Genomic DNA, 56845 nt, shown 5'->3' with positions numbered 1-56845 from the left:
CAAACGCTAAGGCGTCGGCGAAATATGGCACGACAGGTGTCCGACGATGCCGGACTGCCCCTAAAAAGAAAAGAGCGACAGGTTTAATCCTCGTCGCTCTTTTTCATTGCGAAAGCCGTGTTGCTCAGCCGAGGCGGCTGACGACGGTATTGACCTGATCCGCCAGCGGAATCGGCGCGACCGCGCCATAACCGGTGGTTGAGATGGCTGCCGCCACATTGGCATAGCGTGCTGCAGTGAACGGATCCTTGCCTTCAACGATCTGCGCGATGAAAGCGCCGCCGAAGCAATCGCCCGCACCGGTGGCGTCCAGCGCATCGACCACATGCGGCGCCACCAGCCGGCGCTCGGTCGGCGTTGCGACGTAGCAGCCTTCCTTGCCCAGTTTGAAGGCCACCAGCTTGATCCCATAGGCCAGCAATTTGTCGACGATGGCGTCGCGGTCGTCCAGCCCGGTCAGTGCGCTGACGTCTTCCCAGCTGGGGAGGCAGATATCGCACAGGGCGAAGGCTTCCGCCATTTTTGCGCGCGCGCGTTCGAGCGGCCACAGGCGCAGGCGCAGGTTGGTGTCGAGCGAGGTCAGCGTGCCGCTTTTGCGCGCATGCGCCATGGCGGCCAGGCCGGCGTCGCAGGCGCTTTCGCTGATGGCCAGGCTGATGCCGGACAAATGCAGCACCTTGGCGTCGGCAATCGCCTGCAAAGGCAATTGCGCGGTGGTGTAACGGCTGGCGGCGGAGCCGGTGCGCAGGTAGTTGAAGTGATGGCCGTCGTCGTCATGCGTGACGACGTAGACGCCCGACGCCACGCCCGGCATCACGCCGACGTGCGTCGTGTCGACTTTTTCGGTGCGCCACAGTGCTTGCAGGCTCTTGCCGAAATGGTCGTCGCCGACGGCGCTGACATAGCCGGTATCGGCGCCCTGGCGCGCTGCGGCGATGCAGAAGTTGGAGGTGTCGCCGCCGAAGCCTTCCAGGTAATAGCGCGGGTTTTCGATGCTCTGGTTGAATTCCACCATTGCTTCGCCGTAGGCGAGGATTTTCTTGCTCATGATGTGATGCCGTTGCTCAGAAAAAGGTTTGTACCACGTCGATAACGTTGAACTTGCCGTCCAGTACCGGCAGATGACGCCATTTGTCGAAGGTCAGGCAAGGGTGCGAAATGTCGAAAGCGATCATGTCGCCGACCTTGATGTCGTCGCCCGCATGGATCTTCAGGTAGGCATGCTGGTCCATCATGCCGGTGACTTCCCAGTGCAGGGGCGAATTGACCGGCGCCGTATCCCGGTCGGGGCGAAAAAGTTTGACCGGCAGCGGCAGCCCGGCGTCGAACGCCGCGTCGCGTTTGCCCAGCGTGATGATGGCTTTGTCGGATTCGGGAATCGATTGCACGTAAGCCCACAGTTGCAGCGCCGGAAGCAGCTCGCTGCGCATTTTCTTTGCCACCGGGTTGCGCGTCTGGATCTGTTCCTGCGCGGCGCGGTAGACGCCGACGTCATGCGTCAGATAGCAGCCGGGACGCAGCACCACATCCAGCGGGACGCCGATGTCGGCGCCGGCGAATTCTTCGGCGACCACGTCGTACCAGGCCGAGCCGGCGCCGGTCAGCACGACCGGCTTTTGCGCCGAGCGATGGCTGAAATAGCCTTCGCCGGCCAGATCCTTGGCGCATTGCACCGCGCGCTGCAAGAACAGGCGGATGTCGGCTTCTTCTTTCAACACGCCTTCGTACACTTCGATGCCCGACAGCGCGATGCTGCCTTCCCAGCGTTTGACCGCAGCCAGCACGGTGGCTTGTTGTTCGTTGTTGCGCACGCCGGTGCGGCCGCCGACGGGGCCCAGTTCCAGCAGCACGTTCAGGGTTTGCTTGCGCGCCGAGAAGAAGCGGCCGAGCTGATCGACCAGGTCGGCCGAATCGACCAGGCAGAAGAATTCAAAGGACGGATCTTCCAGCAGGCCCGAGATGATGTTCATGTTCTGCTTGCCGACCAGCTGATTGGCCATCAGCACGCGGCGCACGCCGTGGTGGTAGGCTACCTGGGTCTGATGCGCGGTAGCCAGGGTGATGCCCCAGGCGCCGGTTGCCAGCTGGCGCGCGAACAGCTTCGGCGCCATGGTAGTCTTGCCGTGCGGCGCCAGCTTGACGCCGTATTCCGTGACGAAGCGCTGCATCCAGTCCAGATTGTGCGACAGGCGTTCTTCGTACAGAACAGCGGTCGGCAGGCTCAGGTCTTCGTTGAGGAGATTCCAGGGCAGGGCGTTGGCTGCGTTGGGCGCCACAGGCGCCGCCAAGGTGCCGATGCCCTTGTTGAGCGGATCGATGATGCCGCTTTGCCAAGTGTTCTGGTAGTTTGTATCACTCATCTTGAATTTCTCCTCAAAAATTTGATTTGACGTAATGATAGTCCTGAATTTACTATGTTGGAAGTGTGTTATAAACTAACACGAAAAATTCTTTCACGCCCCATTCAGGCTTTGTTCAAGCACTGTAAAGCACCGCCGGGAAGCGTGGAGCCACCATCGAGACTGCATTCAACGCCATGGCACAAGCTTTTGACATTGTTTCACGCATTACTGAGCGTAGCGGACAATTGCGTCTGGCCGAGCAAAAAGTTGCCGAAGCGATCCTGAATGACTTGTCCACCGCCGCCAGCGCCAGCATCGGCGAGCTCGCGCAAAAAGCCGGCGTCAGCCTGGCCAGCGTGACCCGCTTTGCCAAAGCGATGGGGTGCCGCGATGTGCGCGAATTCAAATTCATGCTGGCGCAAGCGGTTGCCGTCGGCCAGCGATTTTTTGACGGCGTCAAGACCATTCCGCCGGGGCAGCCGCCCGAGCTTGCCGATGTCGTCTATAACGACATCCATGCGGTGCTCGAAGTCAATCGCGCCTTGCTCAATCCGGATGCCCTGCATCGCGCCGCCGAATTGTTGCGTGATGCACGCATGATTTATTCCTTCGGCATGGGCGGCGGTTCCACCATGTTGTCGGACGAAGCGCGTTACCGCCTGGTGCGCCTGGGCCGGCCGGTGGCGACTTACCACGATGCCTTGTTGCAGCGCATGGTCGCCGCGACGCTGGACAAGAACGACGTGCTGCTGGTGTTTTCCACCACGGGCAACGTGCCTGAATTGCTCACCAACTGCGAGGTCGCCAAAGAATACGGCGTCAAGATGGTCGCCATCACTGCCCTGGGTTCGCCGCTGGCGGGCATGGTCGACGTGCTGTTGCCGATCAAAGCGCTGGAGACCGATTTCATTTTCAAACCGTCCTCGTCGCGCTACGCCATGATGATGACGCTGGACATGCTGGTGCTGGAACTGGCGCTGCTGCAAAAGGATAGGAGCCAGGAGCAGTTGCGACGCCTCAAATATGTACTCGACATGCATCGCGGCGGCGGCGACCGTCAGCCGCTCGGAGATTGATATGACTACCTCGACACCTTCCACACCTGCACAACATTGCGACACCCTGATTCGCAATGCTTTCCTGATTGACGGCAGCGGCTCCGACCCGGTCGTTGCCGACGTCGCCGTGCTTGACGGGCGCATTGCCGCCATCGGCTCCCTTCAGGACTGGCAGGCCGATCATGTGATCGATGCAAAGGGCAAGGTATTGAGCCCGGGCTTCATCGACGCGCATACGCATGACGACACCAACGTGATCCGCATGCCGGAGATGTTTCCGAAACTGTCCCAGGGCGTCACCACGGTCGTGGTCGGCAACTGCGGCATCAGCGCCGCGCCGGTGACGCTCAAGGGAGATCCGCCGGATCCGATGAATCTGCTGGGGCAGTCCAGCGCGTTCTCCTATCCGACATTTTCCAGCTATGTGGCGGCGATCGAAGCGGCGCAGCCGTCCGTGAACGTGGCGGCGCTGATCGGCCATACGGCGCTGCGCAGCAATCATATGGACACCCTGGATCGCGCCGCGACCGACGCCGAAATCAAGGGCATGCGCGACCAACTGACGGAAGCGCTGGAGCATGGCGCGCTGGGCCTGAGCACCGGTCTGGCCTATGGCAATGCGATCAATGCACCGACCGAAGAAGTGCTGGCGCTGGCGGAACCGCTGGCGGAATACGGCGCCATGTACGCCACGCATCTGCGCAGCGAATTTGCCGATATTCTCGACGCCATGGACGAAGCCTTCCGCATCGGCAAGCATGCGCGCGTGCCGGTGGTGATTTCCCATCTCAAATGCGCCGGCGTGGAAAACTGGGGCCGCAGCAGCGAAGTGCTGGCAGCCCTGGAGCAGGCCGAGAAGCATCAGCATGTCGGCTGCGATTGCTATCCCTACACGGCAAGCTCCTCGACGCTGGACCTCAAACAAGTCACGGACACCTACGACATCCAGGTAACCTGGTCGGAGCCGCATCCGGAGCAGGGCGGCAAGCTGCTGGCAAAAATTGCCGAAGAATGGCAGGTCGACATGACCGAAGCCGCGCGCCGCCTGATGCCGGCCGGCGCTGTCTATCACTGCATGTCGGATGACGACGTCAATCGCATCCTGCGCCATCCCTCGACCGTGATCGGCTCCGACGGCCTGCCCAACGATCCTCTGCCGCATCCGCGCCTGTGGGGTGCGTTTCCGCGCGTGCTGGGTTACTACAGCCGCGAGCAGCAACTGTTTTCGCTCACCGTGGCGGTGCGCAAGATGACCGGTCTGTCGGCCTCGCGTTTCGGCCTGAGCGATCGCGGCCTGGTCAAGGAAGGCTATTGGGCCGACCTGGTGTTGTTCGATGCGACGACGATTCGCGACGCCGCGACCTTCACCGATCCCATGCAGCCTGCCCACGGCATCGAAGCGGTCTGGGTCAACGGCGTGCTGTCGTATCGCGGCGAGGACAAGAAGGCGACCGGCCAGCGCGCAGGGCGCTTCCTGGCGCGCAACCGCATACAGGAAGACGCAGCAGAAGCTGCAGCAAACTAATTCATTGCAACGCCGGAGCGGGGCGGTCAATACGCCGCGCACCGGATCATTTATCTGAAGGAGTTACACAATGAGCATCAAACGATATGGCGTCGACGGCGGCACCGGTACCGGCGGTCAGCATCTGCCTTTTGCACGCGCAGTGGAAGCGGACGGCTGGCTGTACGTCTCCGGCCAGGTGGCCATGGTCAACGGCGAGGTGATCGACGGCGGCATCGTCGCGCAATCGCACCAGGCGATCAAGAACGTCCTGGCAATCCTCAAGGAAGCCGGCTACGGTCCTGAGCACGTCGTGCGTTGCGGCGTCTGGCTGGACGATACCCGCGATTTCCAATCGTTCAACAAGGTCTTCAAGGAATACTTCGGCGCCAATCCGCCGGCGCGCGCCTGCGTGCAATCGGCCATGGTGGTGGATTGCAAGGTTGAAGTGGATTGCGTGGCATTCAAGCGCTGATGCAGGCGCCGATTGCTTAGTTGAGTGACACCCTGGTTGGGGTGAGGAGACCAAAAATGGAAGCAGTACAAGGAAGCATGTTGTTGATCTACGCGCTGGTCGCGGTGATCGCGTTGATCGTGTTGATCGCCAAGTTCAAGATGAATCCGTTCATCGTCCTGATCGTGGTGTCGCTGATCCTGGGTTTGTCGGTCGGCATGCCGATGGGCGCTATCGTCAAGTCGTTTGAAACCGGCGTCGGCAATACGCTGGGGCACATTGCACTGGTGGTCGGCCTGGGCACCATGCTGGGCAAGATGATGGCGGAGTCGGGCGGTGCGGAGCGCATTGCCACCACCATGATCAATGCCTTCGGTGAAAAAAACGTGCACTGGGCGATGATGACGGTGGCGTTCATCGTCGGCTTGCCGGTGTTCTTTGAAGTCGGTTTCGTGCTGCTGATCCCGATCGCATTCAACGTCGCCAAGCGCACCGGCACCTCGATGGTGCTGGTCGGTATTCCGATGGTGGCGGGTTTGTCGGTGGTGCACGGCCTGATTCCGCCGCATCCTGCGGCGCTGCTGGCAGTGACTGCCTACAACGCAGACATCGGCCGTACGATCCTCTACGCGCTGATCGTCGGTATCCCGACAGCGATCATCGCCGGTCCGATCTTCGGCAAGCTGATGTCGAAAGTGGTGATTCCTGATCCGGATAACCCGCTTATCGGCCAGTTCGTCGATCAGGGCGCAAATGGCGGAATCAAGCGCGAATTGCCGGGCTTTGGCATCACGCTGTTCACCATCCTGTTGCCGGTGGCATTGATGCTGATCGGCAGCTGGGCGGACGTGTTCTTCACGCCGAAGACCTTCGCCAACGACTTCCTGCGCCTGATCGGCAACTCGGTGATCGCGCTGCTGATTGCAACGCTGGTCAGCTTCTACACCTTCGGCAAGATGCGCGGTTTCAATCGTGAAGCCATTCTGAAGTTCACCAACGAATGTCTGGGCCCGATCGCCAGCATCACGCTGGTGGTCGGTGCGGGCGCAGGTTTCGGCCGTATCCTGATGGACGGCGGCGTGTCCAAGGCCATCGTCGGCATCGCAACCGACGCGCACTTGTCGCCGTTGCTGCTGGGCTGGTTCGTGGCGGCGCTGATTCGTGTGGCGACCGGTTCGGCAACCGTGGCAATGACCACTGCTTGCGGCATCGTGGCGCCGATTGTGATGGCGGGCGGCGGCGCTCGTCCGGAACTGATGGTGCTGGCGACCGGCGCCGGTTCGCTGATCCTGTCGCACGTCAATGACGGCGGTTTCTGGCTGGTCAAGGAGTACTTCAACATGACCGTGCCGCAGACCTTCAAGACCTGGACTGTGTGCGAAACCCTCATTTCCGTGCTGGCCTTGCTGTTCACCCTGGCGCTGGCGACGGTGATCTGATTTTCCCGGTTTGTTTGGGACAAGAAAAAGCCGCTTTTCGAAGCGGCTTTTTTTATGCGGCGCGGAAGATTCAGAAGCGCAGGCGGCTGTCGTCGTAACGCGGATCGGGGCCGTTCTCCACCTTGCGGACGATGCCCTGGGCGTCGAAGTAGACCGTCATCTGCGAGTTCCAGACGCCGCTTTCCTTGAAGCCGTAATTCCATGCCTCAAAAGGAATGCGTGCATAACGCGTCACTTCAGTCGGGCGGCCGACCAGGCGCAGCACGTCGTCCTTGGTGGCCTGGTCGACCTTGATCGATTGGAAATTCTGTACGGTCCAGACTTGTTGGTAAGAAATCAACTTGCCGTCCGGGCCGATGCGCGCCATGTAGCTGTACTGGCCGAAAGCGCCGGCGGCATATTCCAGCAGGTGCGTGTTGCCGTCGGGATACACGGCGGTCGGCTGGCCGAGGCGGGCGACGACTTGCTGTTCGGTGTCGCCAGGATTGACCGGCGGCGCGAACAGCGAGGCGCAACCGCTCAGGGACAAGGCAGCTGCAGCGACAATGGGAAGAATGAGGCGTTTCATGAGCAGTTGGAGAGAGGTTGGTGGGAATAATTTCCCGGAAGGACTATGATTCTACGCTTTTCCGGTAAGTATTTGAATCTGCTGATCTTTTGCTATATACTTGCGCCTCTGGTCATTTCGGCCAGTTTTTAATTTTTGTTCACGGTATGCAGGGTAAGCCACTCCGCACACCGCTTGTGAAAGGTATAGCATGTCGATCGAAAAAGCAGCCAAGGCTGCCATTATTACTGATAACGCCCGTGGTCAAAACGACACCGGCTCCCCGGAAGTTCAAGTTGCGCTGCTGACAGCACGCATCAACGACCTGAACGGTCACTTCAAAGAACACAGCAAGGATCACCACTCCCGTCGTGGTCTGATCAAGATGGTTAACCGTCGCAAGAGCCTGTTGTCTTACCTGAAGGGCAAGGACGCCGACCGTTACCGCGCACTGATCGAAAAACTCGGTCTGCGTAAGTAATCTTGTTCCCTCGTACCTTTCTGGTTCAGGGTTCATAGCCAAAATGCCTGCGTCAGTTTCTGACGCGGGCATTTTGTTTTTTGCGATTCCGCTTTTGCCTGGATGTTGACGTTTTCGCGGTTCGCAAAACCTCTTTGCAGTACCGCGATCCCATCCAATGATCGTGATTCGTAAGGTGTCTTGCAGCGGCTTTGTTTTGCCGGTGACGGACATCTGTGGTGAGGTGAACGACAGCGCCTGAAAATCTGTCGGCAAAAAAGAATCCCCGCCAAGCAAGGCAAGGCAGGGGTTCAATATAGAAAGGAAATACCGTGTTTAATAAAGTTACTAAAACCTTCCAGTATGGACAACACCAGGTCACGCTGGAAACCGGCGAAATCGCTCGCCAGGCTTCCGGTGCAGTCGTCGTTTCGATTGAAGACACTGTTGTGCTGGCAACGGTCGTGGCACGCAAAGATGCCAAGCCAGGTCAGGACTTTTTCCCATTAACCGTCGATTACATTGAAAAGACGTACGCTGCGGGTCGTATCCCAGGCGGCTTTTTCAAACGTGAAGGCAAGCCATCCGAAAAGGAAACACTGACATCGCGCCTGATCGACCGCCCGATTCGTCCGCTGTTCCCAGAGGGTTACCTGAACGAAGTGCAAGTCATCATCCACGTTCTGTCCGTCAATCCTGAAATCGATCCGGACATCGCTGCGATGATCGGCGCGTCGGCTGCATTGTCGATCGCCGGTATCCCGTTCAACGGCCCGGTCGGCGCCGCACGCGTCGGTTACATCGACGGCCAGTACGTCCTGAACCCGACCGCAACGCAATTAAAGACCTCGCAACTGGATCTGGTCGTCGCCGGCACAGAAACAGCCGTGCTGATGGTCGAATCCGAAGCGCAGCAACTGTCCGAAGAAATCATGCTGGGCGCAGTCGTGTTCGGTCACGATCAATCGAAGGCGGTCATCAACGCTATCCATGAACTGGTGCGCGACGGCGGCAAGCCTGAAGTGCAATGGACTGCTCCCGCCAAGAATGAGCCGCTGATCGCACGCGTCACCGAACTGGCTGACGACAAGCTGCGCGCTGCGTATCAAACCAAGGACAAGCAAGCCCGTACCGAAAAGCTGAAGACCGTGACTTCCGAAGTCAACGCAGCGCTGGCGGCAGATGCCGCAGCAGCGGGCACATCGGCAGCGGATTCGGCAGAAGTCGGCGGCATCCTGTTCGATCTGGAAGCCAAGATCGTACGTTCGCAAATCCTCGACGGCGAGCCACGTATCGACGGCCGCGACACACGCACCGTGCGTCCGATCACCATCCGTACCGGCGTGCTGCCACGCACCCACGGTTCGGCACTGTTCACCCGCGGCGAAACGCAGGCGCTGGTCATCGCGACCCTGGGTACAGCACGCGACGAGCAAAAGATCGACGCGCTGATGGGCGAGTACTCGGACCGCTTCATGCTCCACTACAACATGCCTCCGTTCGCGACCGGCGAAACCGGCCGCGTTGGTACGCCAAAGCGCCGCGAAATCGGTCACGGCCGTCTGGCCAAGCGTGCGCTGATCGCTGCATTGCCGCCGGCTGAAGAGTTCAGCTACTCGGTGCGTCTGGTGTCGGAAATCACCGAATCCAACGGTTCCTCGTCGATGGCTTCGGTCTGCGGCGGCTGCCTGGCGTTGATGGACGCCGGCGTGCCGATGCAAGCGCACGTCGCCGGTATCGCCATGGGTCTGATCAAGGAAGGCAACAAGTTCGCCGTCCTGACCGACATCCTGGGCGACGAAGATCACCTCGGCGACATGGACTTCAAGGTGGCGGGTACTGCCAACGGCATCACTGCACTGCAAATGGATATCAAGATCCAGGGCATCACCAAGGAAATCATGCAGGTCGCGCTGGAACAAGCCAAGGAAGGCCGCGTGCACATCCTGGGCAAGATGCAGGAAGCCGTTCCGGCCGGCAAGGCGGAACTGTCCGACTTCGCTCCGCGCCTGATCACCATCAAGATCAATCCGGAAAAAATCCGTGACGTGATCGGCAAGGGCGGCGCCGTCATCCGCGCGCTGACCGAAGAAACCGGCACCCAGATCGACATCAGCGACGAAGGCGTGGTCACCATCGCTTCCGTCGACGCTGCTGCCGGCCAGGAAGCCAAGCGCCGTATCGAAGAACTGACCGCTTCCGTTGAAGTCGGCAAGGTCTACGAAGGTACCGTGTTGAAGCTGCTGGACTTCGGTGCGATCGTTCAGGTCCTGCCGGGCAAAGACGGCCTGCTGCACATCAGCCAGATCGCTAATGAGCGTGTCAACGCCGTTGCCGATTACCTGAAAGAAGGCCAGCAAGTCCGCGTCAAGGTTCTGGAAACCGACGACCGCGGCCGTCTGAAACTGTCGATGAAGGCAGCGCAAGAAGGCTCGGAAGCGCCTGCTTCGCAAGACGCGCAGTAATGCATAAGCGGATGCAGGCAATGCCTCATCCGCTGGTAGTACTGAAGTAGTGCAGAATCCCTCAGGGCGAAGGTCCTGGGGGATTTTTTTTTGGCGGGGCGTTTGCCGGTCTTTTGTCGGAGAGCCTCGCAAGCCGCTGTAGGCGTTGCGCCGATTCTGATCTGTACTCCTTGCCCGCGATAAGAACTGGCATTAGGCTGATCCTTGTTCTTTTGAGACAATGCGGAAGTCATCGCAGAATGATCGGGAAATAATCAGGACGATTGAGGAGCATCATTTCATCAGAATCTGAAAGGAGTCCCATGCCTCACGTGATCATTGTCGGATGCGGTTTCGGCGGGCTTGCCGCCGCGCGCGAACTGGCCGATGCCAAGGTCGACATCACCATCATCGATCGCAGCAATCATCATCTGTTTCAGCCGCTGTTGTACCAGGTGGCGACGGCAGGCCTGTCGGCGCCTGCAATCAGCGCGCCGATACGCAGCATCCTCGCGACGCAGCGCAATCTTACCAGCCTGATGGCCGCTGTCAGCAAGATCGATGTCGCGCGCAGGACGGTGACGCTGGAAGACGGCAGCGAGATTGCTTACGACTATCTGATCGTCGCAGCAGGTTCCACCCACAGCTACTTCGGTCACGACGAATGGGCGCCGCTGGCACCGGGCCTGAAGACGCTGGCCGACGCCTTCGATATTCGTCGCCGCATCCTCATGGCGTTCGAACGCGCCGAGCGCGAAGCCGATCCGGTGCGCCGTGCAGAGTGGCTGACCTTCACCGTCATCGGCGCCGGCGCCACCGGCGTGGAAATGGCGGGTACGCTCATTGAGATTGCGCGCCATACCTTGCGCGGCGAGTTCCGCCGCATCGATCCGCAACAGGCAAAAGTGGTTTTGCTGGAAGGCTCCGAACGTGTGCTCGGCGCTTATCCAGCCGACTTGTCCGAGAAGGCGAGAGCGCAACTGGTCAAGCTGGGCGTCGATGTGCGCACCGGCAGCCGCGTCACGCATATCGATGAAGAATGCGTGCGCTATACCGATCAAGGCGGCGAGCAGCGGCTGGCGTCACGTACCGTGATCTGGTCCGCCGGCGTCGCCGCATCGCCTCTGGGCAAGTCGCTCGACGTACCGCTTGACCGGGCAGGACGCGTGATCATTGGCAATGAACTGTCGATTCCGGATCATCCGGAAGTATTCGTCATCGGCGACCTGGCCGCCGTCACCTCGGACGGCAAACCTGTGCCGGGCGTGTCGCCCGCTGCGAAGCAGATGGGGCGCGTCGCGGCGCGCAACATCGTCAATCGGATCGGCGGCAAACCGCTTGAGAATTTCGTCTATCAGGACTACGGCTCGCTGGCGACGATCGGTCGCAAGGCGGCGGTGGCGATGGTCGGCAACTTCAAGTTCTCCGGCTATCCGGCGTGGCTGTTCTGGTTGTTCGTGCACGTGTATTTTCTGATCGGTTTCCGCAATCGCCTGTTGGTGATGAGCGACTGGGCATGGGCGTACCTGACGTTCAAGCGCAGTGCGCGCGTGATTTCCAACGCGATCGATACGCCGGCGGAAAAGCCCGACGACGCGCCAAGCCAGTAAGGCTTGCCGGCGGAAATAAAAAAAGGCCGGCATGTGCGCCGGCCTTTTTTGCGTCTGGAGGAAAACTCAGCCTTCCAGCGCCAGCAGGGCGAAGCTGGCTAGCCAATGGCCGCCGCTGTAGTGGCTGCCGACCACGTGGTCGAGGCTGGCTTGCAGGTGACGCTGCACGGCGCCTGCCAGCGCAGCTTGTGCCGGATGATCGGCAGGCAGATGGCGGGCAATATGCTTCATGCTCCACGCGCGGCTCAGATTGAGACCGTCGAGGTGGGCAATCTTGGGATCGGTGCGATCGCTGACCTGAGCGGGCTGCATCAGTCGTTCGACCTTATCGATCTGCGGCAGGAACTGGTTGAACCATGCCGGATAGGCTGTCGCATCCACGACCTTGCTCATCAACAGTGCTTCGGTCAGCGCGGCGGAAATGTATTCGTCGCCGCCCGGTTCGTAGTGCGCCGGATAGTCGATGTCCTTGCCGTAATAGCGCTGCGAGGCTTGCACGATGGCGGTTTCCAGCTCGGCATCTTGCGCCGCGCGCGCGTAGTCGATCGCCAGTGCCAGCGCGAACGCCGTGTTGTAATGCGTGCCGACGCGAATCGGATAGGTCAGCTTGCCCAGATATTCCAGCAGGCGCTTGCGGATTTCCAATGTCAGCGGCTGCATGGCGGCATGCCAGACGGCTGCGCGCGGGTGCGGCGATTCCGCCAGTTCCTGCGCCAGTCCGAGGATCCAGCCGAAGCCGTAGGGACGCTCGAAAGAAGCGCGGCCGCCGACCTGGAAGTAGGCGGTTTCCTGCGCCATCAATTCCGGCGTGAAGTGCTCGTCGAAGATCGCCGTGATCTTGTCTTGCGTCGGCAAGGACGGATACAGCCTGGCGCAACGCAGCAGCAGCCAGTAGCCGTGGACGGCCGAGTGCCAGTCGTAGCAACCGTAAAACACGGGATGCAAGGCGCGCGGCGACAAGACGTCGTCGGCGTTGTTGAGCACGTGCATGATGTGATTGGGATATTCCTGGCGGAGGTAGGTCAGCGGCATCTCGGTGTATGCGGCAGCCAGTTCGATAGTGAGTTGCATGAGAGTTTTCCGATTTTCAGAGCGGCGTCGTTACTTCATGTCGCGGCCGGTGCGGAAGCGGCCGGCCGCGACATGCATCAGTGGAACAATTAACGGAACACGATGAGGTACATCAACAGGATATTGGCCGCCAGCAGCGTCAGGCCGGTGGGGATTTGCACCTTGATGACCTGGTACTTGTCCTTGAGCTCCAGCAGCGCCGCCGGCACGATGTTGTAGTTGGCCGCCATCGGCGTCATCAGCGTGCCGCAATAACCTGCCAGCATGCCGATGGTGACCAGCGGCGCAGGATCTGCGTGCTGCCCGACGATGATGAAGGGCAGGGCGATGCCGGCGGTCATGACCGGGAAAGCGGCAAAGGCATTGCCCATGATCATCGTGAAGAGCGCCATGCCGACGCAGTAGATCACGATCAGCATGAAACGATTTTCAGGATTGACGAACAGGCCGACAACCTGCTGCACCGATTTGCCGGTTTGCGCTGCGACGAAGACGCCGCCCAGCATCGCCAGCATCTGCGGCAGAACGGCTGCCCAGCCGATGGCATCGAGCAGCCGGCGCGATTCGCGCACGGCATGCAGCGGCGTGCCGCCGGTCAGTTTCCAGCCGGCCAGGATGGCGCAGATACAGCCGACGCACAATGCCGCCAGCGTCAGTTGTTTCTGGTCGAGGATATACACGCCGCCGATGGCCACGCCCTTGAGCAGGATCGTGCACAAGACGGTCACTACCGGAATCAGGATGGCCGGGACAAAGATCCAGTTGCCGAATTGATTGGCCGAAGCCTGGCGCTGCTCAGGGCTACGCTGTTTGTAAGTGCCGAGCGACAGCAGGCCGAAGCCGGCAATCAGCGAAATCAGGATGACGACGACGCCGATGATGCGGTAAGCCAGCGGCTTGCCCAGCGAGGAAACCAGCAAGTCGCTGAACAGGAATACCGCGCCGAACAGGAACCAGAACAGGGCGGTGGTCATGCGTTTAGGGTTGCCTTTGTCGCGCAATGTCATGCCGACCAGCAGCATGACGATAACGCCGATGAGGTAGTAGATTTCATTGATTGTGATGAGAGTACTCATGCTGCCACCTCTTTTCCTTCAGATTTTTGCCAGGCGTTGACGTCGCGCTGGATTCCGGCGTCAAGACGCACCAGACGGAACATGTGAATAGCCAATGCCGCGATAGCGGTTGGAATGGCCCACAAGCCCAGATGCAGGGGCTCGACGTTGGTGATGCCGTTTTCCTTGAGGAAGGCATCGATCAGCAGCACCGCGCCGAAGGCGAGGAAAATGTCTTCGCCGAAAAACACGGCGATGTTGTCACAGGCAGCGGAGTGTGCGCGCAGTTTGTCGCGGATGTGTTGCGGCAAATCGCCGTAGCGCGCTGTTGCAGCGCCCTCGACCATCGGCGCCAGCAAAGGCCGCACGGTTTGCGCCTGGCCGCCGATATAGGTCAGGCCGAGCGCGCCGAACACCTGGCGCAGGATGAAGTACAGCATCAGGATGCGTGCCGACGTCGCGCTGGCCATGCTGGAAATCCAGTCTTGCGCGCGTTCCTTCAGACCATAGCTTTCCAGCAGCCCGATGATGGGCAGGATCAGCACATAGACGGCCAGCGAGCGGCTGTTGATGAATTTTTCGCCGAAGGTTTCCAGCAGCGTGCCGAAATCCATGCCGACGGAAAGGCCGGTGGCAAGGCCGGCGACGGTGACGACCAGCAGCGGATTGAAGCGGAGTGCGAAGCCTGCAACGACGATCGGAATTCCGATCAACGGTAGCAAAATCGAGCTATCCATGGACTATCTCCCAGTAAGGATGGTTGTTGTTAATGTAATGAACTGCGAACTGCAAACGGCGAATTGAAAAGCGGCGAAGCGAAAATCAAGGAGCGATAAAACCGGACTCAGGACGGTGCACGAATGGCGATGCGCTCGCTGCTCAGGCGTGCGCGGATCTGGCGTGCAAATTCCAGTGCATGCGCGCCGTCGCCGTGCAGGCAGACGGTTTGCGCATTGACCTTGACGACGTTGCCGTCGAGGGCGGTGACTTGTTTATCCTTCACCAGTGAAAGCGTTTGGGCGATGGCTTGCGCTTCGTCCTCGATCATGGCGCCGGGCAGGGTGCGGCTGACCAGGCTGCCGTCGGCGTTATAGGCGCGGTCGGCGAAGACTTCCTCAATGGCGGCGAGACCGACCTGTTTTGCGGCGGCGATGAGTTTGCTGCCGGCCAGGCCGAACAGCGCCAGTTCGGGATTGAAGGTGCGCACGGCGGCGCAGATGGCGTCGGCCAGTACTGCGTCTTTTGCCGCCTGGTTGTACAGCGCGCCATGCGGTTTGACGTGCACCATGCGGCCGCCTTCTGCACGCACGATGGCGTCCAGCGCACCCAATTGGTACAGCATGCCGCTGATGATTTCTTCCGGCGGCAGATGCATGGCGCTGCGGCCGAAATTCTCGCGATCGGGAAAGCTCGGATGCGCGCCGATGGCGACATGGTTCTGTATCGCCCAACGCACGCTCTGGCGCATGGTGTTGGCGTCGCCTGCGTGCCAGCCGCAGGCGATATTGGCCGAGCTGACCAGCGTCAGCAGCATTTCGTCGTTGTCGCAACCTTCTCCGAGGTCTGCATTGAGATCGATCTGCATGGTGTGTCTCTGCTCCTTGTTGTCTCGGTTACTTCTTGTATTGGGTGGCGCGCGACCAGTCGAGGGCGGCGAGCGTTTGCCGGATGCTGTCCAGATAAGCCTGCTGTTCCTCCCAGGCAAGCAAGGCCTGTTCCAGATCGCAAGGCTGCAATTGCAATTGGGCGTTCAGCGGCGCTTGCGCCAGCTTCCACATGTCGGCCTGGATGACGACGCCGATCTTCGGATAGCCGCCGGTGGTTTGCGCATCGCCCATCAGGATGATCGGCTGGCCCGACGGCGGCACCTGGATCACGCCCGGCACGACGCCGTGCGACAGCAGGTCGCGGCTTTGCTTGCGCTTGAGTTCAGGACCTTCGAGGCGATAGCCCATGCGATTGCTGTTGGGCGTGATGCGCCATTTGTCCAGCCACAAGGCATTCTTCGACGCGACGGTGAATTGTTCGAATTCGGGGCCGGGCAACACGCGCAGGTGAATCAGCTTGCTGCTGTCCTGGGTCTGCGTGCCGACGCCGCTCCATGCCGGCGAACGCACGCCGAAAGCCGGACCGGCGATGGCGACGGTCGCCGGTCCTTGCCGCAGGCGGTCGCCTTTGCGCAAGGCGCGTCCTTCATGGCCGCCGAAGTTGGCTTTCAGATCGGTGCTGCGCGAGCCGAGGACTTCCGCGACATCGATGCCGCCGGTGACGGCCAGATAGCTGCGCATGCCCTGGGTGGCGTTGGGGCCGGCGTGCGCCAGCTTCAAGGTCTGGCCGGCGCGCACCGGTACGCTCCAGTAAGGCGTGATCGATTTGCCGTCGAGCCGTGCATCGAAGTCGTCGCCGCCGAGCGCAATGCGCGTATCGGCTGTGAAGCGCATTTCGCAGGCGCCCATGGTGATTTCCAGGCCTGCGGCTTCAATCAGGTTGCCGACCAGCAGATTGGCTGCGCTCAGCGCCAGGCTGTTCAGTGCGCCGCCGGGATTGATGCCGAGCTGGCGGTGGCCGGGGCGGCCGAGGTCTTGTACCGACGTGAGAATGCCGGGTTGGAGGATTTCTATCATTTGACGATCCGCTCCACGGTGAAGTGCACGCGGTCGCCCGGTCGCAACAGGGTCGGCGGCGTTTGCGCGGGATCGAACAAGGGCAGCGAGGTGCGGCCCAGCAGTTGCCAGCCGCCGGGGGAGGCGAGCGGATAAATGCCGGTTTGCTCGCCGCCGATGCCGACCGAGCCGGCCGGGATCGACAGGCGTGGTTCGTCACGGCGCGGCGTCGCCAGCGCAGGCTCAAGTCCGCCCATGTAGGCGAAACCCGGCATGAAGCCGATGAAGTAGACGACATATTCGCCGCCGCTGTGGCGTTCGATGACTTCCTTGACGGACAGACTTGTGTGGCGGGCAACGACCTCAAGATCCGGGCCGCCGGCCCCGCCATAGACGACGGGGATATCGATCTCGCGCCCGGCGACGTGGCTGACGTCGATGTGGGGCCAGACTTCCAGGATGCGTCGGGAAACGATGTCCATGTCCGCCACCGGGCGGCGCAGGATCAGGGTCAGGTTGTTCATGCCGGGCACGACTTCGCTGACTTCCGGCCAGCTTGCAGCCTGTTCGGCGATGCTCCAGATGCGTTGCTGCTGAGGCAATGTGGCGGGAGGCGGCAGGTTGCACAGTAATGCGCCGTCGCCCAGGAAGTGAATTTGCGGTTGAATCATTGTCATCCAGATTATGCAAAGGCTTGAGCGCCTTCATTGTTCTCGCGGATCATACATTTACGGCAAGGTATAAACAATATGTCGATAAATTATTTATTTGGGATTGCTATATAGTAGCGGCGTTGTACGAAAATCTTCTTGATAGAAAATAGCTTATGAATGAAAAATCCCTGGAAATCACGCCGGAGAATGCCGTGACCAAAAAATCCCCGACCAAAATCGTCTCCTCGAATCACCTTGTTTCCGAGCGCAGCGCCGAGCTGTCCGAGCTCGAATATGCACTGATCATGGCCGGCAACGCCTTCAATCGCTGGATGATGCGCTGCATGCTGGCTGCGGGGGCAAAAGACATGACTGCAATCGAAGTCTCTTTGTTGCATCACGTGAATCATCGCGAACGAAAGAAGAAACTTGCCGACATTTGCTTTGTCCTGAATATTGAGGATACCCACGTTGTGACTTACGCGCTGAAGAAATTGGTCAAGGCGGGTTACGTGAAGAGCGAAAAGGCGGGCAAGGAACTGTTGTTTTCGACCACGGAAGAAGGGCAGGAGTTGTGCATGAAATACAAGGAAGTGCGCGAACGCTGCCTGATCGAGGTGCAGGTCGACAGCGGCATCCAGAACCAGGCCATCGGCGAAGCGGCGCAATTGCTGCGTAGCGCGTCTGGTTTGTACGACACGGCCGCGCGCGCCGCAGCTTCGCTCTGACGCGGCGCCCTGATGCTGCGCTTTGATGCTGAAATCGCAGGCTGTGTGCCCGCAAGCTAAAAAGGATGGATATGAAGGCAATCGAAATCACCGAATTTGGCGCTCCTGAAGTGCTGCAATTGTGCGAACGGCCCATGCCGGAGCTCAAGAGCGGCGAGGTATTGATCAAGGTCCATGCCGCCGGCGTGAATCGTCCGGATGTCTTTCAGCGGCAGGGCAATTATCCGGTGCCGCCTGGCGCATCTGACTTGCCGGGGCTGGAAGTGGCGGGAGAAATTGTCGACGGCGACCTCGGCGACAGCGGTTTTCGCAAGGGCGACCTGGTGTGTGCGCTGGTGCAGGGCGGCGGCTATGCAGAATACTGCGCTGCGCCGCTGGCGCTGTGCCTGTCGGTGCCGGCTGGCTTGACGGCCTTGCAGGCGGCAGCGTTGCCGGAGACATTCTTCACTGTCTGGAGCAATGTATTCGAGCGGGCGCACTTGTCTGCGGGCGAGACCTTGCTGGTGCAGGGCGGCAGTTCCGGCATCGGCGTCACGGCGATTCAGATTGCGACCGCGTTGGGACATCGCGTCTTTGCCACCGCGGGATCGGATGACAAATGTCGCGCCTGCGAAGAGCTGGGCGCCGAATTGGGCATCAACTACCGCACGGAAGATTTCGAGGAAGTGGTGAAAACCGCAACCGACGGACGCGGCGTCGACGTCATTCTGGATATGGTCGGCGGCGATTATCTGCCGCGCGAGATAAAGACATTGGCGGACGACGGCCGGCTCGTCGTGATCGCCTTGCTGGGCGGCGCCAAGGGGCAGCTGGATTTGAGTCAGATCCTGCGCCGGCGCCTGACGGTGACGGGTTCCACATTGCGTCCGCGTCCTGTCGGGTTCAAGGCTTACATTGCGGCGCAATTGAAAGAACGCGTGTGGCCGCTGCTGGCCGCCGGCAAAGTGAGGCCGGTGATTTACAAAACCTTCCCGCTGGAACAGGCTGCGCAGGCGCATGCGCTGATGGAATCGAGCGCGCATGTCGGCAAGATCATGCTGACAGTAAGCTGAAACGGGCTTCAACAGGTGTTTTAAGTGGCAGATCTGAAGGATAAATACCGGGCTATTGGTTTGACCGGCTTTGCCGCGGCGCGATAGAATGCGGGGTTATTCAAAATACTCACTCTTATGCGCCGTAAATTAGTTGCCGGTAACTGGAAGATGAATGGCGGCCTGGCCGCCAATGCGGCGCTGGTCGCTGACGTAAAAACGGGTCTTGCAGCCGCTGGCGCGCAGGCCGATGTCGCGGTTTGCGTGCCTGCGCCTTACCTGGCGCAAGTGCAGGCGGCCGTCGCCGGTTCGGCCTTGGCATTGGGTGCGCAAGATGTTTCGGCGCATGCCAACGGTGCTTATACCGGCGAAGTGTCGGGCGCAATGCTGGCTGAGTTTGGATGCAAGTATGCGATCGTCGGTCATTCCGAGCGTCGTGCTTATCACGGCGAAACGGATGCTGTCGTGGCCGCCAAGGCGGTTGCTGCGCTGAAGTCGGGTTTGACGCCTGTTGTTTGTGTCGGCGAAACGCTGGCCGAGCGCGAAGCAGGGCAGACCGATGCGGTCGTCGGTCGTCAGATCGATGCTGTATTGGCTGCGTTGGATGTGGCTGACGTCGAAAAGATCGTGGTCGCCTATGAGCCGGTCTGGGCCATCGGCACCGGCAAGACGGCAACGCCCGAGATGGCGCAAGACGTGCACGCCAAGCTGCGCGGCAAATTGTCGGTCAGGAATGCGGCGGCCGCAGTCAAGGTGCAAATCTTGTATGGTGGTAGCATGAAGCCCGATAACGCAAAAGAATTGCTGGCCATGTCGGATATCGACGGTGGTCTCATTGGTGGTGCGGCCTTGAAGGCGGCGGATTTCCTGGCGATTGTCCAGGCCGCCCAAGGTAACTGATCGTTGTTGTTTTAAATTGAAGATGGCTATATGAATACTTTATTTACTGTTATTGTTGTGATCCAAGTGCTGGCAGCGCTGACAATCATTGGTCTGGTGTTGCTGCAGCACGGCAAAGGGGCTGATATGGGGGCTGCTTTCGGTTCCGGCGCGTCGGGTAGTTTGTTCGGCGCCACCGGTTCATCCAACTTCTTGTCCAAGTCGACTGGCGTCGCAGCTGCGGTCTTTTTTATCGCAACGCTCGCGCTGGCTTTTGTCGGCAATCACCACGTCTCGCAAAGCGGCGGCGTCATGGATAATTTGCCTGCTCCGGCAGCTGCAATTCCGGCAACGCCGGCTGCATCGGGTGCGCCGGCGGCAGCGCCTGCGAATCCTGCAGATCAATCAAATCAGATTCCGAAATAATCTTTTGCGCAGAGTGTAATAATGCGCAAAACTTAAAGCAGTTTATGAAGTTTTAGTGTGATTGTGCATTGAACAAGAGCATCAAAACGGGTTACAATTGCAGTCTCAAGCCGACGTGGTGAAATTGGTAGACACGCTATCTTGAGGGGGTAGTGGCGAAAGCTGTACGAGTTCGAGTCTCGTCGTCGGCACCATTGAAATATCTAGAAAAGCCAGCAAAGGACAAAATCCTGAGCTGGCTTTTTGACGAGGGAAAAGCTGTTTGATATTGAGAATCATTCCGCTAATTATCAACAAACCTGCGCCTAATCGTGAACCTCGAAAATTACTTTCCAGTTCTATTGTTTATCCTAATCGGCATCGCTGTTGGTGTCGCTCCTCAGTTACTCGGTCGTTTGCTTGGTCCCCATAGGCCTGATGCGCAAAAGACTTCTCCATACGAATGCGGATTCGAGGCTTTTGAAGATGCGCGCATGAAGTTCGATGTGCGTTATTACCTCGTCGCCATTCTGTTTATTCTGTTCGATCTCGAAACTGCATTTTTCTTCCCTTGGGGCGTTTCCATGCGCGACTTGGGCTGGTCTGGCTACATGACGATGATGGTGTTCATCGCCGAATTTGTTGTCGGTTTTTGGTACATCTGGAAAAAGGGTGCCCTGGATTGGGAGTGAGCCATGTCAATTGAAGGCGTATTAAACGAAGGGTTTGTTACCACCTCGCTGGATAAGGTAATCAACTGGACCCGTACCGGCTCTTTGTGGCCGATGACATTCGGTCTGGCTTGCTGTGCGGTTGAAATGATGCACGCTGGCGCATCGCGTTACGATCTGGATCGTTTTGGCGCGGTGTTCCGTCCGTCGCCGCGCCAGTCCGACTTGATGATCGTGGCCGGCACGCTGTGCAACAAGATGGCGCCGGCATTGCGCAAGGTATACGACCAGATGGCCGAACCGCGCTGGGTGATTTCGATGGGTTCCTGCGCCAACGGCGGTGGTTATTATCACTACTCGTATTCGGTTGTGCGCGGTTGCGATCGCATCGTGCCGGTGGACGTGTATGTGCCAGGTTGCCCGCCGACAGCGGAAGCGCTGCTGTATGGCGTGATCCAGCTGCAAAACAAGATCAAGCGTACCAATACCATTGCGCGCTAAGAAGAGAGTGGAAGGGTCAGAATGACGACAAAATTGGAAACTCTCGAAGCTGCCTTGCGCAATGCGCTTGGGGGGTATCTTCAGAATTTGACAGTGGCTTTGGGCGAGATCACGATCGTGGTCAAGCAAGCCGATTACCTGTCGGCGATGCGCGTTCTGCGCGACCACGCCGACACCCGTTTCGAAGAACTGATCGACCTGTGTGGCGTGGATTACTCCACATACGGTGACGGTGTCTGGGAAGGTCCGCGTTTTGCCGTGGTTTCCCATCTGCTGTCGATCAGCCACAACTGGCGCGTCCGCGTCCGCGTTTTCGCTCCTGATGATGAATTGCCGCTGGTGGCGTCGGTGACCGGTATCTGGTCTTCCGCCAACTGGTACGAACGAGAAGCCTTCGATTTCTTCGGCATCTTGTTCGATGGGCACGACGACTTGCGCCGTATCCTTACCGACTACGGCTTCATCGGTCACCCGTTCCGCAAAGACTTCCCGGTGTCGGGCTATGTCGAAATGCGTTACGATGCTGAGCAAAAACGCGTGGTTTATCAACCCGTAACGATTGAGCCGCGTGAAATCACGCCGCGCGTCATTCGTGAAGAAAACTACGGGATTAAATAATGGCTGAAATCAAGAATTACACGCTGAACTTTGGTCCTCAGCATCCGGCGGCGCACGGTGTGTTGCGTCTGGTGCTGGAGCTGGACGGTGAAGTCATTCAGCGTGCCGACCCGCACATCGGTCTGCTGCATCGCGCGACTGAAAAGCTGGCCGAGCAAAAAACCTATCTGCAATCGGTTCCTTACATGGATCGTCTCGACTACGTGTCGATGATGTGTAACGAACACGCCTATGTCATGGCGATCGAAAAGCTGCTCGGCATTGACGTGCCGATGCGCGCCCAGTACATCCGCGTGATGTTCGACGAAATCACCCGCCTGCTGAACCACCTGATGTGGATCGGTGCGCACGGTCTGGACGTCGGCGCGATGGGCGTTCTGCTGTACGCCTTCCGCGAACGCGAAGACCTGATGGATTGCTACGAAGCCGTTTCCGGTGCGCGTATGCATGCTGCTTATTATCGTCCGGGCGGCGTCTACCGCGATCTGCCGGACACCATGCCGCAGTACAAGGCATCGATCGTTCGCAACGACAAGGCAATCAAGCAGCTCAATGAAAACCGCCAGGGTTCCATGCTGGACTTCATTGAAGACTTCACCAACCGTTTCCCGAAATACGTCGACGAGTACGAAACACTGCTGACCGACAACCGTATCTGGAAGCAGCGTCTGGTCGGCGTCGGCGTGGTCTCGCCTGAGCGTGCGCTGGCAATGGGCTTTACCGGTCCGATGCTGCGTGGTTCCGGCATCGAATGGGATCTGCGCAAGAAGCAGCCGTATGAAGTCTACGATCTGCTCGACTTCGACATCCCGGTCGGCAAGAACGGCGACTGCTATGACCGCTATCTGGTGCGCGTGGAAGAAATGCGCCAGTCCAACCGCATCATCAAACAATGCGTTGAGTGGCTGCGTAACAACCCGGGCCCGGTCATCATCGACAACCACAAGATTGCTCCGCCGCCACGTATGGACATGAAGTCCAACATGGAAGACCTGATTCACCACTTCAAGCTGTTCACCGAAGGCTTCCACGTGCCTCCGGGCGAAACGTATGCCGCAGTTGAGCATCCGAAGGGCGAATTCGGTATCTATCTGGTGTCCGACGGCGCCAACAAGCCATACCGCATGAAGATTCGCGCGCCGGGTTATGCGCATTTGTCGAGTCTGAACGAGATGGCCAAGGGTCACATGATTGCCGATGCGGTAACCATCATCGGTACGCAAGACATTGTGTTTGGTGAAATCGACCGATAACCGGTGAAGTAAGCCGGTCAGTGGATGTTTTTTAAAACCCATTAGGTTCTGGGGAATGTCCGATAAACCCGCGCGGGTTCTCAAAAAACCATGCGCACGGATGGCCAACGATATGCTGTTAAGTCAAGACGCTCTAAAGAAAATCGATCGCGAACTCGCGAAATATCCTGCGGATCAACGCCAGTCTGCGGTCATGTCCGCGTTGCGCATCGCCCAGGACGAACACGGCTGGCTGCCTGCCGAGCTGCAACAGGAAATCGCCGACTACATCGGCATGCCTGCTGTCGCGGTGCAGGAAGTCGCCACGTTCTACAACATGTACAACACCAGCCCGCAAGGCAAGCACAAGATCACGGTCTGCACCAATCTGCCGTGCCTGCTGTCGGGCGGCGAGCGTGCTGCGCACCATCTGAAGCACAAGCTTGGCGTGGGCTACAAGGAAACCACGGCTGACGGTCAGTTCACGATCGTCGAAGGCGAATGCATGGGCGCTTGCGGCGACGCACCTGTCATGCTGGTCAATAACCACCGCATGTGCAGCTGGATGTCGAACGACAAGATCGACTCGCTGCTGGAGGAACTGAAGAAATGACTTGTCTGCACGATCGTCATATCAAGCCGCTGATTCTCGCGGATCTGGATGGCCAGAACTGGCACCTGGCGGATTACGTCAAGCGCGGCGGCTACGAGTCGCTCAAGCGCATCCTGGCTGAAAACATCACTCCCGAACAAGTCATCGCCGAACTCAAGTCCTCGGGCTTGCGTGGTCGCGGCGGTGCGGGTTTCCCGACCGGCCTGAAGTGGAGCTTCATGCCGCGCCAGTTTCCAGGCCAAAAGTACCTGGTCTGCAATAGCGACGAAGGCGAGCCGGGCACATTCAAGGACCGCGACATCATTCGCTACAATCCGCACGCGCTGATCGAAGGCATGATCATCGGCGGTTACGCAATGGGCATCACGGTCGGCTACAACTACATCCACGGCGAAATTTTCGACGCTTATCTGCGTTTTGAAGAAGCGCTGGAAGAAGCACGCGCAGCCGGTTTTCTGGGCGACAACATCCTCGGCACCAACTTCAGCTTCCAGTTGCACGGCCACCATGGTTATGGCGCCTACATCTGCGGTGAAGAAACTGCGCTGCTGGAGTCGCTCGAAGGCAAGAAGGGCCAGCCGCGCTTCAAGCCGCCATTCCCGGCCAGCTTCGGCCTGTACGGCAAGCCGACCACGATCAACAACACCGAAACATTCGCTGCTGTTCCGTTCATCTTCAAGATCGGCGCGCAAGCGTATGCCGACATCGGCAAGCCGAACAACGGCGGCACCAAGATCTTCTCGATCTCGGGCGACGTCGAACGTCCGGGCAACTACGAAATCCCGCTGGGCACGCCATTTTCCACATTGCTGGAACTGGCCGGCGGCATGCGCGGCGGCAAGAAGATCAAGGCGGTCATTCCCGGCGGTTCGTCCGCTCCGGTGATTCGCGGCGACGTCATGATGGAAACCACCATGGATTACGACGCCATCGCCAAGGCCGGCTCGATGCTGGGTTCGGGCGCGGTCATCGTGATGGATGAAACGCGCTGCATGGTCAAGTCGCTGCTGCGCCTGGCTTACTTCTATTACGAAGAATCCTGCGGTCAATGTACGCCATGCCGCGAAGGCACAGGCTGGATGTACCGCATGGTCGAACGTATCGAAAACGGTCACGGCAAGCTGGAAGACCTCGATGTGTTGAATTCGGTTGCCGACAACATCCAGGGCCGCACCATCTGCGCGCTGGGCGATGCGGCGGCGATGCCGGTACGTGCTTTCATCAAGAATTTCCGCGAAGAATTTGAGTATCACATCGAGCACAAACACTGCTCGGTGCCAGCTTATATCTGATCGACAGAGTTAGCGATAAAGTTGAGCAGCACGGCAAGACATGCATTCGGCAACTGCGCAGGGCGCGTGTCTTCAAGGTCAAAAGAATACTTAGCTTGGGCAAAAAGCCATGGTTGAAATCGAAATAGACGGCAAAAAAGTTGAAGTGCAAGAAGGCAGCATGGTTATGGATGCTGCCAACAAGGTCGGCACTTACATTCCTCATTTTTGCTATCACAAAAAATTATCCATTGCGGCCAACTGCCGCATGTGTCTGGTCGACGTAGAGAAGGCGCCGAAGCCCTTGCCGGCCTGCGCCACTCCGGTGACCGCCGGCATGATCGTGCGCACCGCAAGCGACAAGGCAGTCAAGGCGCAAAAAGGCGTCATGGAATTCCTGCTGATCAATCACCCGCTGGATTGCCCGATCTGCGATCAGGGCGGCGAGTGCCAATTGCAGGATCTGGCAGTCGGTTACGGCGGCTCGGCTTCGCGTTACGAAGAAGAGAAGCGCGTGGTTCCTCCCAAGGACGTCGGCCCGCTGATCTCCATGAAGGAAATGAACCGTTGCATCCACTGCACACGTTGCGTACGTTTCGGCCAGGAAGTCGCCGGCGTCATGGAACTGGGCATGCTGGGCCGCGGCGAGCACTCCGAAATCACGACCTTCGTCGGCAATACCGTCAATTCCGAATTGTCCGGCAACATGATCGATCTGTGCCCGGTCGGCGCACTGACATCCAAGCCGTTCCGCTACGCTGCGCGTACCTGGGAATTGTCGCGCCGCAAGTCGGTCAGCCCGCACGACAGCCTCGGCGCCAACCTGATCGTCCAGGTCAAGGGCGGCAAGGTCATGCGCGTTCTGCCGCTGGAAAACGAAGAAGTCAACGAATGCTGGATCTCCGATAAAGATCGCTTTGCCTACGAGGCGCTGGACAGCGAAGAGCGTCTGACCAAGCCGATGCTCAAGCAAGACGGCAAGTGGCAGGAAGTCGAATGGCAAGTTGCGCTGGAATACGTCGCGCACGGCCTGCGTAACATCCGTCACGAACACGGCGCCAGCGCCATCGCCGCATTGGGTACGCCGTACTCGACGCTGGAAGAACTGACATTGCTGCAAAAAGTCGTGCGCGGCATGGGTTCCGAAAACATCGATTTCCGCCTGCGCCAGTCCGACTTCGCGCTGGACCACCAGGTCAATCCATGGCTGGGCATGTCGATCGTCGAATTCTCGCAACTGAACCGCGCCTTCATCATCGGCTCGTTCCTGCGCAAGGATCACCCGCTGCTGACCGCGCGTCTGCGCCAGGCAGTCAAGAGCGGCGCCAAGGTCAGCATCCTGCATGCGACCGACGACGATTTGCTGATGCCGATCGCCAACAAGATCATCGCCGCACCGTCGGCATGGCTGTCCGCACTGAGCGAAGTCGTTGCCGCCGTGGCGCAAGCCAAGGGCGTCGCTGCACCGGCCGGTTTCGACGGCGTGCAAGCTTCGCAAGCTGCCAAGCAAACCGCCGCCAGCCTGCTGTCCGGCGAATCCAAGGCGGTCCTGTTGGGCAACGCTGCCGCACAGCATCCGCAAGCATCGCAACTGCACGCTGCAGCGCAATGGATCGCCGAGCAAACCGGCGCCAAGTTCGGCTACCTGACTGAAGGCGGCAACACTGTCGGCGGTTACCTGGCCAACGCGATTCCGGGCAAAGACGGCGCCAACGCGCTGCAAGTCTTCGCGCAACCGCGCAAGGCATATCTGCTGCTGAACGCCGAGCCTGAACTCGACAGCCACGACCCGCAAGCGGCTACTGCAGCGCTGAAGCAAGCTGAAATGGTTGTCGTGATGTCCGCATACAAGCATGGCGCAGATTACGCCGACGTCCTGCTGCCGATCGCACCGTTCACCGAAACATCCGGCACCTTCGTCAATGCCGAAGGCCGTGCACAGAGCTTCAACGGCACCGTCAAGCCGCTGGGCGACGCACGTCCGGCATGGAAGGTGTTGCGCGTGCTGGGCAACCTGCTGGGTCTGACCAACTTCGATTACGAAACATCCGAAGCTATCCGCGGCGAAGTCATCGGCGCCGAAACCAATCTGGCAGCGCGTCTGAACAACGTGTCCAAGCTGGCCCTGCAAGCGTCCAACGGTGCCGCAAACGGCGCGCTGGAACGCGTTGCCGATGTGCCTATCCACTTTGCCGACGCCATCGCACGCCGTTCGCCGGCGCTGCTGCAAACACAAGACGGCCAGGCGCCCAAGGCATGGTTGTCCGCAGCCCTGTCGCAAAAGCTGGGTATCGCTGCAGGCGACCGCGTCAGCGTCAAGCAAGGGCAGGGCAGCGCATTGCTGACTGCGGGTATCGACAAGACATTGCCGGAAAACGTCGTCCGTGTGGCGGCATCCCATGCAAGCACCGCTAACCTGGGCAGCATGTTTGGCGCAATCGTGGTGGAGAAAGCGTAATGGATCAACTGATTGCCAATATCAATGCAGTTGGCCCCAACTATCTGGGGACGGCATGGCCGTATGTGTGGACCTTCGTCTGGAGTCTGCTGAAGATTCTGGCCGTGCTGATTCCGCTGCTGCTGAGCGTGGCTTACCTGACTTACTGGGAACGCAAGCTGATCGGCTGGATGCACATCCGTCTCGGTCCTAACCGCGTTGGTCCTGCAGGTCTGCTGCAACCGATCGCCGATGCGCTGAAACTGATCTTCAAGGAAGTCACGACACCGTCGCGCGCCAACAAGGTCCTGTTCTTCATCGCGCCGATCATGACCATCATGCCGGCTGTGGCCGCATGGGCGGTGATTCCTTTCGGACCTGAAACAGTAATCGCGAACGTCAACGCCGGTCTGCTGTTCGTGATGGCCATCACCTCGATGGAAGTCTACGGCGTCATCATCGCCGGCTGGGCTTCCAACTCGAAGTACGCTTTCCTCGGCGCGATGCGTGCATCGGCGCAGATGGTGTCCTACGAAATCTCGATGGGCTTCTGCCTGGTCGTGGTGCTGATGGTTTCCGGCAGCCTGAACATGATCGACATCGTCACCAGCCAGGGCAAGGGTTACTTTGCTTCGCACGGCCTGGGTTTCCTGTCATGGAACTGGCTGTCGCTGCTGCCGATTTTCGTGATCTACGTGATTTCGGGCATCGCTGAAACCAACCGCCATCCGTTTGACGTGGTCGAAGGCGAATCGGAAATCGTTGCCGGTCACATGATCGAATACTCGGGTATGTCGTTCGCCATGTTCTTCCTGGCCGAATACGCCAACATGTGGCTGATTTCCATCCTGGCGTCGCTGCTGTTCCTGGGCGGCTGGGCATCGCCGGTCAGTTTCCTGGACTTCATCCCAGGCTGGATCTGGCTCGGTATCAAGACGTTCCTGGTGGTGTCGCTGTTTGTCTGGGTGCGTGCATCGTTCCCGCGTTACCGCTATGACCAGATCATGCGTCTGGGCTGGAAAGTGTTCATTCCGCTGACGCTGGTGTATCTGGTGATCGTTGCGACCTGGATGCAGACCTCGTGGAATATTTGGAAGTAATGGATAAAGGCTGAGGTGAGAAGCATGGAAGCTATTAAAGATTTTTTCAACAGCCTGCTGCTGCGGGAGCTGTTCAAGGGCCTGGCCCTGACAGGCCGCTATCTGTTTGCGCGCAAGATCACGATTCAATTCCCGGAAGAGAAGACGCCGCAGTCGCCGCGTTTTCGCGGTCTGCACGCTCTGCGCCGCTATCCAAACGGTGAAGAACGTTGCATCGCCTGCAAACTGTGCGAAGCAGTCTGCCCGGCGATGGCGATCACGATCGAATCGGAACAGCGTGACGACGGTTCGCGCCGCACCACGCGTTACGACATCGATCTGACCAAGTGCATTTTTTGCGGTTTCTGCGAAGAATCCTGCCCGGTCGATTCCATCGTCGAAACGCATATTCTCGAATATCACGGCGAAAAGCGCGGCGACCTGTACTACACCAAGGAAATGCTGCTGGCCGTTGGTGATCGTTACGAAAATGAAATTGCTGCCGCACGTACGGCAGACGCTGCATATCGTTGATTGAGTTCGGGGTGGCATCCCGGCCCGCCGGATGCTGCTGAGATGATCGGGTCTGAAGTTTGTTGGATGGTCTGGCCGATGGGGCAGGCGATCGAATGATCTGATACTGGTTTAGCCAACTTTTTGGTTGATTATGGAATTTAAAACTGTCTTGTTCTATGCGTTTTCAGTGATCCTCGTGCTCGCTGCATTACGCGTTATCACGGCCCGCAATCCGGTGCATGCGGCCCTGTTTCTCGTGCTGGCGTTCTTCTCGGCGGCCGGCATCTGGATGTTGCTGAAGGCGGAGTTCCTCGCCATCGTACTGGTGCTGGTGTATGTCGGGGCGGTGATGGTGCTGTTCCTGTTCGTGGTGATGATGCTCGATATCAATCTGGACAAGATGCGAGAGGGCTTCTGGGGCTACTTCCCGCTGGCGGCCACCATCGGCGTGGTCATCGTGCTGGAAATGGCGGCGGTTCTGCTGCGCAGCTTCTGGGCGCCGGAAGCGCAAGTGCCGGCTGCAGCCAATACCATCGGCGGCACCAAGGCGCTGGGTATGCTGATCTACACCGAATACGTCTACGCGTTTGAAATTGCCGCAGTCATCCTGCTGGTCGCGATTGTCGCCGCGGTTGCGCTGACACTGCGCCGCCGCAAGGACAGCAAGTACTTCTCGCCGGCTGATGCAGTCAAGGTCAAGAGCACCGATCGTGTGCGCCTGGTCAAGATGAAGGCTGAATCCACCCGCAACACCGGCGACGATGCTCAGGCATCCGGCGCGGAACAACAATCTTAAGGAGCGGCGCAATCATGACTCTTTCGCTCTCGCATTACCTGATCCTCGGCGCGATCCTGTTCGCGATCTCGATCGTCGGTATTTTCCTGAACCGCAAGAACATCATCGTGTTGCTCATGGCAATCGAATTGATGTTGCTGGCGGTGAATATGAACTTCATTGCTTTTTCGCATTATCTGGGCGACGCAGCAGGGCAGATCTTCGTGTTCTTCATCCTGACCGTCGCAGCTGCTGAGTCCGCAATCGGTCTGGCTATTCTGGTGGTGCTGTTCCGCAATCTGGACACCATCAACGTGGAAGACCTGGACACGCTCAAGGGATAAGCGCGTTTTGTGCATGTATGCGCATTGAAATGTTCGCAGTGCAGGTAGATTGAATTTAAATTTCATTTAAAGATGGGCGTTCTCCGAGAGTCCTCGCGATTCGAAGAGAACCCAAATAGCGATAAGGTTCATCATGGCGGGGCAACTTAACCCACATCTTCTTTTAGCCGTACCACTGGCGCCGTTGGCCGGTTCTGCAATCGCAGGCCTGCTCGGTACGAAATTCTTCGGCAATGTAGTCGGCCGCAAGGTATCGCACACGGCAACCATACTCGGCGTATTGATTGCACTGATCATTTCCGTCCAGACCTTGTTGGCGGTGATCGACGGCGCGAGCTACAACGGCACGCTGTACACCTGGATGACCGTGGCCGGCCTGAAGCTGGAAGTGGGCTTCCTGATCGACAGCCTGACCGCGATGATGATGTGCGTGGTGACCTTCGTGTCCCTGATGGTGCACATCTACACCATCGGCTACATGAAAGATGACGACGGCTACAATCGCTTCTTCTCGTACATCTCGCTGTTCACGTTCTCGATGCTGATGCTGGTCATGAGCAACAACTTCCTGCAACTGTTCTTCGGCTGGGAAGCTGTGGGTCTGGTGTCCTACCTGCTGATCGGTTTCTGGTACACCCGTCCGACCGCGATCAAGGCCAACATGAAGGCCTTTCTGGTCAACCGCGTCGGCGACTTCGGCTTCATCCTCGGTATCGGTCTGTTGCTGGCTTATGCCGGCTCGATGAACTACGGCGAAGTGTTCGCCAAGCGCGGCGAGCTGGCGCAACTGACTCTGCCTGGCACCGACTGGATGCTGCTGACTGTCGCATGTATCTGCCTGTTCGTCGGCGCGATGGGTAAGTCGGCGCAGTTTCCGCTGCACGTCTGGCTGCCGGATTCGATGGAAGGCCCGACCCCGATTTCCGCACTGATCCACGCGGCAACCATGGTTACCGCCGGCATCTTCATGGTGTCGCGCATGTCGCCGCTGTTCGAATTGTCCGATACAGCCTTGTCCGTGATCCTGGTGATCGGCGCGATTACCGCGTTGTTCATGGGTTTCCTCGGCACGATGCAAACCGACATCAAGCGCGTCGTGGCGTATTCGACACTGTCGCAGCTGGGTTACATGACTGTCGCACTGGGCGCTTCGGCGTACTCCGTGGCGGTGTTCCACCTGATGACGCACGCCTTCTTCAAGGCCTTGCTGTTCTTGGGTGCGGGTTCGGTCATCATCGGCATGCACCATGATCAGGACATGCGCAACATGGGCGGCCTGCGCAAGTACATGCCGATCACCTGGATCACCTCGCTGCTGGGCTCGATGGCGCTGATCGGTACGCCGTTCTTCTCCGGTTTCTACTCGAAGGACAGCATCATCGAAGCAGCTGCCGCATCGCATCTGCCAGGCTCCGGTTTTGCCTACTTCGCCGTGCTGGCCAGCGTGTTCGTGACCGCGTTCTACTCTTTCCGCATGTACTTCATGGTGTTCCACGGTGAAGAGCGTTTCGGCAAGGCGCACGCTCACGACGATCACCATGCTCCGGCTGCCGCACACGGCGTGCATGACGATCATGCGCACGATGCTCATGGCGCGCATGATGACCACGCCCATGACGACCACGAACACCACGGCCTGGCCCCGGGTCAGAAGCCGCACGAGTCGCCGCTGGTGGTGACGCTGCCGCTGATCCTGCTGGCGATCCCATCGGTCATCATCGGTTTCCTGGCGATCTCGCCGATGATCTTCGGCGATTTCTTCAAGAACGTGATCTTCGTCGGCGAAAACCACAAGGCGCTCGAAGAGCTGGCCGAAGAGTTCCATGGTCCTGTCGCGATGGCGGTGCATTCGCTGACATCGGCGCCGCTGTGGCTGGCGATTGCCGGTGTGGCGACTGCTTACTACTTCTACATGGTCAACCCGCGCGTCCCGGCCTGGTTCAAGGACAAGTTCAGCGCGATCTATACCTTGCTGGACAACAAGTACTACATGGACAAGTTCAATGATGTCGTGTTCGCCGGCGGCGCACGTCTGCTGGGCACCGGCCTGTGGACTATTGGCGACAAGGGCCTGATTGACGGTTTGGTCGTCAACGGCAGCGCCAAGGTCGTCAACTGGTTCTCGAAAGTCACGCGCCTGTGGCAATCCGGTTACATCTACCATTACGCTTTCGTGATGATTATTGGGGTACTGGGTTTCCTGGTTTGGTTCATGCCGTTTCCGTTTGCCAAATAAGTTGGCGGAGTAAAGTAAATAACAACCATGATGCAGTCAACTTTTCCTCTCCTTAGCCTTGCGATCTGGTGTCCGGTCGCGTTTGGCGTGCTCGTCCTGGCAGTGGGCCGCGACGATAATCCATCCATCGCGCGCTGGCTGGCCTTGCTCGGCGCCGTCGTCAGCCTGCTGGTCACCATCCCGCTGGTCATGCATTTCGATGCAGCCGCGCATGGCTACCAGTTCGTTGAAAAGACGCCCTGGATCGACCGTTTCAACATCAGCTACTTCCTCGGCATCGACGGCCTGTCGCTGTGGTTCATCCCGCTGACAGCCTTCATCACGGTCATCGTGGTGCTGGCCGGCTGGGAAGTGATCCAGAAGCGCGTCGGCCAGTACATGGGCGCTTTCCTGATCCTGTCCGGTCTGATGATCGGCGTGTTCTCGGCGCTCGACGGCATGCTGTTCTACGTGTTCTTCGAAGCGACGCTGATCCCGATGTTCATCATCGTCGGTGTGTGGGGCGGCGCCAACCGCGTGTACGCGGCGTTCAAGTTCTTCCTGTACACCTTGCTCGGCTCGCTGCTGATGCTGATCGCGCTGATCTATCTGTACATCGTCTCGGGCGGCAGCTTCGAGATCCCGACATGGCATCAACTGCCGTTGTCGATGCTGGAACAAAAACTGCTGTTCTTCGCATTCCTGATGGCCTTCGCGGTCAAGGTGCCGATGTGGCCGGTGCATACCTGGTTGCCTGACGCCCACGTGGAAGCGCCTACCGGCGGCTCCATCGTGCTGGCGGCAATCATGCTGAAGCTGGGCGCCTACGGTTTCCTGCGATTCTCGCTGCCGATCGCTCCCGACGCCAGCCACGCGCTGTCCGGTTTCATGATCACGCTGTCGCTGATCGCCGTGATCTACATCGGTCTGGTTGCGCTGGTGCAGCAAGACATGAAAAAACTGGTGGCGTACTCGTCGATCGCTCACATGGGCTTCGTCACGCTGGGCTTCTTCATGTTCAACGACATGGCGGTGCAGGGCGGTATCGCGCAGATGATTTCCCACGGCTTCGTGTCGGGCGCCATGTTTATGTCCATCGGCGTGTTGTACGACCGCATGCATACCCGTGAAATCGCCCAATACGGCGGTGTGGTCAACAAGATGCCGCGTTTTGCAGCCTTCTTCATCCTGTTCTCGCTGGCCAACTGCGGTCTGCCTGCGACTTCCGGTTTCGTCGGCGAATTCATGGTCATCCTGGGCGCCGTCAAGTTCAACTTCTGGATCGGCTTGTTGTCCGCGACTGCGCTGATTCTGGGTGCGGCGTACTCGCTGTGGCTGACCAAGCGCGTGATCTTCGGCGCAGTGACCAATCATCATGTGGAAGAACTGACCGACGTCAACAAGCGCGAATTCTTCATCCTCGGCTTGCTGGCAATCGCAGTATTGGTGATGGGTCTGTACCCGGCGCCGGTGACTGACACCATGCAGACGTCGGTGTCGGACCTGCTCAAGCACGTAGCGGTATCCAAGATTAATTAAGTAACAAGTGTCGGCGCAGCCAGTGTTACCTTGCTGTGCTGCGCCGACACCAGGCAGCAATTCGGTACGACGTTTCGATACAAGCCGGTCACATGTTTCGCACGGCTGAAAACGGCGGCAACGGTAAGCGGACAAAATACGCGGACGAAAATAAGCGGTAACTAAATGAACAACATGAATCTGATCCCTGTCTATCCGGAAATATTTCTGCTGGTTGCGACTTCCGCAATTCTGCTGATCGATATGTTTTTGCCGGATGCAAAACGCGTCATCACCTACCTGCTGTCCTTGCTGGCGCTGGTGGTCTGCGCAGTGTTGACCTTCACCAACTACGCAAGCGGAGAGACGGTCTACACCTTCAGCAACATGTTCGTTTCGGACCCGCTGTCCAGCCTGCTGAAGCTGTTCTCCTACCTGGCCATCGGCCTAACGCTGATCTACGCCCGCCAATACAACAGCGACCGCGCCATCGTCGGCGGCGGTCATCTGGGCGGCGAGTTCTACGCGCTGGCGCTGTTCTCGCTGCTGGGTCAGATGGTCATGATCTCCGGCAACAGCTTCCTGTCGATCTACCTCGGTCTGGAACTGATGTCGCTGTCGCTGTATGCGCTGATTGCCCTGCGCCGCGACAACATCGGCTCGACTGAAGCCGCGATGAAGTATTTCATCCTGGGCGCGCTGGCTTCCGGTTTCCTGCTCTACGGTATCTCCATGCTGTACGGTGCGACCGGTTCGCTGGAACTGAACGACGTCTTCCGCGCCATCGTGTCCGGTACTGTGGACCGCAACGTGCTGGTGTTCGGTATCGTGTTCGTGGTCGCCGGCCTGGCGTTCAAGCTGGGCGCCGTTCCTTTCCACATGTGGGTGCCTGACGTCTATCACGGCGCTCCGACGCCGATGACGCTGCTGATCGGCGGCGCGCCGAAGCTGGCTGCATTCGCCATAGTGTTCCGCCTGCTGGTGGAAGGCCTGTTGCCGCTGGCGATCGACTGGCAGCAAATGCTCATGGTGCTGGCTGTCCTGTCCATCATCATCGGTAACGTGACGGCGATTGCGCAAACCAACATCAAGCGCATGCTGGCGTACTCGACCATCTCGCACATGGGCTTCATGTTGCTGGGCATGATGTCGGGCGTGGTCGACGGCAACCTGTTCCAGGCGGTCAATGCCTACAGCTCGTCGCTGTTCTACGCAATCACTTATGTGCTGACCACATTGGGCACTTTCGGCGTAATCCTGCTGATGGCGCGTTCCGGTTTCGAAGCAGATACGCTGGACGACTTCAAGGGCCTGAATCAACGCAGCCCATGGTTTGCCGCGATCATGCTGATCCTGATGTTCTCGCTGGCGGGTATTCCTCCGATGGTCGGCTTCTACGCCAAGCTGTCGGTGCTGCAAGCGGTGCTGGGCACCGGGCAGATCTGGCTGGCCGTGCTGGCCGTCGTGTTCTCGCTGGTCGGCGCGTTCTACTACCTGCGCGTCATCAAGAACATGTACTTCGATGAGCCTGCCGACAGCAGCAAGATCACCGCAAGCTTCGACGTCCGCATTGCGCTGAGCCTGAACGGTCTGGCGGCGCTGGTCATCGGTCTGTGGCCTGGTCATCTGATGGATGCGTGCACCAACGCCATCGTCACGACGCTGGCGACCTTCCTCAGCAAAGTCATCGCAGCCTAAGCGAATCTACCGGTGAATGTTTCTTTACTGAGCTGGTGTGTCATCCTGTTGGCGGTCCTGGCCGCCAACCTGCCTTTCGTTAATCAGCAGCTGTTCGCGCTGATCCCTCTGAGCAAGTCCGCCGCATACCGCAAGCCGGTATGGGTGCGACTGCTTGAGCTCATCGTCCTGTATTTCCTCGTCGGCGCGATTGCCCGTTTCTTTGAAGCGAACATCGGCAATGCATTTGCGCAGGGCTGGGAATTTTATGCCGTCACCGCTTGTCTGTTCCTGGTGTTGGCCTATCCGGGCTATGTGCTGCGCTACCTGCGCAAGAGCCACGCTTAGCCGGCCCTGGACGCGATGCTGAAGCGCCTGCGCTGAAGTGCGTGCGGGCACGCGGCGCTCTTATCCACAATTACTCACCATCACTGCATACCGGTCCCGCATGGATACTCATCTCAAAGAAAGCAAGATAGACGGCGAGCTGGTCTACGAAGGCCATTTCCTCAAAGTCCAACGCGACCGGATTCGCCTGCCGGACGGCAAGCAGGCTGTGCGAGAACATATCAAGCATCCGGGCGCGGTGGTGATCCTGCCGCTGTTTGAAGACGGCTCGGTGCTGCTGGAAAGACAGTTCCGTTATCCGCTCGATCAGGTCTTCATTGAATTCCCGGCCGGGAAGATCGATCCGGGCGAAGATCATCTGGAATGCGCCAAGCGCGAGTTGCGAGAAGAAACCGGCCACACCGCCACCGACTGGCAATTCGTCTGCACCATCCACAACGCCATCGCCTATTCGGACGAACACCTCGATATCTATCTTGCGCGCGGTCTGACTGCAGGTGAGCGCAAGCTGGACGAAGGCGAGTTTCTCGACATCTACAAGGCGCCGCTTGCCGAGCTGCTGGAGCAAGTCCGCCTGGGCAAGGTAACCGACGTCAAGACAGTCATCGGCGCCTTCTGGCTGGAAAAAATCGTCAATGGACAATGGACCTTGCCGAGCGTCTGACCCGACCGGCGATTCACTGCACCAAAGAAAAAGGCTTCGATGCAAATCGAAGCCTTTTCTACGTGGGCTCCACGGACTGAACCGACAGCCCGTATTTAACGCTGCGGCAAGGTTTTCAGAAATGCGCCAACCTGCTGCGCATAGAATTTCGAAAAGCTGGTCGTCCCATGCCCACGCGTCTCGGCGCTCGCCGGGATCAGGTACAACTCGGCATTCTTCAACTGCTTCAGCGCCGCGACCATGGTGCCGGTCTCCGGCGGGTTGCGTTCGTCGTCGGCGGAGTTGATCGCCAGCAGCGGCGCCTGTATGCGCGTCAGATGCGGCATCGCATTGAAATCGGCCGACGATCCCCACTGATAGATGAAGTCGTTGGCGTCGGCCGTTACGGGCGCATTCAGGCGGTCGTCGACGATCTTGTCGGCCTGGGCGCGCGTCGGCGCCAGCGCCTGATAGGCGAGGGTGCCGCCGGCGGTGGCGATACCGAACATGGTGTTGGCCAGACGCAGCGACGGCGGCTGCGAGGTGTAATTGCCGCCGTTCCATGCCGGATCCTGCCTGATCGATTCGACCAGCATGCGCCGCATCATCCAGTTGCGGCTCGCCATCTCGATCGGCTGCGACGCCATCGGCACCAGTCCATCCATCATCGCCGGATACATCTCGCCCCACATCCAGGTCTGCATGCCGCCCATGGAGTTGCCCATGACCAGGCGCAAATGCTTGATGCCCAAGCCCTCCGTCACCAGACGGTATTGCGCGAGCACCATGTCAGCATAGTTGTATTGGGGGAATTTGGCGCGCAGGCCGTCGGACGGCTTGGCGGACTTTCCGACGCCGATGGCGTCCGGCATGATGATGAAGTACTTGCTGGCGTCCAGCGCTTGCTCCGGCCCCAGCATCTCGCCCGCAAAATCCTTGCCGACGAAATCGGCGCCGCTGCGATAAGTGCCGTGCAACAGCAGCACCGCAGGATTGGCAGGATCGCCGGCGGTGGCGTAATGCAGCTTGAAATTGTTCAGCGTTTCGCCGGTGTGGAAAGTGAAGCTCGGCGCGATCCAGTCAGCCTGGCGGTAACCGGGATAATCCGCCGCGTGGGCGGAGACGCAAAGCAGGGCAGAGAACAACAGTGACAGCAGCGACGACGAAAGTCGCGATGAACGCGGGGCGATGAAGCCCGATGCAAGTCTCCGAATCATTTTTATAGTCCTCGTAAGATGGTCTTATGGGAGAGCCCATACTAAAGGATATTCGGCGGCATCGCAGGGCGCGCCATTGCATCGCTATGGCAAGCGCAGGGCTCAAATAAAAACGGCGCTTCGATCGAAGCGCCGTTTTCGTTTTCCACGGAGTTTGCAGACACTGCCGCAGACAAATTACATATTCGAGTAATTCGGCCCGCCGCCGCCTTCCGGCGTCACCCACACGATGTTCTGTGTCGGATCCTTGATGTCGCAGGTCTTGCAGTGCACGCAGTTCTGCGCGTTGATTTGCAGGCGGTCTGTATTGTCGTCGTTCTTCACGAACTCATACACGCCGGCAGGGCAATAGCGCGCTTCCGGGCCGGCATACTTCGCCAGGTTGACGCCGACCGGCACCGAGGAATCCTTCAGCGTCAGGTGAATCGGCTGGTCTTCCGCATGATTCGTGTTGGAGATGAACACCGACGACAGGCGATCAAAGGTCAGCTTGCCGTCCGGCTTCGGATACGCAATCGGCGAGAAGTCCGCCGCCGGCTTCAGGCATTCGTGATCCGCATGCGAGTGATGCAGCGTCCACGGCGCCTTGCCGCCGAACAGCACCTGATCGATGCCGACCAGCAGCGTGCCGGTGTACAGGCCTTTGCTCATCGACGGCTTGAAGTTGCGCGCCTTGTACAGTTCTTCATGCAGCCAGGACTTCTCAAACGCGGCGCTGTAGGCCGTCAGCTCATCGTACTGGCGATCATTGCCCAAGGCCTCAAAAACCGCCTCAGCGGCCAGCATGCCGGTCTTTATGGCGGCATGGCTACCTTTGATGCGCGACGCGTTCAGGAAGCCTGCATCGCAGCCGATCAGCGCGCCGCCCGGGAAGGTCAGCTTCGGCAGCGATTGCAAACCGCCGGCGGTGATGGCGCGTGCGCCGTAAGCCAGGCGCTTGCCGCCTTCAAAGAACTTGCGGATTTCCGGATGCGTTTTATAACGCTGGAATTCTTCGTACGGCGACAGGTAAGGATTCTCGTAAGCCAGACCGACCACATAACCGACCGCGACCTGGTTGTTCTCCAGGTGATACAGGAAGGAACCGCCGTAGGTGCCGCTATCCAGCGGCCAGCCGGCGGTATGCACCACCAGACCCGGCTTGTGCATCTTCGGATCGATTTCCCAGATTTCCTTGATGCCGATGGCATAGGTCTGCGGATCCTTGCCTGCGTCGAGTTTGTACTTCGCGATCAGTTGCTTACCCAGATGGCCGCGCGCACCTTCGGCGAAGAAGGTGTACTTGGCATGCAGCTCCATGCCCAGCTGGAACGCACCGGTCGGCTCGCCGTGACGGTCCACGCCCATGTTGCCGGTGGCCACGCCCTTGACCGAGCCGTCGTCGTTGTACAGGATTTCCGCCGCCGCAAAACCGGGGAAGACTTCCACGCCCAGCGCCTCAGCCTGCTGGCCCAGCCAGCGCACGACGTTGGCCAGCGAGATGACGTAGTTGCCATGGTTCTGGAAACAAGCTGGCAGCATCCACGACGGGGTCTTGTATGCCTTGCTGGCGGAGAGAAAAAGGAAACGGTCTTCAGTGACTTCAGTGTTCAATGGCGCGCCGAGCTCTTTCCAGTTGGGAAACAGTTCGGTGATCGCCTGCGGGTCCATGACCGCGCCGGACAGGATGTGGGCGCCGACTTCGCTGCCTTTTTCCAGCACGCAGACCGAGACTTCCTTGCCGGCTTCGGCGGCCAGCTGCTTGATGCGGATGGCCGAGGACAACCCGGCCGGGCCGCCGCCGACGACAACGACGTCGTATTCCATTGCTTCGCGCGGACCGTATTGCGCAAGCAAGTCTTGAGTTTGAGTCATGGAGTGTCCCGTAATGTTTTGGTTGGAATATTTGCGAACGATCGTGCTATTGTTCAGTATTTTGCGAGAGAATGCTAGTCTCATCCACAAATTATGTTCGCCACGCCAAGCATTTTATTTGATTTTTGCCAATTCCCTTGTTCTTGTGTGGAAATGTGGCCGCGACGTGGAATGCCAAATCGCCGGATGAAATAAATTCAACAATCACATGAGCAAGATCGACCAAGATGAGATGCTCAACAAGAAAGGCGCGACCCCATGACCGACAAAGTCCTGATTCACACCACTAACCTGAAGATCCGCTGGGGCGACATGGATGCCTTCGGCCACGTCAACAACACCGTCTATTTCCGCTACATGGAGCAGACCCGTATCGAATGGCTGGAGTCGGCTGTCGGCGGCATGGTGGAGGACGGGCTGGGGCCGGTGATCGTCAATGCCCAGTGCACCTTCCGGCGCCAGCTCAAGTATCCGGCCGACATCGAGATCCGCATGTTTGCCCTGGAACCGGGCCGCTCGAGTGTGGAAACTACCTATGAGATCCGGCGTGTCGACCAGCCGGAAATCATCTATGCTGAAGGCGGAGCCAAGATCGTGTGGGTTAATTTCAAACAAGAAAAGTCAGTCCCGCTGCCTGACAGCATTCGTCAGATCCTGACGAAGTTGTAAGTTTCGAGAAAGGTAGATGGGACAGAATCAGCGACGATAACGGTGCCTCAGAACAACGCAGAACAACTGACGGCCCGGCAAGAATTGAGTTAGACCACATCAAGATGGCCAACCAAGATAATTACACCAGGAGGAAGACAAATGTCATACAAGACCCAAGCTTTGGTTGCAGCAGCACTGCTGAGCCTGTCCCTTTCCAGCCAGGCCGCTGATCCGATCAAGATCGGCGTATCCGGACCGTTTACCGGCGGTTCCGCGCCGATGGGCGTCTCCATGCGCGACGGCGTCAAGCTGGCCGTGGCGGAAATCAACGCCAGCGGCGGCGTGCTGGGTCGTCAGATCCAGCTGGTTGAGCGTGACGACGAAGCCAAGAACGAGCGTGGCGTGCAGATCGCACAAGAAATGATCAACAAGGAAAAAGTCGTCGCTACCGTTGGCTATGCCAACACCGGCGTCGCACTGGCTTCGCAGCGCTTCTACCAGGAAGCCAAGATCCCCGTGATCACCAACGTCGCCACCGGTTCCGTGGTCACCAAGCAGTTCGAAAAAGATAAAGACAACTACATCTTCCGCACTTCGGCCAACGACGCGATCCAGGCCAAGATGCTGGCTGACGAAGCCATCGACAAGCAAAAGTACACCAAGGTCGCGATTCTGGCCGACTCCACAAACTACGGTCAGCTCGGACGTGAAGATCTGGAAAAGGCTCTGGCCGCCAAGAAGATCACACCAGTCGCCATCGAAAAATACAACCTCAAAGACGTCGACATGACGGCCCAGTTGCTGAAGTCCAAGCAAGGCGGCGCACAGGTCGTGCTGACCTACGGCATCGGCCCTGAACTGGCGCAGATCGCCAACGGCATGGAAAAGCTGAACTGGCACGTGCCTATCATCGGCAGCTGGCCGCTGTCGATGGGTAACTTCATCGACAACTCCGGCAAGAACGGCAACGGCGCACGCATGCCGCAAACCTTCATCCAGGAAGGCGACACGCCTAAGCGCAAGGCTTTCATCGAAGCCTACCAAAAGGCTTACAAGGTTGACCGCATGCCATCGGCCGTGTCCGCCGCCCAAGGCTACGACTCGGTCCTGTTGCTGGCCGCAGCGATCAAGCAAGCCGGCACCACCGACGGCGATAAAGTCCGCGGCGCGCTGGAAAGCCTGAACACCAAGATCGAAGGCGTTGTCACCACGTACAACAAGCCATTCACGCGCGACGACCACGAAGCCATCAAGCCGAACATGGTCGTGATGGGCGAAGTCAAAAACGGCCGCGTTGTACTCGGCAAATAAATCGACGGCAACGTAATTTGTCGTTAAAGCATAAAGGCCAGTCCTTGCGATCCGGGGACTGGCCTTTTTCGCAGAGTCTGTTGACGATTTTTTAACTTGTATCGGAAGTGAAGGAATGTCGCAGCGACGAGGGCGCGCCGACCGGCTGAGCAAGCCGTGGCGACCGGCGTCTGCAACGTGGCGGCAAGGTGGCAGCTGAAGCAGGGCGCAAGTCCGGCTGATGCATTCGCCCATCATTCCCATCTCCCATACCTGCGTTAAACATCCCGGCACACTCAACCCGCCATTCAATGGCAGCCGCTTCTTGGGTAGAAATAATGGATATTCTGTTACAGCTGGTTTTCAGCGGCATCGCGCTCGGCATGATCTATGCGGTGATCGCCTTCGGTTATCAACTCACCTTCGCCACCTCCGGCACACTGAACTTCGGGCAGGGCGAGGCGCTCATGCTGGGTTCGCTGGTCGGCCTGTCCGTCGTCGGCAACATCCACGGCGGCCCCTATCTCAACTACTGGCTGATGATCCCCATCGTGCTGGTCTTCGGCGCGTTGCAGGGCATGTTCGTCGAATGGATAGGCGTGCGTCCGGCCATCAAGATCAAGTCCGAATTCGGCTGGATCATGTCGACCATCGCGCTCGCGATCATCTTCAAGAACGTCGCAGAAAACATCTGGGGCAAGGATGACCTGCCGTTCCCCAGCCCGCTGTCCGGCGCACCGTTCCAGATCCTCGGCGCCAACGTGCAGCCGATGCAGGTGCTGGTCGTGGTCGGCGCATTGGCCATCATGCTCGCGGTCGAATTATTCAACCGCAAATCGATCTACGGCAAAGCCGTCGTCGCCACCTCCAACGACCGCGACGCTGCCGGCCTGATGGGCATCAACACCAGCGTGGTGATCACGTTCTCCTACGCACTGTCCTCCGCCACGGCAGCCTTCGCCGGCGTGCTGGTGGCGCCGCTGACGTTGACCGGCGCCACCATGGGCGCAGCGCTCGGCCTCAAGGCCTTTGCGGTCGCGATCATCGGCGGCCTGACCTCGGGCATGGGCGCCATCGTCGGCGGCCTGATCCTCGGCATCGCTGAAACCGTCACCGGCTTCTACATCTCCACCGGCTACAAGGAAGTCCCAGGACTGCTGCTGCTCCTGCTGGTGCTGGCGGTCAAACCTGCAGGCCTGTTCGGCAAAACTGCGATCAAAAAGGTCTGATGAACATGAACAAGAAAATTCTCCTGGTCTCGCTGCTTGGTATCGTCGCGCTCGCGGTGCTGCCTCTTTTCGTGCGTAATCCTTACTACCTGCACCTGGTTGAAACCATCCTGATCTACGCCATCCTGCTGTTTGGCCTGGACATCGTGGTCGGCTACACCGGTCAGGTTTCGCTGGGCCACGCCGGTCTGTTCGGCATCGGCTCCTACACCGCCGGCGTGCTGTATTTCAAGCTCGGCCTGCCGCTGTTGCTCACCGTGCCGGCCAGTATTGCCGTCACGGCAGTGTTCGGCGCCATCCTGGCGCTGCCGGCCTTGCGCGTCACCGGTCCGTACCTGGCGATGGTCACGCTGGCCTTCGGCACCATCATCCAGATTCTCATCAATGAAATGAGCTTCCTCACCGAAGGTCCGATGGGTATCAAGGTCGCCAAGCCGATGATCGGCGGCGACAAGATGACCGAAGTGCAGTTCTTCTACGTCGTCGCCATCCTCATGGTGGTATCGCTGATCATCGTGCACCGCATCCTGCGCTCCAACCTCGGCCGCGCCTTCCAGGCATTGCGCGACAGCCCGATTGCGTCCGATTGCATGGGCGTGTCGGTGTACCGCTACAAGGTCTACGCCTTCATCATCAGCGCTGCACTGGCTGGTCTGTCGGGCGCCTTGTATGCCTATTCGGAAGAGTACATCTCGCCCAACACCTACAACTTCGAACTGACCATCCTGTTCCTGCTGGCGGTGATCATGGGCGGCCGCAAGTCGCGCATCGGTTCGCTCATCGGCGCGCTGATCGTGGTCATGCTGCCGAGCCTGCTGTCGGACATCGAACTGTTCCGCCAGATCGCCACCGTCGCCGCCGTGATCGTCGTCATCGGCGCCGCCGCGTCCGTCATCAAGAAGGTCAAGACCCCGCGCGAAATCCTCGTGCCGGTGGTCGCCACCGTCCTCATGGCAGCGTTCTCCTACAAGCTGGAAAACATCACCGACTGGCGTCTCACCATCTTCGGCCTGATGACGCTGTTCGTCGTCTACTATCTGCAAGACGGCATCGTCGGTTTCTGCCGCACCTTGTTCGGCCGCATGCTCAGCAAGCGTACCCCTCTGGCGCAGCAAATCGCCGGTGACAAGACCGAAGCGGTGATCACCACCGCCGCCGTCAAGGAAGACGGCGCAACGCTGCTCAAGGTCAACCAGGTGCTGATGCAGTTCGGCGGCCTCAAGGCCCTGAACAAGGTCGACCTCGACGTGCGCAAGGGCACCGTGCACGGCCTGATCGGCCCCAACGGTTCCGGCAAGAGCACGATGATGAACGTCCTCACCGGCATCTATCGTCCGACCGACGGCGCTGTCGAATACGACGGTCGCGCCATCACCGGCCAGACGCCATCGCTGATCGCCCTGGGCGGTGTCGCGCGGACCTTCCAGAACGTGCAACTGTTCGGTGAAATGAGCGCCACAGAAAACATCCTGGTCGGCCTGCACCACACCTTCACCAGCAACGTCGCCGACGTCATCATCCACAGCCCGCGCTACAAGCGTGAAGAGAAAGCAGCACGCGAACGCGCCGCCGCGATTTTGGAGTTCGTCGGCCTCGCCGATCTCGCCAACGAAGAGGCGCGCAACCTGCCATACGGCAAACAGCGCCTGCTCGAAATCGGCCGCGCGCTGGGCTTGAACCCAAGCCTGCTGTTGCTCGACGAACCGGCCGCCGGCCTCACCGCGCCCGACATCAAGGAACTGGTCGCCATCATCCGCAAGATCCGCGATGTCGGCATCACCATCATCCTCATCGAGCACCACATGGACGTCGTCATGTCGATCTGCGACACCGTCACCGTGCTCGACTTCGGCCAGAAGATCGCCGAAGGCAAGCCGGCCGAAGTGCAGGCCAACCCCAAGGTGATCGAAGCCTATCTCGGCGGCAGCGCCGGCGATTCCACACCAACCACCGCGGGAGCTTGAGATGTTGACGATTTCGAATTTGCAAGCCGCTTACGGCAAGGTTGAAGTGCTGCACGGTATTTCCATGGAAGTACCGAAAGGCAAAGTGGTCACCCTGATCGGCTCCAATGGCGCCGGCAAAACCACCACCATGCGCGCCATCTCCGGCATGATCAAACCGAAGGGCGGCACCGTCACCCTCGGCGGCAAGGACGTCACCGGCCAGGACTCGCACAAGATCGCGCGCGCCGGTCTCGCCCATTCGCCCGAAGGCCGCCGCGTCTTCGCCACCATGAGCGTCACCGACAACCTGCTGCTGGGCGCTTTCCCGCGCTTCACACGGGCACGTCCCAAGGGCGACATCGCCCACGATCTGGAACGCGCGCTGGAGCTTTTCCCGCGCCTCAAGGAACGCCAGACGCAACTGGCCGGCACCTTGTCCGGCGGCGAACAGCAAATGCTCGCCATGGCCCGCGCCGTGATGTTGAACCCCGAAGTCATCCTGCTTGACGAACCGTCAATGGGCCTCGCGCCCATCCTGGTCGACGAGGTGTTCCGCATCATCTTGCGTTTGAAAGAGCAGGGGATTACGATGCTGCTGGTGGAACAATTCGCCGCTGCAGCACTGAACGTCGCCGACTACGGCTATGTACTGGAAAATGGAAAAATCTCCGTACACGGCCCGGCCGACAAACTGCAGAACGACCCGGCGGTCCAGGCAGCCTATCTCGGCGGTGGCGCACATCATTAATTAATAAAATGCCAAGCCGACAACCGGATACTCGGGCGCGCAGCACGCTGCGCGCCGGGTATATTAAGGGGGAGTCATACCTCTGAGACCTGACTAGGGTGCGCTGCGGCGCACCTTTTCTTTTTGAGAGCAGCGAATAGTGCGGCTGGTAGGTAGTACAGAATTAAGCCAATTAAAATTTCCTTCGTTTGACTGTGATATTTCGGGGGCCTCATATAGCTTTCAGAAGCTACTGATTGACGTAAGAGACAGGACAAAAAATGGCAGATTTTCAAGAAATTGCTCATTCCGGCGGTAAGGTTACTTTCACTCTCGCGAATACAGATCATGGTCGGACGTTCCAAGTCGGGATATCTCAAAATAGACCCGTCCCTTTCGCTGTATTTGGACTTTATGCTATCGCTCCTGGCATTCCAGTTGGATTCTGGAGCGTCGGGATGGAATCAGAGTCTTCTCCAGTTCCGGGCGCATTTCCAGTTCTTATCGCTTCAGATAGTGAGCAGTTCTTTGGTCATAACTGTCCTAAATGTAAATACTACTGGCGGAGTGGCCCGTTTCCGACCATTTGCCCAGGATGTGGATTGCATGGGCCTAGCTATGAGTTCCTGTCAGATGCTCAACAGCTCTATGTTGAATACTACATATTTCAATTGACGAATGCCTTAGCAGATCCCTCTATTAGTGAGCATGTGATAGACATGGATATGGTCGCTGATGCCGCTTCTCAGGAAGGGCCAAAACCTAGTTTTTATATTTCAGAGCAGAGTCAGCAATACAGATTTAGCTGCGTGGCATGTGGTGAAAAGCACGACATAATCGGGAGATTTGGGTATTGCAGCGTTTGCGGAACACGTCGAGATGTTTGGGAGCTTACGGATCAAATTATTCCTGCGATTCGAAGTAAATTAAAAGACGGAGGAAGTGCCGAGGACTCTGTTCGTGACGCCATTGCCGCTTTTGACTCAGTTGTTTCTCAATATGCGAAACAGATGGTTTTACTTATACCGATGCTGCCGTTCAGGAAAGATAAATTAACCAAACGATTTCATAATGCTGAAGATGTAGCGACTATGTTTGAGCTTTTTTTCGGCATAGACATTTTCAATGGCATTAAGCAGGCTGAGAGAACGCTGGTTACAAGAAGTTTTTTTCGCCGCCATGTCTATGAACACAATGGTGGAATTGTCGACCAAGTCTATCTTGATAAAAGCGGAGACAAAGACAGCAGATTAAATGCGCAGCTTAGAGAAAACACTGATGACGTCCATGAGCTGTTGGGTGCCATAGCTAAGATGGTTCAAAATCTACATAGTGGTTTTCATCAAATTTTTTCTCCTGAAGCTGCTCCTATCGACAGATATTCGCGGCGCCGTAAAAGTGCTACTTCTATTGGTTCGCATTAATTTGTCAAGGACGTTTAGAGACTGGCGATTTTAAAAGGAGGCGTCTCTATAAGTAGTACGAATAACATGGCTAATGATTATGGGGGAGGAGCGCTGGATTCATGGCTCATTCAGCATTCGAATGAGCCATGTTTGTATTACCAGTCAAAAGTACTAAATCTTGAGGGAAATTTCTATTTGACCATTCCCGCCAAATATCTCTTCCTCCAAGGCTTCAACACCAACAACGCTAACACCGCAGCCAGAATATCCAGCGTAATCGCCGTCCCAAACACCGGATGCCAGCTGCCGGTTTTCTCGTGCATCAGCGCCGCCAGCGGTCCACCGAGAATCGATCCTATCCCTTGCGAGATATACAGCCAGCCGTAGTTGGCTGTCGCATTGCGCGTGCCGAAGGTGTCGGTCAGCGTGGATGGGAACAATGAGAAGATCTCGCCCCAGCCGAAGAACACTACGCCCGACAACAGCACGAACAGCACCGCGTTTTCACGCGTCATGAGCCACAGCGCCATGGCGATGCCTTCGAGGGCGAAGGCGAAGAACATGGTGTTTTCGCGGCCGAAGTGATCCGATACCCAGCCGAAGAAAGGGCGCGTCAAACCATTGGTCAGGCGGTCGATGGTCAGCGCCAGCGGCAGGGCGGCGAGGCCGAACACCATGACGTTGGCGACGCCGAAGTCGCGGGCGAAGCTGGCCATTTGCGAGGTCACCATCAGGCCCGAGGTGGACATCATGGTCATCATGCAGAACATCAGCCAGAACAGCGGCGTGCGCAGCATCTGGCGCGGCGTCAGGTCGTTGCCGGTGGATTGCGCGACGCGCGTTGCCGGCAGCGCTGTCATCGGATCCGGCGAGCGCAGCGCCTGCGAGGCGACCACGCCGATCACGGCGAAGATCAGGCCGAATTGCCACAGCGTGCTTTCCAGTCCCTGGCCGGCGAGCGCGGAGGAGATCGGGAAGGTGGTCAGGATCGCGCCCATGCCGTAACCGGCGGCGACCATGCCGACCGCAAAGCCGCGGCGATCAGGAAACCAGCGCACCATCTGGCCGACCACGCCGACATACACGATGCCGGTGCCGAGTCCGCCGACCAGGCCGTAGCTCAGGTACAGCATGCCGATGCTGGAAGCTTGCGACGCCAGCACCCAGCTCAGGCCCGACATGACGGTGCCGATGGAAATCAGGCGGCGCGCGCCGAAGCGTTCGATCAATCCGCCCTGGAACGGCGAGAAGAAGGTCTGCAGCACGATCAGCATGGAGAAGGTGATCTGCAGCTCGGACAGCGGCACGCCGAGTTTGGCCGAGAGTGGTTTGGTGAACAGCGTCCACACGTATTGCGGGCTGGAGATCGCCATCATGCAGATCAGGCTGATCAGCAGCTGGAACCAGCGATTCTGGAGCAGGCCCTGCGCGCTGGCAGGGGCGGATGTTTCGGTCAGAGTGGTCATGCGTTTTCTCCTGAAGGAAGAGGAATGGAGCGCGTTGCCGGTGGGTTGTTAATTTATGTATGCATAAATTCGGGATGGAGGAATGCAGGATTCGTGCCATTGAGTGGGCCACTAAGCGCGCATCGGGCATGCATTGCGCGAGCGCGAGGGAGGAGCGTCACGCTCGCCCGTTAAAACGTGCAGGGACAGAAGAGAAACGGCAGAGGATCGGGAGGAAACGCAGACTGGGCGCGGTTGTCAGCGCCCGGTAAGCTGCACTAAATGCGTGCTTCAGCCGAAGCGTTTGCGCCGTGCGGGTGCCGGCGAGGGGTGCTGGGCCATCTCGGTGCGGACGTGTTCCAGCCGGTCGATGGTGATCTGTTCGACCACGGCGTGGCTGTCCTTGATGTGGCGTTCGACCAGTGCGCTCGCCTGCGCAGCGTCGCCGGCAGCGATGGCGTCGAGGATGGCGACGTGTTCGTTGTAGGTGTCGGCGATGCAGTCGCCGTAGGCAAAGTCCAGGCGTCGCATGATGCGGATGTGTTCGGTGACTTGCCGGTAGACGGCGTCGGTCTCGGCGTTGCCGGCGGCGGCCACCAGCGACAGATGGAATTGCTCGTCCAGCGCGGCGACGGCGAGTCCGTCTTTGGCGCGCTTTCTGGCCGTCACGCGCCAGATGGCGCCGGCTTCGGCCAGCAGCGTTTCGCGGGCGGATGCCGGTCTGCCCGGATCGCACAGGCGGCGCACTGCGTGCAGCTCGATCATTTCGCGCAGGTCGTAGAGGGCGGCGAAACGCGAGAAGTCGATCGGCACCACTTCCCAGCCGTTGCGGAAATAGCCGCGCACCAGGCCTTCGCTTTGCAGCCGCATCAGCGCTTCACGCACCGGCGTGCGCGAGACTTGCAGCCGCTCGGCGACGTCGTTCTCGGCAAAGCGGTCGCCGGGCAGCAGGCGGAAGGCGAAGATGTCGTCGCGCAGTTTTTCGTAGACGGTTTCGGCCAGCCGCAATGCAGGGCGGGGTGCGGCGTCGTCAGCGGGTGGTGCCAATGGTTTCGTTGTCATGCGATGGCGGCGACGCGGCCGGGTGCAGAGTTCGATTACCGGCAATGGTAGCGCATGGCCCCGGGATCTGCTGCACATATTCGGCTTTGATCGTGCGCGCACCTCCATGCCGGAGATCGTGCAGAGGATTGTGCCGACGCTTGTGCCGATGAGTGCGATCCGGTGTAAGGTAGCGGGTTTTCGCAGCCGCCATTTCCTACATGATCGACGCATTCAAAGCCTCCACCGCCGGATTCAGCCTCAGCCTTTCGCTCATCCTCGCCATCGGTTCACAGAATGCCTTCGTACTGCGCCAGGGACTGCGGCGCGAGCACGTGTTCCTGATCTGCCTGACTTGTTTTCTCTCCGATACGCTGCTGATCCTCGCCGGCATTGCGGGCTTTGACGTCGTCATTGCCAGGCTGCCGTGGCTGGAGCAAGCCATGCGCTACATCGGCGCGGCCTTCTTGTTCGCCTATGGCGCCAGAAGCCTGTGGTCGGCGTTGCGCTCTTCGGCGGCCCTGGCTGCGGCGGATGCCGCCCCGCAGCCGCTGAAGAAAACCTTGCTGATCTGTCTGGCGCTGACCTGGCTCAACCCTCACGTCTATCTCGACACGGTATTCCTGATCGGCTCGATCTCCACGCAATACGACGGGCAGAAGATAGCGTTTGCGCTTGGCGCCGCCGCCAGTTCGCTGCTGTTTTTCTTTGCGCTGGGTTACGGCGCGCGGCTGCTGCAACCCTTGTTTGCGCGGCCGGCGGCATGGCGTATTCTGGATGGCCTGATCGCCGCCATCATGTGGAGTATTGCGTATTCGCTGGTGCGCAACCTTGGAGTGTGATCTTGCGGGAATTGACAAAAAGATAATGTGAGGACGCATTGACCTGAAATAACCCTGCTTCATTTGATTTTGAATTTCAGGCAGTACTCATAGAATATTCGGGATAAACACAAGGAGAGCAACATGCTGAAGGTCGCCAACGGAACAACGACGCTCGACTTCCAGGCTTTGACGCCTGTGAACACCGTCGCGGGTACGCCATTTCGTGAAGTCCTCGCCGGCGCGAAAACCGCCACGGCTGCCAATGCGGTGGATGTTTCCGCGCTATCCTCGCAGGCTGCCGCTGTCGCTGCGCTGAACACCGCCTTGTCGCAAGCCGGCATCTCCGTCCCGCCGGCTCTTCGCATCACGTCGGGCCCCAACGGCCTTGAACTCAGCGGCGACAAGCGCAACGACAAATTCCAGGCGATGCTGCAAGCCAATCCGGCGCTGCAGAACCAGCTGTCAGGAATGATTTCCCAGGCCGACATGAGCCGCAAGGCGGCGCTCAACGCCGTCGCCAACGACTTCGCCGGCAAGAACCCCGGCGCCAGCGCGACCGCCTTCCTCGAAGGCTTCATGGACAACGAGAAGAACGATACCTACAGCATCAGCTTCAACGGCGCCAACGCCTCCGTCGACGAGATGGGCAAGAACGGCTGGGAGCCGGTCAAGGACAAGGCCGATTTCACCCAGGATTTGCTGGCGGCCTACACCGGCTATCTGCTGACGCACGAAGCCACGGTTGAAAAGAACAAGGACGACAAAGAATCGGACGCCGATCTGGACTTCCGCGCCAAGCTCGCCAAGGCTGCGCAGGACAGCGCCGGCGCGGTCTGAAGCGTTCGTCAAATCATCGCATCCGTTCACCGGTTTATCCGTTTGCCGGGCGGGTGCGACGAATCCTGGATGATGACGGAAGTGCAAGATGCAGATACGGCCTTCAGGCATTGACGATGTCGAGCTCATTTGCCGCCACCGCGAAGCCATGTTTCGCGAGGCGGGGCGCGACGACAAGACGCTGGCGGAGATGACGCGTGCCTTTCGCGCATGGCTGGCGCCGCGCCTGCTGGACGGCAGCTACTACGGTTTCTTTGCCGTCGAACACGATCAGGTGGTGGCCGGCATCGGCTTGATGTCCATCGAATGGCCGCCGCATCCTTCCCATCCGCAACAAGACAAGCGCGGCTACGTCCTCAACGTCTACGTCGAACCGTCGCACCGCAAAATGGGACTCGCCAAAATGCTGCTGCGCCTGGCCGAAGAAGTATTCGCCGCGCGCGGCCTGCAATTCGCCATCCTGCATTCGACGCCGATGGGGCGCGAACTTTATGCCGGCATGGGCTGGGCGCCGACGTCGGAGATGGCGAAGGTGTTGAAGTAACCCCGGATGCCGGAGAGGCGTGGCGTCATGCGCGGGCGGCAAAGCGCATCGCCGCGGCGTTCATGCAATAACGCAGACCGGTCGGCTTGGGACCGTCGTCAAACACGTGGCCCAGATGCGCATCGCACAAGCGGCACGAGATCGCGGTGCGTTGAACGCCAAAACTGCGGTCGGTTTCTCCCACCACGTTGCTTGCGGAAATCGGTTGCCAGAAACTCGGCCAGCCGGTGCCCGACTCGAACTTGGTTTTGGAATCGAACAGCGCCGTATCGCAGCAGATGCAGCGATACAAACCGTCGTTGTGGTTATCCCAGCCCTTGCCGGTGAAGGGCCGCTCCGTCCCCGCCTTGCGGGTCACCAGATAAGAAGTTTCCGACAGCTGCTTGCGCCAGTCGGCATCCGCTTTGACGACCTTGGGCAGGCGCACGGTCTTGTCCAATTTGCCTGCGGCGGAGAACAGGTCGATGGCGACTTCATTACTGGACATGACGGCAGCGACAGGTGCGGCCAGGGCGCGTCCCGGCAGGCTGCCGAGCGCGAGTATGCCCAGGCCCAGTTGCATCAGCATGCGGCGTTGTGCATGCGGCGTGCACGAATCGGATTTTGTATCGTGGGCGTTGCGAGGGATTTTCATGTCGTCTCCTATCCGAAAGTGAATGTGAACACCTGAGTTTCTCCGTCATCGACACCGGCAGCATGGCGGCTGCAGTTATCTGACTTTATTGAGGATCACTGCGGGTTAGTCGTCGGTTTCGCCAGGGCATTACAAAAATAGTTGCCGCTTGCTGTTTTCATTGCGAATGGCATGCGGGCATCCGACTTGCCCGATGCAGCGATGACATTGAGGGATGCTGGAAACGAGCGTATGTCGGAAGGCGGCACGCAGGCATTACAAGTGGATGACAAATTTGTCATGTGTGCGGGAGCAGTCGCCGGGCAGGAGACGCCGACTGGATGCCGGAAACGGTCGGCGAAGAGATGGCTTCCGCGAGATGAGGCGGACGCTTAAGGGCGGCAGTTTGGTTTCGTGAATTCCGGTTGCGAGCGGCAATCCCGACGCCAAAATGCAAAACGCCCGATGGCTTGCATCGGGCGTTTGTACTTGTCGACTCGGGACGTGAAGGACGATGAAAGCAGGGCGCTCAGTAGCGGTAACCCAAGGTCAGCATGATCGTACGGTCGTCTCCCAGCGCCACGGCACGCGCCAGGCCGCCGGCGTAGTACTCGGTATTGAAGACGTTCTTCACGTTCAATGCGGCGCGCCATTTGGCGGCGTTGTAGGCGATACCGGCATCGGCCAGTACATAACCAGGCAGCGTATAGCCATTAGTGCGTTGCATGCTCTGTCCGCGGACGCCGCCGTTCAGCTCCCAGCCGTTCAGTTCGCCGCTGAAGCGATAGCGTGCGCTGGTATTGAAGGTGTGGCGCGGCACGTTGTCCAGCCATTGGCCGACAGTGGTGAGCTTTTGTCCGCCGTCGTCGGTGATCGTCGCGGCAGTGTAGGCATAGCCGGCGAGGATGCTCAGGCCGTTTTTGAAGTCCGAGGTCAGCCCGATTTCAAGGCCGCGCGAACGCTGCTCGCCGACAGCGATCTTGAAGGTGGTATTGAGCGGGTCGGTGCTGAGCACATTGCGGCGATACAGGTCGAATACGGCGACGTTCAGGTTGGTGCGGCCTTCGTCCATTTCCACTTTGACGCCGGCTTCCACTTGCTTGCCGGTTTCCGGTTTGAACGTGTTGCCGCTGACGTCGGTGCCGCTGTTCGGATAATACGAGGTCGCATAGCTGACGTACGGGCGTACGCCGCGCAGCACTTCGTACATCAGCGCCGCCGAACCGGTAGTGGCGGTCGAAGGATTGTCGGTATGCGTCTTGGTAAGGATATTGTCCGAATAAGTCGATGCATTGTCGCGGCGCAGGCCCGCCACCAGTTGCCAGCGATCGCCGAATTGGATCTGATCGCGCAGATAGATGCCGAGGTCGCGCACGGTCGTGGAGGTATTGGTGCCGGGCGTCGCCGGGCAGGTGAAGCGACCGGAGTAGACCGGGTTATAGACGTTCAGCGCGGGCAAGGTGCAGGTGTAGGAGACTGTATCTTCGCGCGTGTTGAGGTAGTCGGCGCCGAACGTGATTTCATGCTTGCCTAGCGCCGTATTGAAACTGCGCTGCAGGTTGGTGTCCATCGTGAAGGTCTGACCGTTGTAAGTCTGGTCCGTGCCGGTGCGGGTCAGGCTCTGGCTGGTGGCGGTGAGCACATTGTTGGCGACCAGTTGGCCGCTCATGGTGAACTGCTGGTAGCGCAGGTTGTTATGCAGCGTCCAGCCGTCGTCGAAGCGATGCGTCAGCGAATAGCCCAGGCGCGTTTCGGTAGCGTTGTACGGACGTATCGAAGGCTCGCCGATGAATCTGCTGCGCGGAATGCTGCCGTTGATATTGCCGGTAATGGAGCCCGACAGCGGCAGGCCTTGCTGGCGGATGTAGCCGCGTTCCTGGAAGCTGGTCAGGATGGTGAAGTCGGTGCGCGCGCCGAGGTCCAGCGAGAGCGAAGGCGCGATATAGCGGTTCTTGAACCAGACGTAGTCGGTGGCGTCGTTGGCGTTGGAAATAAGGCCGTTGATGCGGAAAGCCTGCTTGCCGTTGTCCGAGAGCGACTTGTTGAGGTCGACGGTCGTTTCGTAGAAATCGTGACTGCCCACGGTGACGTCGACATTGGCGAAGTCGTCAGCTTGCGGGCGCTTGCTCACCATGTTGACCAGGCCGCCCGGCAGCACCAGGCCGTACAGCAGGGAGGCCGGACCCTTCAGCACTTCCACCTGTTCCAGCCCGAACAACTGTTCTGCCACGCGATTGGAAGCCGCAGTGCGCAAGCCGTCCAAGTAGAGCGAATCAGACGCGACCTGGCCGCGGATGATCAGGTCGTCCCAACCGCGCCGGCCGTATTGATTGGAAACCACGCCCGGCACATTCTTCAGCGCGTCGGACAGCGTCACAGCCTGCTGGCTGTCGAGCACGGAGCGCGGCACCACCGAGATGGACTGCGGCGTTTGCGAAAGCGGAATGGAGGATTTGTTGACCAGCGGTTTGGCGGCATTGAAGTTGGCGCCGGTGTCGCTGTCGGAAACGACATTTACCGTGGGCAACTGGCCCGCTTCCGGGTTGGATGCTGCAGGAGCCGCCGCAGCAGCAGCAGGGGTGCTTTGGGCGAACAGGAGCGACGGCGTGAGAGCTGTCAAGCCGACAAGAACGGCGCGGGTACGGAGAGATGGCATAGTGGGGCTTGCAGAGGCAGAAAGTTTATTTTTGGTAATGAGAATTGTTTTTATTAATGATATCCGCTGATGTGGCGTTGCAGCAAACTAATTTGCACTTTTTCTGCTCCACGGAGGTAAAAATCTCCAGGGAAGGGTGGTCAATCGAGAACCTTTGTTGCATTCTCAGGGACGCGGTTTGCGCAGCCGCAGCCGGGTCCAATTGCCCGGACGCCTGCCGACTCGCCTGAAAAGACAGTCAAAAACACAATCCATCAGGAAATCAAAAAACGAGATGACCGACACGACACTCTCCGCAAACAGCGAAGTCCGGATACGCACGGCAAGGAAAGAAGACTTCACCGAATGGCAAAGCCTGTGGCAGGGCTATAACGCCTTCTACGGACGCCATGGCGAAACGTCCTTGGCCGATGAGATCACCGCCATGACATGGTCGCGATTTTTTGACGCCTATGAACCGGTGCATGCGCTGGTTGCCGAATGCGACGGCCGGCTGATCGGGCTGGCGCATTTCCTGTTTCATCGCAGCACCACGCAGATTGCGCCCAACTGCTATATGCAGGATCTCTTTACCGCGGAGTCATGCCGAGGGCGGGGCGTGGCGCGCAAGCTGATTGAAGAGGTCTATGCCCGGGCTAGGGCGGCAGGAGGCGGCAGGGTCTACTGGCAAACGCATGAGACCAATGCCACGGCGATGAAGCTGTACGACAAGGTCGCCGAGAAGTCGGGCTTCGTCGTTTATCGGAAACTGCTCTGAAGCCTGGCCTCAGCGCAAGGCCGTGTGGCGCCGCTGATCACTCGCCGCGAATGTAGTGATCGCACATTTCGATCAAGCCGGACAGGCTGGCCGCATCTTCCCGCGCCAGCAGGATCAGCCGGGCTTCCGCGATCTGTGAGCGGCTGGGAATGATCTCCGTCACGCTGTCGCACATCCAGGCCACCATCAGTTTCCTGATTTCCTGCGGGCCCAGTGTGGCGACCTCCTTGCGGCTCGGCACGTCGACGTTGAAGTTGTGTTTCTTTTGCTTTTTCTTGAAGTGGCGTGCAGCTTGCAGATTGGTTTCGGGAATACCAAAGTACTCATAATTTTCCATAACAACTCTCTCTGATGATCTTGCCGTTCCGCGCGCAGGGGCGAGATCGGCAAGGCAAGGCGTAATCATGAAGTCACAACAACCGGGCGCAGTGCGGTGGTCTCCTCCAGGTCTGTCGAAGACATGGATTCAGCCCGCAGCCTTCCGGTCAGCGGGCTTTTTTTGCGTTGTTCGGGAGCGTGGCCACTGGCGCCGGGAATAAAGACAGGCAGAGTTTCATTGCATGCATGTCTACAGGATAACGCCAAGCGACAGGGCCGGTCATGATTTTTCTCTATTGCAATACTGGCTGATGGTTATGGATATGGTTGTTGTCGAAGCGGCAATGCCGGTGATCAACTGATCGCCGACGTCAATGCCGACGGCAGAAATACGCTTGTCGTCGTGCTCATCCGCGTCCTGAAACAGGAGCCAGGCTTGTAACGGCCCTCTTGATGAACGCGAGCCGGCCGGATGCGGCGGGGCGGTTTTCTTCGTCCTGTCCGGCAACGGCGCGATTCGTCTTGAAAAACGCCATCCCCTTGGCCAGCTTTTCCGCCTGAAAGCTCAACTCTTCGGCTGTCGCGGCGAGCTGTTCCGAGTTTGCCGCATTGTGCTGCGTGGCTTCGCTCAATTGGCCGATGACGGCGTTGATTTGTCCGACGCCGGACGATTGCTCTTCCGAAGAGCTGGATATTTGTTGCACCAGTACTGCCGTACGCTGGATGTCCGGAACTGCCTGCTCGATCAG

Annotated in this window: 55 protein-coding genes and 1 tRNA gene (2 of these 56 cut by a window edge); 39 read left to right on the top strand and 17 right to left on the bottom strand. The window is 58.9% G+C overall.

The features are described from left to right. Positions 1-10, top strand: partial view of a tetratricopeptide repeat protein gene (locus AKL25_RS11400; protein WP_050477778.1) — the end only. 1328 nt of this gene lie to the left of the window's left edge; only the last 10 of its 1338 coding nucleotides appear in the window; its start codon lies off the left edge, out of view; the stop codon is at positions 8-10. A gap of 114 nt (positions 11-124) precedes the next feature. On the opposite strand, the gene AKL25_RS11395 is transcribed toward AKL25_RS11400, so the two are convergent. Further along, positions 125-1048, bottom strand: a complete 924-nt coding sequence (locus AKL25_RS11395; RefSeq protein WP_050477777.1) for a sugar kinase — start codon at positions 1046-1048, stop codon at positions 125-127. Positions 1049-1064: 16 nt separating this feature from the next. Then, positions 1065-2360 carry an amino acid deaminase gene (locus AKL25_RS11390; RefSeq protein ID WP_050477776.1) on the bottom strand — a complete coding sequence of 432 codons (1296 nt, stop codon included), beginning with the start codon at positions 2358-2360 and terminating at the stop codon, positions 1065-1067. 176 nt (positions 2361-2536) lie between these two features. Here AKL25_RS11390 and AKL25_RS11385 point away from each other — a divergent pair, with 176 nt between their 5' ends. The 4 genes from AKL25_RS11385 to AKL25_RS11370 all read left to right on the top strand — a co-directional run bounded on the left by AKL25_RS11385 (position 2537) and on the right by AKL25_RS11370 (position 6797). Next, positions 2537-3418, top strand: a complete 882-nt coding sequence (locus tag AKL25_RS11385) for a MurR/RpiR family transcriptional regulator (protein WP_050477775.1) — start codon at positions 2537-2539, stop codon at positions 3416-3418. 1 nt (position 3419) lies between these two features. After that, positions 3420-4925 carry an N-acyl-D-amino-acid deacylase family protein gene (locus tag AKL25_RS11380; protein ID WP_050477774.1) on the top strand — a complete coding sequence of 502 codons (1506 nt, stop codon included), beginning with the start codon at positions 3420-3422 and terminating at the stop codon, positions 4923-4925. Positions 4926-4995: 70 nt separating this feature from the next. Next, positions 4996-5379, top strand: coding sequence for a RidA family protein (locus AKL25_RS11375; protein ID WP_050477773.1), 384 nt, complete (start codon positions 4996-4998; stop codon positions 5377-5379). Positions 5380-5435: 56 nt separating this feature from the next. Further along, positions 5436-6797, top strand: coding sequence for a GntP family permease (locus AKL25_RS11370; protein ID WP_050477772.1), 1362 nt, complete (start codon positions 5436-5438; stop codon positions 6795-6797). Positions 6798-6867: 70 nt separating this feature from the next. On the opposite strand, the gene AKL25_RS11365 is transcribed toward AKL25_RS11370, so the two are convergent. Continuing rightward, positions 6868-7365: an outer membrane protein assembly factor BamE gene (locus tag AKL25_RS11365; protein WP_050477771.1), complete on the bottom strand. Its 498-nt coding sequence runs from the start codon at positions 7363-7365 to the stop codon at positions 6868-6870. 190 nt (positions 7366-7555) lie between these two features. Between AKL25_RS11365 and rpsO the strand changes: the two genes are divergently transcribed. From rpsO to AKL25_RS11350, 3 genes are all read left to right on the top strand, one after another. Continuing rightward, positions 7556-7825 (top strand): 30S ribosomal protein S15, encoded by a 270-nt coding sequence (gene rpsO, locus AKL25_RS11360; protein ID WP_007881925.1) that lies wholly within the window; start codon positions 7556-7558, stop codon positions 7823-7825. Positions 7826-8136: 311 nt separating this feature from the next. Further along, on the top strand, positions 8137-10269 hold the full coding sequence (gene pnp / locus AKL25_RS11355) for a polyribonucleotide nucleotidyltransferase (protein WP_050477770.1): 2133 nt from the start codon (positions 8137-8139) through the stop codon (positions 10267-10269). 302 nt (positions 10270-10571) lie between these two features. Then, positions 10572-11858: an NAD(P)/FAD-dependent oxidoreductase gene (locus tag AKL25_RS11350; RefSeq protein WP_050477769.1), complete on the top strand. Its 1287-nt coding sequence runs from the start codon at positions 10572-10574 to the stop codon at positions 11856-11858. 66 nt (positions 11859-11924) lie between these two features. On the opposite strand, the gene AKL25_RS11345 is transcribed toward AKL25_RS11350, so the two are convergent. The 6 genes from AKL25_RS11345 to pxpB all read right to left on the bottom strand — a co-directional run bounded on the left by AKL25_RS11345 (position 11925) and on the right by pxpB (position 17258). Further along, a complete protein-coding gene (locus AKL25_RS11345; protein WP_050477768.1) occupies positions 11925-12929 on the bottom strand; it encodes a DUF2891 domain-containing protein in 1005 nt (334 codons plus the stop codon). An 89-nt stretch (positions 12930-13018) separates the two neighbouring features. Next, positions 13019-14005 carry a DUF979 domain-containing protein gene (locus AKL25_RS11340; protein ID WP_050477767.1) on the bottom strand — a complete coding sequence of 329 codons (987 nt, stop codon included), beginning with the start codon at positions 14003-14005 and terminating at the stop codon, positions 13019-13021. Next, entirely contained in the window at positions 14002-14721 is a 720-nt protein-coding gene (locus tag AKL25_RS11335; protein ID WP_050477766.1) for a DUF969 domain-containing protein, read from the bottom strand. The genes AKL25_RS11340 and AKL25_RS11335 overlap by 4 nt, the downstream gene beginning before the upstream one ends. Positions 14722-14828: 107 nt before the next feature. Beyond that, the gene (pxpA, locus tag AKL25_RS11330; protein ID WP_050477765.1) at positions 14829-15569 is read right to left on the bottom strand and encodes a 5-oxoprolinase subunit PxpA; all 741 of its coding nucleotides are present in this window, start codon (positions 15567-15569) and stop codon (positions 14829-14831) included. Between the two features lie 28 nt (positions 15570-15597). Then, positions 15598-16608, bottom strand: a complete 1011-nt coding sequence (locus AKL25_RS11325; RefSeq protein ID WP_050477764.1) for a 5-oxoprolinase subunit C family protein — start codon at positions 16606-16608, stop codon at positions 15598-15600. Next, positions 16605-17258 carry a 5-oxoprolinase subunit PxpB gene (gene pxpB / locus AKL25_RS11320; RefSeq protein ID WP_050477763.1) on the bottom strand — a complete coding sequence of 218 codons (654 nt, stop codon included), beginning with the start codon at positions 17256-17258 and terminating at the stop codon, positions 16605-16607. Before pxpB ends, AKL25_RS11325 begins: the two co-directional genes overlap by 4 nt. Positions 17259-17413: 155 nt before the next feature. On the opposite strand from pxpB, the gene AKL25_RS11315 reads away from it, so the two are divergent. The 21 genes from AKL25_RS11315 to AKL25_RS11215 all read left to right on the top strand — a co-directional run bounded on the left by AKL25_RS11315 (position 17414) and on the right by AKL25_RS11215 (position 36762). Beyond that, positions 17414-17968: a winged helix DNA-binding protein gene (locus AKL25_RS11315; RefSeq protein ID WP_050477762.1), complete on the top strand. Its 555-nt coding sequence runs from the start codon at positions 17414-17416 to the stop codon at positions 17966-17968. 71 nt (positions 17969-18039) lie between these two features. After that, complete coding sequence (locus tag AKL25_RS11310) at positions 18040-19020, top strand: NAD(P)H-quinone oxidoreductase (protein ID WP_050477805.1); 981 nt, start codon at positions 18040-18042, stop codon at positions 19018-19020. A 117-nt stretch (positions 19021-19137) separates the two neighbouring features. Next, positions 19138-19899: a triose-phosphate isomerase gene (tpiA, locus tag AKL25_RS11305; protein WP_083444656.1), complete on the top strand. Its 762-nt coding sequence runs from the start codon at positions 19138-19140 to the stop codon at positions 19897-19899. A gap of 30 nt (positions 19900-19929) precedes the next feature. Next, entirely contained in the window at positions 19930-20304 is a 375-nt protein-coding gene (gene secG / locus AKL25_RS11300) for a preprotein translocase subunit SecG (protein ID WP_083444655.1), read from the top strand. Between the two features lie 109 nt (positions 20305-20413). Further along, positions 20414-20498: transfer RNA gene (locus AKL25_RS11295), tRNA-Leu, on the top strand. A gap of 117 nt (positions 20499-20615) precedes the next feature. After that, entirely contained in the window at positions 20616-20975 is a 360-nt protein-coding gene (locus tag AKL25_RS11290; protein WP_050477760.1) for an NADH-quinone oxidoreductase subunit A, read from the top strand. Between the two features lie 3 nt (positions 20976-20978). Beyond that, positions 20979-21455, top strand: a complete 477-nt coding sequence (locus AKL25_RS11285; protein ID WP_007881947.1) for a NuoB/complex I 20 kDa subunit family protein — start codon at positions 20979-20981, stop codon at positions 21453-21455. A 21-nt stretch (positions 21456-21476) separates the two neighbouring features. Next, the gene (locus tag AKL25_RS11280; RefSeq protein WP_050477759.1) at positions 21477-22073 is read left to right on the top strand and encodes an NADH-quinone oxidoreductase subunit C; all 597 of its coding nucleotides are present in this window, start codon (positions 21477-21479) and stop codon (positions 22071-22073) included. Further along, positions 22073-23326, top strand: a complete 1254-nt coding sequence (locus AKL25_RS11275) for an NADH-quinone oxidoreductase subunit D (protein WP_050477758.1) — start codon at positions 22073-22075, stop codon at positions 23324-23326. The genes AKL25_RS11280 and AKL25_RS11275 overlap by 1 nt, the downstream gene beginning before the upstream one ends. 100 nt (positions 23327-23426) lie before the next feature. Next, entirely contained in the window at positions 23427-23918 is a 492-nt protein-coding gene (gene nuoE, locus AKL25_RS11270; protein WP_050477757.1) for an NADH-quinone oxidoreductase subunit NuoE, read from the top strand. After that, a complete protein-coding gene (gene nuoF, locus AKL25_RS11265; RefSeq protein ID WP_050477756.1) occupies positions 23915-25210 on the top strand; it encodes an NADH-quinone oxidoreductase subunit NuoF in 1296 nt (431 codons plus the stop codon). The genes nuoE and nuoF overlap by 4 nt, the downstream gene beginning before the upstream one ends. 109 nt (positions 25211-25319) lie before the next feature. Further along, positions 25320-27647, top strand: a complete 2328-nt coding sequence (gene nuoG, locus AKL25_RS11260) for an NADH-quinone oxidoreductase subunit NuoG (protein WP_050477755.1) — start codon at positions 25320-25322, stop codon at positions 27645-27647. Beyond that, positions 27647-28726, top strand: a complete 1080-nt coding sequence (gene nuoH / locus AKL25_RS11255) for an NADH-quinone oxidoreductase subunit NuoH (RefSeq protein WP_050477754.1) — start codon at positions 27647-27649, stop codon at positions 28724-28726. Before nuoG ends, nuoH begins: the two co-directional genes overlap by 1 nt. A 24-nt stretch (positions 28727-28750) precedes the next feature. Continuing rightward, complete coding sequence (gene nuoI, locus AKL25_RS11250) at positions 28751-29239, top strand: NADH-quinone oxidoreductase subunit NuoI (RefSeq protein WP_050477753.1); 489 nt, start codon at positions 28751-28753, stop codon at positions 29237-29239. Between the two features lie 133 nt (positions 29240-29372). Then, entirely contained in the window at positions 29373-30017 is a 645-nt protein-coding gene (locus tag AKL25_RS11245) for an NADH-quinone oxidoreductase subunit J (protein ID WP_050477752.1), read from the top strand. Positions 30018-30031: 14 nt separating this feature from the next. Beyond that, positions 30032-30340, top strand: coding sequence for an NADH-quinone oxidoreductase subunit NuoK (gene nuoK, locus AKL25_RS11240; protein ID WP_050477751.1), 309 nt, complete (start codon positions 30032-30034; stop codon positions 30338-30340). Between the two features lie 133 nt (positions 30341-30473). Further along, positions 30474-32576: an NADH-quinone oxidoreductase subunit L gene (nuoL, locus tag AKL25_RS11235; protein ID WP_050477750.1), complete on the top strand. Its 2103-nt coding sequence runs from the start codon at positions 30474-30476 to the stop codon at positions 32574-32576. Between the two features lie 27 nt (positions 32577-32603). Continuing rightward, positions 32604-34094, top strand: a complete 1491-nt coding sequence (locus tag AKL25_RS11230; RefSeq protein WP_050477749.1) for an NADH-quinone oxidoreductase subunit M — start codon at positions 32604-32606, stop codon at positions 34092-34094. 165 nt (positions 34095-34259) lie between these two features. Beyond that, positions 34260-35771 carry an NADH-quinone oxidoreductase subunit NuoN gene (gene nuoN / locus AKL25_RS11225; protein WP_050477748.1) on the top strand — a complete coding sequence of 504 codons (1512 nt, stop codon included), beginning with the start codon at positions 34260-34262 and terminating at the stop codon, positions 35769-35771. A gap of 12 nt (positions 35772-35783) precedes the next feature. Continuing rightward, positions 35784-36098, top strand: a complete 315-nt coding sequence (locus AKL25_RS11220) for a DUF2818 family protein (protein WP_050477747.1) — start codon at positions 35784-35786, stop codon at positions 36096-36098. 100 nt (positions 36099-36198) lie between these two features. Next, positions 36199-36762, top strand: a complete 564-nt coding sequence (locus AKL25_RS11215) for an NUDIX domain-containing protein (protein WP_050477746.1) — start codon at positions 36199-36201, stop codon at positions 36760-36762. Positions 36763-36857: 95 nt separating this feature from the next. Here the strand turns inward: AKL25_RS11215 and AKL25_RS11210 are convergent, their stop codons facing one another. Further along, on the bottom strand, positions 36858-37958 hold the full coding sequence (locus tag AKL25_RS11210) for an alpha/beta fold hydrolase (protein WP_050477745.1): 1101 nt from the start codon (positions 37956-37958) through the stop codon (positions 36858-36860). Between the two features lie 177 nt (positions 37959-38135). After that, positions 38136-39812: an electron transfer flavoprotein-ubiquinone oxidoreductase gene (locus AKL25_RS11205; RefSeq protein WP_050477744.1), complete on the bottom strand. Its 1677-nt coding sequence runs from the start codon at positions 39810-39812 to the stop codon at positions 38136-38138. Between the two features lie 258 nt (positions 39813-40070). On the opposite strand from AKL25_RS11205, the gene AKL25_RS11200 reads away from it, so the two are divergent. The 6 genes from AKL25_RS11200 to AKL25_RS11175 all read left to right on the top strand — a co-directional run bounded on the left by AKL25_RS11200 (position 40071) and on the right by AKL25_RS11175 (position 47079). Then, on the top strand, positions 40071-40481 hold the full coding sequence (locus AKL25_RS11200) for an acyl-CoA thioesterase (RefSeq protein WP_050477743.1): 411 nt from the start codon (positions 40071-40073) through the stop codon (positions 40479-40481). Positions 40482-40622: 141 nt separating this feature from the next. Continuing rightward, on the top strand, positions 40623-41774 hold the full coding sequence (locus AKL25_RS11195) for an ABC transporter substrate-binding protein (protein WP_050477742.1): 1152 nt from the start codon (positions 40623-40625) through the stop codon (positions 41772-41774). A 317-nt stretch (positions 41775-42091) separates the two neighbouring features. After that, on the top strand, positions 42092-42982 hold the full coding sequence (locus tag AKL25_RS11190) for a branched-chain amino acid ABC transporter permease (RefSeq protein WP_050477741.1): 891 nt from the start codon (positions 42092-42094) through the stop codon (positions 42980-42982). A gap of 5 nt (positions 42983-42987) precedes the next feature. Beyond that, positions 42988-44946, top strand: a complete 1959-nt coding sequence (locus tag AKL25_RS11185) for a branched-chain amino acid ABC transporter ATP-binding protein/permease (protein ID WP_205627236.1) — start codon at positions 42988-42990, stop codon at positions 44944-44946. Between the two features lies 1 nt (position 44947). Further along, positions 44948-45676 (top strand): ABC transporter ATP-binding protein, encoded by a 729-nt coding sequence (locus AKL25_RS11180; protein WP_050477739.1) that lies wholly within the window; start codon positions 44948-44950, stop codon positions 45674-45676. Between the two features lie 260 nt (positions 45677-45936). Next, positions 45937-47079, top strand: a complete 1143-nt coding sequence (locus tag AKL25_RS11175) for a hypothetical protein (RefSeq protein ID WP_157050592.1) — start codon at positions 45937-45939, stop codon at positions 47077-47079. A 173-nt stretch (positions 47080-47252) separates the two neighbouring features. Here AKL25_RS11175 and oxlT read toward each other — a convergent pair whose 3' ends face one another. Beyond that, on the bottom strand, positions 47253-48527 hold the full coding sequence (oxlT, locus tag AKL25_RS11170) for an oxalate/formate MFS antiporter (protein ID WP_050477737.1): 1275 nt from the start codon (positions 48525-48527) through the stop codon (positions 47253-47255). A 270-nt stretch (positions 48528-48797) separates the two neighbouring features. Next, positions 48798-49568: a GntR family transcriptional regulator gene (locus AKL25_RS11160; RefSeq protein WP_050477735.1), complete on the bottom strand. Its 771-nt coding sequence runs from the start codon at positions 49566-49568 to the stop codon at positions 48798-48800. A gap of 200 nt (positions 49569-49768) precedes the next feature. On the opposite strand from AKL25_RS11160, the gene AKL25_RS11155 reads away from it, so the two are divergent. From AKL25_RS11155 to AKL25_RS11145, 3 genes are all read left to right on the top strand, one after another. After that, positions 49769-50389, top strand: a complete 621-nt coding sequence (locus tag AKL25_RS11155) for a LysE/ArgO family amino acid transporter (protein WP_050477734.1) — start codon at positions 49769-49771, stop codon at positions 50387-50389. 123 nt (positions 50390-50512) lie between these two features. Further along, positions 50513-51208 (top strand): hypothetical protein, encoded by a 696-nt coding sequence (locus tag AKL25_RS11150; RefSeq protein ID WP_050477733.1) that lies wholly within the window; start codon positions 50513-50515, stop codon positions 51206-51208. Positions 51209-51296: 88 nt separating this feature from the next. After that, positions 51297-51752 carry a GNAT family N-acetyltransferase gene (locus tag AKL25_RS11145; protein WP_050477732.1) on the top strand — a complete coding sequence of 152 codons (456 nt, stop codon included), beginning with the start codon at positions 51297-51299 and terminating at the stop codon, positions 51750-51752. A gap of 25 nt (positions 51753-51777) precedes the next feature. Here AKL25_RS11145 and msrB read toward each other — a convergent pair whose 3' ends face one another. Both msrB and AKL25_RS11130 read right to left on the bottom strand, forming a co-directional pair. After that, entirely contained in the window at positions 51778-52386 is a 609-nt protein-coding gene (gene msrB / locus AKL25_RS11140; protein WP_420840711.1) for a peptide-methionine (R)-S-oxide reductase MsrB, read from the bottom strand. A 508-nt stretch (positions 52387-52894) separates the two neighbouring features. Continuing rightward, entirely contained in the window at positions 52895-55021 is a 2127-nt protein-coding gene (locus AKL25_RS11130; RefSeq protein WP_050477730.1) for a TonB-dependent siderophore receptor, read from the bottom strand. A gap of 274 nt (positions 55022-55295) precedes the next feature. Between AKL25_RS11130 and AKL25_RS11125 the strand changes: the two genes are divergently transcribed. After that, a complete protein-coding gene (locus AKL25_RS11125) occupies positions 55296-55778 on the top strand; it encodes a GNAT family N-acetyltransferase (protein WP_050477729.1) in 483 nt (160 codons plus the stop codon). Positions 55779-55815: 37 nt separating this feature from the next. On the opposite strand, the gene AKL25_RS11120 is transcribed toward AKL25_RS11125, so the two are convergent. Together AKL25_RS11120 and AKL25_RS11115 are read right to left on the bottom strand one after the other, a co-directional pair. After that, entirely contained in the window at positions 55816-56115 is a 300-nt protein-coding gene (locus AKL25_RS11120) for a hypothetical protein (RefSeq protein ID WP_050477728.1), read from the bottom strand. A 388-nt stretch (positions 56116-56503) separates the two neighbouring features. Continuing rightward, on the bottom strand, positions 56504-56845 hold the end of the coding sequence (locus AKL25_RS11115) for a HAMP domain-containing methyl-accepting chemotaxis protein (protein ID WP_240475711.1). Its footprint extends 1218 nt past the window's final position; only the last 342 of its 1560 coding nucleotides appear in the window; the start codon falls outside the window, past its right edge; its stop codon occupies positions 56504-56506.

This window comes from Herbaspirillum rhizosphaerae, from assembly GCF_001189965.1.
GTDB lineage: Bacteria > Pseudomonadota > Gammaproteobacteria > Burkholderiales > Burkholderiaceae_D > Herbaspirillum > Herbaspirillum rhizosphaerae.
Note: the sequence above shows the minus strand (reverse complement) of the source record. Positions and strands in the feature narration are given on the sequence as shown.

Coding starts and splice junctions, on each gene's coding strand:
- AKL25_RS11345 (WP_050477768.1), bottom strand. CDS start 12,929: ATGCAACTCACTATCGAACTGGCTGCCGCATACACCGAGATGCCGCTG.
- nuoH (WP_050477754.1), top strand. CDS start 27,647: ATGGATCAACTGATTGCCAATATCAATGCAGTTGGCCCCAACTATCTG.
- AKL25_RS11390 (WP_050477776.1), bottom strand. CDS start 2,360: ATGAGTGATACAAACTACCAGAACACTTGGCAAAGCGGCATCATCGAT.
- nuoK (WP_050477751.1), top strand. CDS start 30,032: ATGACTCTTTCGCTCTCGCATTACCTGATCCTCGGCGCGATCCTGTTC.
- msrB (WP_420840711.1), bottom strand. CDS start 52,386: ATGAAAATCCCTCGCAACGCCCACGATACAAAATCCGATTCGTGCACG.
- pxpB (WP_050477763.1), bottom strand. CDS start 17,258: ATGATTCAACCGCAAATTCACTTCCTGGGCGACGGCGCATTACTGTGC.
- AKL25_RS11280 (WP_050477759.1), top strand. CDS start 21,477: ATGACGACAAAATTGGAAACTCTCGAAGCTGCCTTGCGCAATGCGCTT.
- AKL25_RS11200 (WP_050477743.1), top strand. CDS start 40,071: ATGACCGACAAAGTCCTGATTCACACCACTAACCTGAAGATCCGCTGG.
- nuoF (WP_050477756.1), top strand. CDS start 23,915: ATGACTTGTCTGCACGATCGTCATATCAAGCCGCTGATTCTCGCGGAT.
- tpiA (WP_083444656.1), top strand. CDS start 19,138: ATGCGCCGTAAATTAGTTGCCGGTAACTGGAAGATGAATGGCGGCCTG.
- AKL25_RS11380 (WP_050477774.1), top strand. CDS start 3,420: ATGACTACCTCGACACCTTCCACACCTGCACAACATTGCGACACCCTG.
- AKL25_RS11350 (WP_050477769.1), top strand. CDS start 10,572: ATGCCTCACGTGATCATTGTCGGATGCGGTTTCGGCGGGCTTGCCGCC.
- oxlT (WP_050477737.1), bottom strand. CDS start 48,527: ATGACCACTCTGACCGAAACATCCGCCCCTGCCAGCGCGCAGGGCCTG.
- nuoL (WP_050477750.1), top strand. CDS start 30,474: ATGGCGGGGCAACTTAACCCACATCTTCTTTTAGCCGTACCACTGGCG.
- AKL25_RS11310 (WP_050477805.1), top strand. CDS start 18,040: ATGAAGGCAATCGAAATCACCGAATTTGGCGCTCCTGAAGTGCTGCAA.
- AKL25_RS11190 (WP_050477741.1), top strand. CDS start 42,092: ATGGATATTCTGTTACAGCTGGTTTTCAGCGGCATCGCGCTCGGCATG.
- AKL25_RS11180 (WP_050477739.1), top strand. CDS start 44,948: ATGTTGACGATTTCGAATTTGCAAGCCGCTTACGGCAAGGTTGAAGTG.
- AKL25_RS11325 (WP_050477764.1), bottom strand. CDS start 16,608: ATGATAGAAATCCTCCAACCCGGCATTCTCACGTCGGTACAAGACCTC.
- AKL25_RS11150 (WP_050477733.1), top strand. CDS start 50,513: ATGCTGAAGGTCGCCAACGGAACAACGACGCTCGACTTCCAGGCTTTG.
- AKL25_RS11385 (WP_050477775.1), top strand. CDS start 2,537: ATGGCACAAGCTTTTGACATTGTTTCACGCATTACTGAGCGTAGCGGA.
- AKL25_RS11210 (WP_050477745.1), bottom strand. CDS start 37,958: ATGATTCGGAGACTTGCATCGGGCTTCATCGCCCCGCGTTCATCGCGA.
- AKL25_RS11365 (WP_050477771.1), bottom strand. CDS start 7,365: ATGAAACGCCTCATTCTTCCCATTGTCGCTGCAGCTGCCTTGTCCCTG.
- AKL25_RS11375 (WP_050477773.1), top strand. CDS start 4,996: ATGAGCATCAAACGATATGGCGTCGACGGCGGCACCGGTACCGGCGGT.
- nuoI (WP_050477753.1), top strand. CDS start 28,751: ATGGAAGCTATTAAAGATTTTTTCAACAGCCTGCTGCTGCGGGAGCTG.
- AKL25_RS11175 (WP_157050592.1), top strand. CDS start 45,937: ATGGCAGATTTTCAAGAAATTGCTCATTCCGGCGGTAAGGTTACTTTC.
- AKL25_RS11195 (WP_050477742.1), top strand. CDS start 40,623: ATGTCATACAAGACCCAAGCTTTGGTTGCAGCAGCACTGCTGAGCCTG.
- AKL25_RS11395 (WP_050477777.1), bottom strand. CDS start 1,048: ATGAGCAAGAAAATCCTCGCCTACGGCGAAGCAATGGTGGAATTCAAC.
- AKL25_RS11185 (WP_205627236.1), top strand. CDS start 42,988: ATGAACAAGAAAATTCTCCTGGTCTCGCTGCTTGGTATCGTCGCGCTC.
- pxpA (WP_050477765.1), bottom strand. CDS start 15,569: ATGCAGATCGATCTCAATGCAGACCTCGGAGAAGGTTGCGACAACGAC.
- AKL25_RS11245 (WP_050477752.1), top strand. CDS start 29,373: ATGGAATTTAAAACTGTCTTGTTCTATGCGTTTTCAGTGATCCTCGTG.
- AKL25_RS11130 (WP_050477730.1), bottom strand. CDS start 55,021: ATGCCATCTCTCCGTACCCGCGCCGTTCTTGTCGGCTTGACAGCTCTC.
- nuoE (WP_050477757.1), top strand. CDS start 23,427: ATGGCCAACGATATGCTGTTAAGTCAAGACGCTCTAAAGAAAATCGAT.
- AKL25_RS11285 (WP_007881947.1), top strand. CDS start 20,979: ATGTCAATTGAAGGCGTATTAAACGAAGGGTTTGTTACCACCTCGCTG.
- AKL25_RS11145 (WP_050477732.1), top strand. CDS start 51,297: ATGCAGATACGGCCTTCAGGCATTGACGATGTCGAGCTCATTTGCCGC.
- AKL25_RS11160 (WP_050477735.1), bottom strand. CDS start 49,568: ATGACAACGAAACCATTGGCACCACCCGCTGACGACGCCGCACCCCGC.
- AKL25_RS11230 (WP_050477749.1), top strand. CDS start 32,604: ATGATGCAGTCAACTTTTCCTCTCCTTAGCCTTGCGATCTGGTGTCCG.
- AKL25_RS11155 (WP_050477734.1), top strand. CDS start 49,769: ATGATCGACGCATTCAAAGCCTCCACCGCCGGATTCAGCCTCAGCCTT.
- secG (WP_083444655.1), top strand. CDS start 19,930: ATGAATACTTTATTTACTGTTATTGTTGTGATCCAAGTGCTGGCAGCG.
- nuoG (WP_050477755.1), top strand. CDS start 25,320: ATGGTTGAAATCGAAATAGACGGCAAAAAAGTTGAAGTGCAAGAAGGC.
- AKL25_RS11340 (WP_050477767.1), bottom strand. CDS start 14,005: ATGAGTACTCTCATCACAATCAATGAAATCTACTACCTCATCGGCGTT.
- AKL25_RS11125 (WP_050477729.1), top strand. CDS start 55,296: ATGACCGACACGACACTCTCCGCAAACAGCGAAGTCCGGATACGCACG.
- nuoN (WP_050477748.1), top strand. CDS start 34,260: ATGAACAACATGAATCTGATCCCTGTCTATCCGGAAATATTTCTGCTG.
- rpsO (WP_007881925.1), top strand. CDS start 7,556: ATGTCGATCGAAAAAGCAGCCAAGGCTGCCATTATTACTGATAACGCC.
- AKL25_RS11315 (WP_050477762.1), top strand. CDS start 17,414: ATGAATGAAAAATCCCTGGAAATCACGCCGGAGAATGCCGTGACCAAA.
- AKL25_RS11275 (WP_050477758.1), top strand. CDS start 22,073: ATGGCTGAAATCAAGAATTACACGCTGAACTTTGGTCCTCAGCATCCG.
- AKL25_RS11205 (WP_050477744.1), bottom strand. CDS start 39,812: ATGACTCAAACTCAAGACTTGCTTGCGCAATACGGTCCGCGCGAAGCA.
- AKL25_RS11120 (WP_050477728.1), bottom strand. CDS start 56,115: ATGGAAAATTATGAGTACTTTGGTATTCCCGAAACCAATCTGCAAGCT.
- AKL25_RS11215 (WP_050477746.1), top strand. CDS start 36,199: ATGGATACTCATCTCAAAGAAAGCAAGATAGACGGCGAGCTGGTCTAC.
- AKL25_RS11370 (WP_050477772.1), top strand. CDS start 5,436: ATGGAAGCAGTACAAGGAAGCATGTTGTTGATCTACGCGCTGGTCGCG.
- AKL25_RS11335 (WP_050477766.1), bottom strand. CDS start 14,721: ATGGATAGCTCGATTTTGCTACCGTTGATCGGAATTCCGATCGTCGTT.